The sequence below is a fragment of the Streptomyces sp. NPDC039462 genome (assembly GCF_055639375.1).
Window position 1 is genome coordinate 2,274,587 of sequence record NZ_JBVKAO010000001.1, and the last position, 57,183, is coordinate 2,331,769.

A 57,183-nucleotide genomic window follows, 5' to 3' on the forward strand; every position below is an offset into this window, starting at 1 on the left:
GCACGGACGTCAGTGAGTCGCCGCCCGCGTCGAGGTACGTCTTCTCCAGACCGGCGGACCCGTCGAGATCCAGCGCCTCGATCACCAACTCGGTGACTCTGTCTACCAGTTCGCTGCCCAGAGGGGGCGCCGCGTTCTCGGCGGGCGCTTGGGCGGCGGGCGTCTGAGCGGCTGGCGCTTGTGCGGCCGACGCTTGAGCAGCCGGGCCGCGCAGTGTCAGGGCGCCGTAGCTCTCGCCCGCGAACGGGTACGACGGGAGCCGTACCCGGCGCACCTCGCCGTCGAGTGTCGGCCAGGTCACCTCCTCACCGCGTAGCCACGCCTCCCCCGACGGGTCCCGCACCGGATCCGGGTGGCCCTCGGCCAGTGCCATGAGCTTGTCCGACGCCTCCTCCACGCCGGCGGCGACCACGTAGGCACGCACGGGCATCCCGACCCTGCCGGTGCGCAGGGTGTGCGCGACATCGGCGAGGGCGAGGGCGGGGGCGTCGGACTCGCGCAGACGTGCCGCCAACCGCGAGGCCACGAGAGCGAGTTGATGCTCGGTACGGGCCGACAGCGGCAGGACCGTCGGGCAGCCCCCGGCCTTCGCGCGCGGCTCGCGTGCCGGTGCCTCCTGCACCACCGCGTGCACGTTCGTGCCGCCCATGCCGACCGACGTCACGCCGGCCAGCCGAGGCAGGTCCGGTCTGCGCGGCCAGTGGCGGGTCTCGGTCACCAGCCGCAGCGGCGAGTCCCGCAGGGCGGCCATCGGGCTCGTGACGTTCACGGTCGGGGCCAGGGTGGCGTGCTCCAGCATCAGGACCGTCTTGATCAGCGCCGCCACACCGGCCGCCGCGTCGGCGTGCCCGATGTTCGACTTCACCGAACCGAGCGCGATGCCGACGCCGCCGTCGAGGCCGGCTCGGGCGTCCAGGTCGGTTCGGGCATCGAGGTCGGCTCGGGCGTCCAGGTCGCCTCGGGAGTCGAGGCCGGGTCGGGAGGTGAACGCCGCGCTCGCCGCCGCCAGTTCGATCCGGTCGCCCAGCTCGGTCCCGGTCCCGTGCGCCTCCACGTACTGCGCCGCCGACGGCTCCAGCCCCGCCGCGGTCCACGCCTCGGTGATCGCGGCCGTCTGCCGGCCCACGCCCGGGGCGGTGAAGCCGACCTTGCCGGCCCCGTCGTTGGTGACGGCCGTGCCCCGGATCACCGCGCGCACCGGGTGGCCGTCGGCGAGCGCGTCCTCCAGCCGCCGCAGCACCAGCACGCCCACCCCGCTGCCCGGCACCGTGCCGGCCGCCTTCTCGTCGAAGGGGCGGCAGCGGCCGTCAGGGGAGGAGGTCCCGCCCTGGTAGTAGACGTAACCCTCCTTGCGCGGGGCGCCGATGGAGACGCCGCCCGCGAGCGCGGTGTCGCACTCGCCGAGCAGCAGGGCCTGGACGGCGACATGAACCGCCGTCAGCGAGGACGAGCAGGCCGTCTGGACCATCATGCTCGGCCCGTCCAGGCCCAGCCGGTAGGAGACCCAGGGCGCCAGGAACTCGCGGTCGGTGAGGAGACGCACCTGCATCGCGCCGAGCGACGCGGCGAGCGCCTGGTCCGTCTCGGCGGCCAGCGCGTGCTCCGTCGAACTGCCGCCCATGTACACGCCGGTGCGGGACGGTGCGTTCAGCGGGGCGTACCCGGCGTCCTCCAGCGCCGACCAGGCGGTCTCAAGAAGCACCCGGTGCTGCGGGTCCAGGGCGGCCGCCTCGGTGCGGTTGAAGCCGAAGAGCTCGGCCTCGAAGCGGTCCGCGTCAGCGAGATACCCCTGTACCGGGACGAACGCGGGATGGCGCAGCTCGGACGGGTCCGTCCCGTCGGCGAGCAGTTCCTCCTCGGTGAACTCGGACAGCGAGCAGACGCCGTCGCGCAGGTTGGCCCAGTAGGCGTCGAGGTCGGGGGCGCCGGGGAAGCGTCCGCTCATCCCCACGACGGCCACCGCCTGCTCAAGGTCGTGTTGTGCGGCTTCCTCGGTCTTCATCGCGTCGTGCCCTTCTTGGAACGGAGCTTGTACGGGGCTGTCCGGCGGTCGCTGCCGCGCGGAGGAGCTCCAGCTCGGCGGTCTGGTCGAGACGGGCAGCCACGGAGGCCACGGCGGCCACCGTCGGGTGCCGGAACAGGTCGGTCAGGGGGTGTTGGGGTCCTGGAACTCCGGGTGTCACCGCCGTTCCCCTCCCTCTAGGCGCCGGCGCCGTGCTCGCAGCGCGCGAGAGCGCCTGTCCGATGCCGCTTGCGCGACCACAGCCGGACCCTCGTCCGAGGGAGCGCCGTCACGGATCAGCGTTGCCTGCGCCGCCACCGTGGTGTGCGAGAACAGAGCAACAACCGAGAGCCGAACTCCCGCATGCCGCTCAAGGGCGTTCTGCAGTTCGAAGAGCTTGACCGAATGGCCGCCCAGATCGAAGAAGTTCACCTCGATCGGAACGTCTTTGCGCTTCAGTACCTCGGCCCACGCGGCGGACACCCGTCCAGTCGTGTCGTCCGTGGGGGCGGCGGCTCCATCCTCTGTCTGGGAGTCAGGGTGGGTTTCTGCCAGAGCACTGAGGCGCTTTCGGTCGATCTTGCCGTTGGCAGTCACAGGGAACCGGTCGAGCACGTGAATCCAGTTCGGAACCATGGCTTGCGGCAGTCTGCGGGCCACATGCTCGCGGACGGGTTCTGGAGAAGTGCCGGGAGGCGACAGGACGAACCCGACGAGCTGGGTCCGCTCCGCGTTCGTCACCACGACGGCGTCGCTGACCCCTGGTGCGGTACGCAGATGAGCCTCGACCGCGCCGAGTTCTATCCGATGGCCACGGATCTTGACCTGCTGATCGCGGCGGCCGAGAAATTCCAACTCACCATCGTCGTTCCACCGGGCTAGGTCCCCCGTGCGGTACATCGTGGCGCCCTCGACGTCGGTGAAAGGGTCGCCGATGAAAGCCTGGGCAGTCGCTTCAGGGCGGCCGAAGTACCCTCGCGCCACCCCTGTGCCGCTGATGAACAACTCGCCGCTCGCACCGGGCGGGACCGGCTCCAGCTCGTCATCGAGCAGGTAGAGGCGGACGCCAGGCACCGGCCCGCCGATGGATATCGGCCCAGGGGCCTCGTAACGGCGGAAGCTGGCCCATACGGTGGCCTCGGTCGGGCCGTACTCATTGACCAGGGCGACCGTGCGGCCGAACAAGGCGAAATGGCGTTCCACCAATGCCTCGGTCGGCGACTCGCCGGCCACGATCACCGTATCCAGCGCATCCAGCCGCGTGCCCTGCCGTGCCGCGGCGTCCAGCAGTGCGCCGTAGAGCAGCGGCACGCAGAGCAGCCGGGTCACCTGCCGGCGTTCCACCAGGCGCGCCAGCCGCTCGGGATCGCGGATCTCGTCAGATGCAGCTACGACCAGGCATCCCCCCGCGGTCAAGGTCCCCCACACCCCGGCGACCGAGGAGTCGAAGGCCAAGGGCGATACGAGCAGGAAGACTGGAATGCCGGGGTACACCGCGCGGCGTGCCCGAGTGGAGGCGGACAGCTGACGGTGCTCGACCAGGATGCCTTTGGGCTCGCCGGTGCTGCCCGAGGTGTAGATGACGTAGGCGGCGTCGTCGGGTGCCACGGCGACTGCTGCCGCAGTGGTCTCTTCTCCTTCTCCTTCTCCTTCTCCTTCTTCTCGTCTTCGTTCTCGCCCTCGTTCTCGTTCCAGGGCGTCCTCCGCTCGAATGACCGGGCGGGTGAGCGTGGGCAGTCGGTCGGACGTGCCGTCTGCGACGATCACGGCGGACACGCCCGCGTCGGCGAACACATCGGCGATCCGCTGATCAGGGTGGGCCGGGTCTGCGGGGACGTACGCGGCACCTGCGTACAGGATGCCGAGCACGGCGGCGATCATCGCGTTCGAAGGTTCGACGAGCACACCGATTCGCTCGCCTCTGCCCGCACCTGCCGTACGGACCAACGCTGCGATGCGCCTGGCCCAGGCGTCGAGCTCGCCGTAGCTCAGCTCGGTGTCCCTGCTCCGAATGGCGACCCTCAGCGGATCACTGGCGGCTATTCGGGCCACGACTGCATGGACTGGGCCGAGTTCGTCGTGTGGAGCGTTCAACACAAAGTTCTGTTCTGGCAAGGTTATCAACATTTCCCCGCTAATTCTCGGCTGATGCTGCCCGGTTAAGCTCCCGAAACGGCTGCACTCTGACACCCGTTCACCCCTGCGTCAATGCCGCGAGAAGGGTCGGCGAGGCGGCGCGCAATATGTGTCCAGAAGAGCGCAATAACTGCCTGCCGCGCTTTGCCGACGACGCTTGACGCCAACTCGCGGACATCGCTAGCCTACTCGCCATTCCCATCACGGGCGCAGTACTTAAATCCCGTGGATTACTCACAACCTGCCAGGCGATGCTGGGGGATCCTCCATGCGCACTCCCCATACGACGAATCTTTCCCACCTGCTCGATCCCGAACATGCGGCGGAGCCATACTCGTTTTATGCCGAGTTGCGCACCAAGTCACCGGTGCAGTGGGATGACTGGATGCAGACCTGGGCGGTGCTCGGTCATCCGGAAATAGTCGACCTCTCCAAGGACAAGCGTCTTTCTGCGGCCAAAATATCGGATTTCCACGAGAGCCTCCCCGAACAGGCCCGTGGGGATATCGCGCTGCTGGCTCGCACACTGTCAGACATGATGCTGTTCAATGATCCGCCGCAGCACACCCGGCTACGCCGACTGATCAGGCCCAGCCTCTCCCCCCGTCTCACCCGGGAACTACGCTCTCATGTCCAGGAGTTGGCCGACGAACTGCTCGACAAGGTCTTGCCGAGCGGGCGCATGGACATCATTCACGACTTCTCGGAACCGCTCAGCCGTGGCGTCATCGCGAAACTGGCAGGCGTATCCGACGACGCCACCCACCTCCTGGAGGGCTGGCAGGGGCTGCTGCATGAGTTCTTCACCCAGTCCGACTCCCAGAACGCGCGGATACAGGCACTGCGGGAGTCCTTCGACCGCACTGCCACCGCTCGTCGAAACGGTACGGCCGACGACTTCTTCAGCCGGATGATCAGTCCCCAACTCCGGGCAGCCGACTACACCGAGGACGAGGTCTTCGCCAACCTCCTGCTGCTCATCGACGCGGGGCAGGCGACGACCACGCATCTGATCGGGAACGCGGTCCTCGCCCTGTTGCACAACGACGAGCAGACTCAGCGGCTGCGCAGGGATCCCGAGCTGATCACACCCGCCACGCACGAACTGATGAGATACGACAGTTCGGTCCAGTTCACCACTCGGAAGGCGCTCGCCGACATCGACCTCGGTGAGCACCAGATCCGAGCCGGCCAGTCGGTAACCCTGGTTCTTGGTTCAGGGAATCGCGACCCCCGCCGATACACCGACCCTGACATATTGGATGTCTCCCGACCGGCCACTGACCACCTGTCGTTCGGGCACGGCATCCACTACTGCCTGGGCGCCTCACTGGCTCTCACCGAGATCGACGTCGCACTGCGGGCGTTGCTGCGTCGGACCACGAACTGGAAGTGCGAGGTGGCCCGGCCCGAGTGGCTGGAAAGCCTCAACTTCCGCTTCTTGGCATCCCTTCCGCTCACTTTTGAGGCAATTGACTGAATGTGGCATCCGCGTCGGCCGAAGCAGAGTCGTCTACGTGTCGGCGTTCACGGTCTTCACGGCGTTCACGGAGAGGGCGGATGCTGCCCTCTCTGCCGGTACTCCGAGGGCGAGCAGCCCATGTGCTTCCTGAACACCCGCGCGAAGTTCTCCGGATTCGGGAAACCACAGAGCCTGCCGACCTGGGATATGGGGTAGCTGCCCGCTGTGAGCAGATGACGGGCAGCGTCGATGCGTAACCCGGTCAAGTACCGCATGGGCGTCTTTCCCGTGGTGGCAGAGAATCGGCGCAGGAAGTGGTACCGGCTGAGGCGTGCTTCTCCGGCCAGCTGGTCGAGCGTGATGTTCTCGGACAGGCGTCTCTCCATGTAGGCCCGCAGTGTGAGCAGTTGTTCCGGGCTGAGACCTCCCGTACTCGGCGATGGGGAACGGAATGGATGGAGCAGGTATTCGGCCAGGTAGTGGGCTGCACTCAGGGCGTAGCGTTCTCCTGCACCTGTCTTCTGGGCGTGAAGCAGCGTTTGCGCCATGGATGCGACATGCGGATCGAAGGCGCGCAGTGACTGTAATTCCGAAACGTCACGGACGGGAGCGGCGGTGTGGGTGTCCAGTGCTCGCTGAAGGAATTCAGTGGAGAGCTGGATATAAACGACCTCGAATGGCAGAAGTCTGGGCGGTGTCTTACTGAGCCGGATCAGGTTGTTGGGTGCGACCAGGCAGACCTCTCCGGGTGTGAGCGTGGTACGCCGCCAACCGTGATCGTCTCGACGTGCAACCTGGCACACACCTCGTATGGGCGTGACGATGCCGAACCATTGATCCGACAATTGGTATGTACATGTGCCGCTGTCGTGTCCAGCGGCTTTCTCTTCCACAACGATTTTCTGACAGGTTTGGTCTCGCCACGTAATGGTCACGTGTTGTTCCTTGCGTGGGTCGGGTGTCGGGGAAGGAAGAGGGAGGGGATTCACGGCAGGGCGATTCGCCGTGCGCTTATGGGGGACGTGCGCTTATGGGGAGGGCGGCATTCACCGCCGCCGGCCGGTGTACGGCTGGCGCGTCCAGCCGTACGCGCCCGTACGCCGACTCCCGACAGACTGCCGGTGAGGGCCCGTGGGGACAGGTGCCCTCACCGGCTTCTCTGTGCGCAGGCGTACCCGGGCGGAGGCGACGGGAGAAGTGGGTCAACTGGTGAAGAAGGTCAGTCCGTACAGCTGGTCAGCCGGAGGAGGGCGTCAGCTGGGGCATCGGCTGGGGCGTCGGCCGGAGATACCGGGCCGGCCTTGGCGATGAGGAAGAGGTGGCTGCCTGCCTGCGTCTCCTCGGTGACCGCGGCGGGGGCGAGGCGGGTGGAACGGGCGACATGGCGCGAACGCAACGGGATCTCCGTGGTGCTGAAGGGTGCGGAAGTGCTTCGTCCAGCGGGTGGCTGGGATGACCGCAGCTTGTTCAGTGATCCGCCCTGCCCGCCACAGATGACGGCCACTACGGGACGCTGGAACGCCGAAACATGCCCTGACCAGTACGGAAGTCGGGGGTGTGGAACGGGAGGTTGGAACGTCGGGACGTCGGGACACCGGTACGCCGGCTGCCGAACGCTCTCTGACAAGCCGCTCCGACCCATCCGGACGACCACCGGTCAAGCGGGTGAATCCGCCTCACTTCGGTGCCGAAGCGAGAACTGCCGCATAGGCCTGGGGGCGGCCGACCCTGCAGCGTCCCCAGGGCTCGGAGCCGCCCACACTGCGGCCCCGAGCCTCGCTAACGACCTACGAGACAGTTCCTTTTCGCCCATGAGCGCGCCTTCCAGGCAAGAGGAGTGAGGAAGCGGCGGACAGCGGTACATCTCCGCGGCTGCTCCCTGCTGATGACCATCACCCTGTTGGGCACCGCTCACGTCGCGCTCACGTTTGGCTGACGTCCGCGCCCCAGGAGGCCCACGACGACGCCGGGCCCGAGGCGCGCGAAGCGTCGTCCGCATCGCCGGCGGCCAGAACAGGCCGACCGCAAACTTTGCTGCTCAAGTCTGGAGCCAGGCCACGGCGGGGGTGAGGGCATCCTGTGTCGGCACGATTTCGTCCGGCTGGATGGGAGCGTCGCCGTACACACGCCCCAGCCGGTCGGCCTCCCGGACCGCTGTGAGCACGAGCATCGCACCATCGCTCAGCTCGATCGCGGCGTTGCCGGTCGCCAGCCCGGCGGTCGGCTCTCCGAAGGTCCGTACATTTCGCTTCCCCAGGAAGGCGATGAGTGTGGCCTCCGCGGCGCTCATCGTTCTGCCGTCGATGAGCATTGCCACGCGGATATCCGGGGCTGTCAGTTGGTAGGGATTGGGCACCGGCGACATCGCTTCCTCGTCGTGGTAGACGATGCCGTCGCGAAGTCTCCGCCGTGGTGGTGCCGGAGACCGTGTCGAGAGGATTTAGATTGTCGGTCAGGACCACGGCCCCTGCGTCCAGCGCCTGGAGGCGTCGCCAGCGGCTCAAGCTGCTTCCGCTGCCGCCGCAAGGGCCCGCTGCGCCCCCCTCCATGTCGTGCGACCCCAACGGCTCGGCCGGGAGCAGCAGGGTCTGGTGAGCATGGTGGTACCGGATGTGGGCTGCCGACGGTCTCGGCTGTGACGCTCCGGGCGCCCAGCAGCCCCCTGGCGGGATCGCCAAGCCCGGTCTGAGCTGCACGATTTCTCAAGCGAGCGCAACCTGACACGTTTTCGATGACCCATCATGTGGAGTGCGTGGCGATCCTTGAGCCTGCCGAGAAGGGCCGCTGACCTGCGGTTTCGCCTGGTGTGCATTATGGGCGCTGTGTGCGTTACGGGCGATATCTTGACGCACGGGCGACGCACGTGACGCACGTATGACGCACGTTCGCTGTATTTTCTGATGAAGCGTCAGGCATATGGAAGCCGCCCCTACTACCCAGTTCATCTGGGAGGCAGGGGCGGCTTTCATGTGTTCAGCGAGAGCTTCGGCGCGGACCGTTGTGGCGGTTGGGGTGTCGGCCGGCCCGCACGTCGTGGGTGCCGTGCCGAGGGGGACTCGGCACCTGAGGTGGGATGGCCCCGCGGCTCACCCGCTGGGTTGAGGGCGCGGCGAACAGGGGGCCTTGCTCACGGTCGCCGACGGCCTCTTGCAGGAGCCGGAGCGTCTGGTCGCTGACAGGAATTTCACGCCTGTGGGGATGACGTCTCCCACGTTCAACGCGAGAGCGTCGTCCAGCTTTACGTTGCCCTCGCAGAGCAGCCCGGCAAGGGAGCGCACGTGTGCCGGGACGGCCTCCTTGGTGAGAAGGGCCTCGATATCTCTGGCTGAGAGCCCGTCATGCGGCGCCCAGTCGTCTGCTTGATGTGCTTGCTCTGGAAGGTTGTTGCGGGCAGCTCCGGCTTCGTCGTGCAAAGGGGCTCCTATCTCCAGCTTCCGGCCCGAAGGCGCAGCAGGGTTGCGTGACAACGGATCTGCGTTTTGGAGGCGACCTCTCATGCTAGGCGGGCGCGGACGAAGGGATCCGTGGCTGTGGAAATATCCCTGCGCTCAGCGCTGTTCTCGTGTGGCACCGAGAACATGAAGGGGGAGTGGCGGCCCTGAAGCTGTTCAAGACAGCAGGTGGTGTCAAGGAAGTCAGCGCGCATCTTGCTGAGGTCGAGGAGGATGTGCAAGATCTCGTCGAGGCGCACATGAAGGCGATGCTGGGTGTCACGTTCCTGGCGAGCGAGTACGTCATCGACTGTGTCGACGGTGGGCGGATCGACTCGTTGGGCCTCGATGAGAACGGCGCACCCGTGTTCGTCGAGTACAAGCGTGGCACCGACGCAGGCGTGATCAACCAGGGCCTCTACTGCATGGCCTGGCTGACGAACCACAAGGACGCCTTCCGGAACCTGGTCCGCGATGCCGCGGTCGCGGGCGTCGCTGAGGGTCTTGCGGGAGCCGGGGGGGGGCTCGGCCCGCCGCTAGGGTCGCCCTTGGCGCAGACGGTCGGTACGGGGCGGTCGGTGGCGCTCCAGCCGAGGGCCTTGGCCATGGAGACCCAGCGGGCGCGGCCCGGACTCAACAGCGCATCGCGCCACCTCATACCTGGCTCGATCGGTAGAGCGGCGAACCTCCTTGATGCCCGTTTCGCTGCCTGAGGAGTATCGCCGCCACGCGGCAAGGGTCGTGGCGAACATCAAGTGGGCGATGCTGACCTTTTGCTGACCTCTCGCAGCGAACAAGGTGCCTGACCTGTACGAACGTCCTGTCTGCATGAGATGTGGTGGAACTTCGTCGGCCGCACACACGAGGACATCGCGCGGGCCCGCGAGGACTGGATGACCGGCGACCGCTTCGGCGTCGTGAAGGGATACGACGGGGACCCACTCCCCGCCCCCGAACTGCCGAACGTGCCGCTTAAGCCGCGGGGGCGGGTGCGCTGAACTGGGGTTTTGCGTCTGGCGCACGCGAGGAGGAGCTCTCTCGGGAGAGCTCGTGATCGCCCGCGGCGGGCAGCGTCGGACGAGGTCGCGGCGGTCGACGGCCAGAGAGCGGGGCGGTCGGTGGCTCGGTCGTCGTGAAACTTGCCTTACTGGTAAGTTAAGTTTCATGAGTCCTCGAAGGAGTGCCAGGAGCCAGCTCGTCAGTAGCGCCGAGGAGGTCTTCTACAACCGGGGCTTCGCAGCCACCAGGGTGGACACGGTCGCGCAGGAAGCCGGTGTGTCGAAGCCGACGCTGTACGCCCACTTCAGCGGTAAGAGCGACCTCGCCGCGACGGCGCTGCGGCATCGGCACGACGAGGCGGCCGCGGAACTGGCGGAGTGGCTGGCCGGTGTGGAGGATCCGGCCGCCCGGCCGGTAGCCGTGTTCTCCTGGCTGGCTCGCCGGTACGAAACCAAGGGCGCGCGAGGCTGCGCCTTCCTCAATGCCGCGGCCGAGGTGGTCGACCCCGAGGATCCCGTACGGCAGGCTGTCCTGCGGGAGAAGCGGTGGCTGCGCGAACTCCTCATCACGCTGTGCGCGGAGGCCGGGACGACGGCGCCCGAACGCACCGCCTCACAACTCCTGTTGCTCATCGACGGCGTGGCCGGGCGGGTGGTCGTCGAGGGGCCGCAGGCCGCCGCGCGGGCGGTGGCCGACGCCGCGGACGCCGCCGCCGTCCTGCTGGAGGCCGGTACGCGATGAGGCACGCCGGAGACCGGATCGCGCGGCGCGCCGTCCTCCTGCTGTCAGGTCTCGCCCTGTACGGCGCCAGCACGGCCCTGCTCGTCCGGGCGGGCCTGGGAACGGACCCGTGGACGGTGCTCACCCAGGGCGTCGCCCGTACCACCGGGCTGACTCTCGGGCTCGTAGTCGTCCTGGTCTCGGCCGCCGTGTTCGTCCTCTGGATCCCCCTGCGGCAACGCCCCGGCATCGGCACCCTCGCGAACGCCGCCCTCGTCGGCCCCGTCCTCGACCAGACGCTGCGGGTCCTGCCGGCACCGCACCCCTGGCCGTGGCGGTTGCTCTTCCTCCTCGGCGGCGTCGTCGGCACCGCGGTGGCCACCGGGCTGTACGTCGGGGCCGGCTGGGGACCGGGTCCCCGGGATGGACTGATGACTGGACTCGCGCGACTGGGCATTCCGCTCCTCGTCGCGCGTACCCTCATCGAGGCATCGGTCCTGGTGGGCGGATGGCTGCTCGGCGGCACCGTCGGCATCGGCACGGCGGTGTACGCCCTCGGCATCGGGCCACTCGTCGCCTTCTTCCTGCCGCGCCTCTCCCTGCAGCCGGGTCATCCCGACTCCGCGCCGGACGGGCAGGAAGCAACCGCTGAGAAGCACTCTGCGAGAACTGGGTACCTATGGTCCGCAGCCGTTCGAGCGCGTGATCGTTCGACGACCCCGGGACGGCTGTGTAAAGAACGACGCGCAGGTCACTGCCCTCGACAGTGAGGACGTTGCAGTCGAGTGTTGCACGTCGCGATTGAGCAGCTGCAAGCCTTCCGTGATGTCGGCTGCGTGCGTGCGCTCGGCATGCCCGGCCCGCCCGCCGCAGAGGGGACGACCGCCGCGGGTAACGCGACCGTTCGTCGAGGTCGCTGCCCGGCACGGAGTCGCGCTGCTGCTGACGGAGCCGCTGGCTCAGGGGCAGATCACGGGAAAGTACACGCCCAAGTGCCATCCGCGTATCGCAGCCGGTGACCAGCATCGAAGCAGCCCGCCGTCGGCACGGTAGTGGTCGACCCGAGCCGACCGAGGACGCCAGCGCGGCCGTGCATGCCCCTGCACGGCCGCGCCGCTCTCCGGCCGCGCACCGGAGCGCCGCCGGTGCTCCCCGTCCCCACGGTGCCCGGCGGCTGCCGCGCCCCCCTGCCGGATCGAGCCGGGTGGACGCGGGTTGGGTTCCGCCTCTGTGCCGCACCACTGAGGCGGTGCTCAGTTGATCCCGGGATTATGCGGGGCCTGGCATGGATGTGCTGGCCGGGGCAGGGTGCTGACCGGCGGCGTCGATGCCTGTGGGGGTTTCCTTGTCGTCGTGGTGCAGGAAGGCACGCAGGCGCTCGAGGGTATTCGGGTGGATCCGGTGCAGTCCCTTGTGGTCGTAGAACCAGGTCACCAAGAATCCGAAGAGCACCGTGATGGCCAAGCCAACGCCGAGGACGGTCCAGGCGCGTCCCAGTCCGGCTGAGGACTGCGCATCGAAGTACATGATGGCCCGTACTCCGTCGCACAAGGCGCGCTGCGGCTCGAACGAAGCGAGGAACTTCCAGAACGGGGGCATCGCCTGGAGCGGGATCGCGCCGCCCGAGGTGGGGATGGCCACCGCGACGAAGACGAGCATGGCCACCACGATGCCCGGCCCTCCGAGGACGGCGAGGACACAGAGCGTTCCGATGCCGACCGCGGAGATGGCCGCGGTCCCGAACAGCCACAGCTGAGCCGAATGCGGAAGATCCAGGTCGAGTGCGAATGTGGAGACGGCCAGTACGCCGGCTGAGACCACGGCCGCGGTCGCTGCCATGATGAGTGACTTGGCGAGCAGCGTTTGGCGTCGGTTGATGGGCTGCGGGAGGAAAGTGTGCCGCGTGGGGCCGAACTCCGATGCGCTGAAGCCGAGTTCGGCGTCTGTCATCGCATTGATCAGGTTGGCGCCGAGGAAGCCGGCCATCATCAGGAGCAGGGCGTAGAAGAAGGCGGTCATCCCCATGCCGGTGCGCTCGCCGAGGGGGGAGCCGGGTTGCTCGACCACGGTGACCGGATCGAGCAGGAGGGCCCGGTTGGCGTGCGGGACGGGCTGCCCGGCCTTTTGGGTTTGCTGCAGGACGAACTGGCCGACAGCTTTGGAGGCGCCGATCGCTGCCTTCTGGCCGGTGTTCTGGCCGATGGACGCGGCCATGGAGCCGCCGCCATGGTTGGTCAGGACGGTCACCGCCGGTTTGGCCGGCTCAGGTCCGACGAGGCTGAGCATCTTGGCGCTGTAGTCCTTGGGCAGGACAACCGCAGCGAACAGTTCGTTCCGCCCGATGCGTGTCTTTGCTTCGTCGAGGGACGAGAGGGTTTCCCACTTGATCTGCCGTGGGTGCTGAGGCTGAGACGTGATGCCTGTCAGAGCCTGGCCGCCCAGATTCTGGGTGGATTCGCCTGCCATGGCCCCTTGGTCGAGGTTGACGAGCCCGACGGGTGCGTCGCGCAGATCCGCGTTGGGATTGGCCACGCTCCCGTTGAACACGACAGCGATCACGCAGAGCGCGACCGTCAGCAGGAGACAGGGTACGAGCCAGACCTTCGGGCCGCGGAGGAGGTGGAGGGCGCTGCTCACCCTTTGCGGGTGCGGCGACGAGGGATGCATCCGTTTTGACCGATCTTCGTAGATACCCAATGTGTCCATCTGACTATAGCTATAGTTCCATGGGTATTTGCTCTGGATCGGCTGTGGTGTGCGCGACCGTTATGAGGCTTGACTCTTCGACGGCCGTCCGCTCGAGGTTCCGGCGACGGCTGCCTTGCTGGTCAGGGGCGGTCACGGCGGACCTGGTTGGCGGTACCCGGATCACGGCGACCCGCCAACCCGTCTTCCGGTCGGTGTGCGCCGCCCCGCCTCGAAGGCGGTATGCACACGTGTCGTCGGGGCGGGGTTCGGCATCCGCTTTGGTCGGGACCGCGAGGCTGGTGACGGTCAGTCGAGCCTTCTCTATCCGGCGTGCGGGGAGTCGGAGAGTGTCAGGCCACGGCCATGCGCGTCACTTGGGCGGACAGGTCGTCCGCGGCTTCCCGGACTGCCTTGACGTAACGGGGTACATCCCGGTCGGGTACCCGGTGTGACAGTGCGGCGAGGCTGATGGCGGCGGTGACAGTGCCGTTCTCGCCGAAGACCGGCGCTCCGATGCCCAGCACGTCCGGGTCCAGCTCTCCGCGCCCCACGGCGTAGCCCTGCTCGCGGATCAGGGTCAAGTGCGCTCGCAGCTCGCCGGGCTCGGTGTGTGTCGCGTCGGTGTAGCGGGGGAGGGGTGCGGCCAGCAGGGTGTCGAGTTCCGCTTCCGGCGCCCAGGCCAGGAGGGCCAGGGCGGCGGCGCCGGCGTTGACCGACAGCACCTGTCCGCGCTCGTAGGAGAGTCGAAGTGCCGTGCTGGCCTCTTCGCGTTCCAGGCAGACCACGGCCGCTCCCGTCCTACGGGTGAGCAGGACGGGCATCCCTGTCCGCTCGACGAGATCGCGCATGACCGGCCGCGCCAGGTCGGACAGGCCCACCCCCTTGCGGGCGAGGCGGGCGAGGTCGAGAACCCGCGGGCCGAGCCGGAACCCCGAGCCCTCGCTCTCCTCCAGGAAGCCGTTGGAGGTGAGGCTCTGCAGGTAGCGGTAGGCGGTGGAGCGAGCCACGCCCAGGTGCTTGGCGACCTCGGTGGCCGGCAGCACCAGGTGCTCGTCGTTGAACATCAGCAGGATGTCCAGGGCCCGGTCGGCCGTGGAGTTGCGGCCGCGATACCCCTGACCGCTTCCTGTTTCACGAGGAGTAATTCCTGACATGCAGGAAACCTACCAGGGGCAGACGCGGGTCGGCGTCTTGTGGGGCGGCTACTGGTTGTGGGGCGGCTACTGGACGGGCTGGTAGGCCTCGGAGCCGTCGTTCAGCAGTCGGTCCGCCTCGGCGTAGATCTCGTCCGCACTGAGGCCGAAGTCGATGGACTTGCGGAAGGGCTGGCGCACGTCGCGGTCGATGCGCAGATACACCTCGTTGCGGTTGCCCTCGGGGTCGAAGAAGTAGATCCCGAAGGCGTTCCCATGGGTGACCTCCTGCTGGACGTTCACGCCTTCCTTCTCGAAGCGCCGGTGGAACGCGCGCAGATCCTCCAGCGATTCCACCCGCCAGGAAATCTGATGCTGCTGCTTGTCCCCGATCGCCGCGGTGCGGCCGGTCTGCAGCACGAACTCGTGGTGCTCCTCGTCCGGGCGGGCACTGAAGAAGACGATCTGCAGCTTCTCGTCCTCGTCGGTGACGGGCAGCCCCATGACGCGCTCGTAGAAGTCCCGCATCTTCGGCAGGTCGTACACCCATAGGCCCGTGTGGCCGAGTCCGGTGATGGCCATGTCGCCAACCCTTCAAGTGTCTCGTTTAGCAGGACAACTATCCTGCATTTCGCAATTAGCGTACGATCGGGCTGCGGTATCGGTCAATGAAAGAAGAGGTGCATCACCATGCGACTGGCCACACTCCGGGTGGGGGACGAAACCCGCGCAGCCCGGCTCGACGGTGACTTCTATGCCCTGCTGCCCTCCCGTGACGTGGGTGAGCTGCTGGCTTCGGGGGAGGGCTCGATCGAGGCGGCCCGGCGGGGTGGCGGGCAGCGGGTCCCGGTGGAGGAGGCCGAGTTCGCGACGCTCGTACCCCACCCCAACAAGATCGTGTGCCTCGGCCTGAACTACGCGAGCCACATCAAGGAGATGGGACGTGACACCCCGCAGTACCCGACGCTGTTCGCCAAGTACGACGGCTCGCTCATCGGCGCCCACGATCCGATCACGCTGCCGTGCGTCAGTGACCGGGTGGACTGGGAGGCCGAGCTCGGCTTCGTGATCGGCCGCACCGCCCGACACGTTCCCAAGGAGAAGGCGCTGGAGTACGTCGCCGGTTACACGGTGGTCAACGACGTGACGGTGCGCGACTATCAGCGGCGTACGCGGGAGTTCCTGTCAGGAAAGACCTTCGAGGCGACCACGCCGGTCGGCCCCGTACTGGTCACGGCCGACGAGTTCGGCGGTCGGGAACCGGACCTGGAGATCCGCTGCGAGGTCGACGGGGAAGTGATGCAGTCCTCGCGTACCTCGGACCTGCTGTTCGGGATCGCGGACATCGTCTCCTACGTGAGCGACATCATCACGCTGCTGCCAGGCGACCTCATCTGCACCGGCACGCCGGGCGGTGTCGGTGACGGCCGGGAGCCGAAGGTCTATCTGAAACCGGGTCAGACTTTGCGGACGGTGATCGAGGGGCTCGGAGAGACCCGCAATCTGTGCGTGGCAGAGCAGACCGCCTGATCTGGCCGAGAACGAGGGTGGCGTGACGTCACCCCCACCCCGGGCCGGCTACCGGGGCGGAGCCAGGGCTGCCGCCAGATCCCACAGATCGGGGACGGCGGCGTTGATGCGTTCCACCGCTTCCGGCGAGAGCCCGGCCAGCGCCGAACCGATCTCCTTCTGGAGGCTGTCGTTCACCTCGCCGCCGGCAGCGATCATCTTCCCGGTGGGGTGCAACTCCACGAAGCGCCGGTCCGTCGGGCTCTGGCGCCGCTCCAGGAACCCGTCCCGGTGCAGGTGTGTGACGAGCGTGCTGACGTTGTTCGGCTGCATGCCCAGGGCCTGGGCGATCTCCCGCACGCTGATTCCAGGCCGGCTGTCGATCAGGCGCAGCACCTCGACCTGGGCGAGCGGGCGGGCCGCTTCACCGGACGGGGGAGTCTGGCGTTGGCGCAGCGCCCGGTGAAGGGTCCACGTGAGCCGGACCAGATCGATGGGGAGTTCTTCGGTGGGGCGCTCGTTCACGAACCCAACCTTACCTCTACCTCTATAGGTACCGCTGTCGCGTGAAACCCGCGTCAGGCCGCACAGGTCCCGGACGCGGCGTCAAGCCGCGCGGCGGTCCACCCTGGACCAGATCGAGGCGAGCGTTAAGGAGCTGCTGCGGGCGGAGGAGATCGCGGCTCTGAGTGTCCATGTGGTGGTGCGCGACTGGGGGAGTAGCGGCCCCATGGGGCGGGTGAGTGGGGCGTTCGTGCAGGCCGGGCACTCGGCGTAAATAGGTCTACTGATATAGGTATAGCCCTAGAATTATTGCGCTCCCCTCTCGTCAGGGTCCGTCGGATCTCCTATGCTGATCGATATGCAGGACCTACGTCCTTCTATTCAGGACTGGAGTGTTAGTCATGAGTCGACCCCCTGACCCGCACGGGCAGCGCCCTGCGGAACCGAGGATCGAGCGGTCCCTCACCCTGCATCTGCGCGGCGACTGGGGAAGCGCCAACCTGCACCGCGTCTGTGGATGGATCGCCCAGGAACTGGCTGACCGCTGCGGCCCCCACACCCGTATCGCGACCTGGAACAGCCGGGGATTCAGTGACGCCGTGCGAGCCGTCGGACGCGGTGAGGTCCACGTGGCTCTCACCACGCCGGCGGCCTTCGCGACTGCCGCGCTCGACGGCCGCGGCGTCTACGCCGATGAGTACTATCCCGACCTGCGCGCCCTGGGCGTCGTACCGCAGAGGGACCGGCTCGTCGTCGCCGTGGACAAGAAGCACAACATCACCAGCTTCGCGGAACTGCGCGCGCACAAGCCCGCCCTGAAGCTGGCGACATCCATCCACGACGGGGTCAATCACGTCGGACTCGCCGCACACGAGGTCCTCACTCGCTCCGGCGTCGACATCACCGGCTGGGGTGGCGAACTCCTCGAGGACGAGCGGCCGTTCGAGTCCCTCGATCATGTGAAGGAGGGCCGGGCCGACGCCATCGTGCATGAAGCGATCATGCTGCCCGCCTGGCAGGAGATCGGCCCGCACCTGAACTTCCTGGAGGTCGAGCGCGACGTCCTCGACTCGCTGGCCGCCGACTACGGCTGGCCCGACGCGGTCGTGGACGACGGATACTTCCCGGACCGCGCCGCGTTCACCACCCTCGACTTCTCCGACTTCCTCGTGGTGACCCGCGCGGACCTCCCCGAGGACCTCGCCCACGCCATCGCCTGGGTGCTCGGCGAGACCCGGCACATCATCGAGGGCCAGTACCGGCACCTGCCGCCCGAGCGCAGCCCCATCACCTACCCGCTCGACCCGCACGCCATGGGCCGCAGCCCGGTTCCGTTGCACCCGGGAGCGGCCCGCTACTACGAAGCGCTGCCGACTTCAGGGCACCCGGAATGACGCCCGAAGAGGCCCGCACCCTGACCATCCAGGCCGGCCGGGCCCTCGCCGCCGCGGGGCAGGGGGACATGGTGTGGGGGCACGTGGCAGTGCGCGACCCCGCCGGCCGCGGCATTTGGATCAAGGCGCCGGGATGGGGCCTGGAAGAGGTCACCGAGGAACGCCTCCAACTCGTCGGCCACGACGGCGCCGTGCTGCAAGGAGACGGCAAACCCCACAAGGAATGCCACATCCACCTCGAAGTGCTCGCCGCTGACCGGCAGTTGGTCTGCTCCGTGCACACCCACGCACTCGCCGCCGTCGCTTTCGCGGCCCTCGGCACACCGCTGCTTCCCCTCTCGCACGAGGGAACCCTGTTCGCGGGGAGCGACGTGCCGCGGTTCACCGAGACCGGCAATCTCATCAGCACCCCTGCCCTGGGCAAGGCGGTCGCCGCGGCTCTCGGAGGGGCGCCCGCGGCGCTGCTGCCCAAGCACGGCCTGGTCGCGGCAGGGCACAGCGTGCCCGCCGCCGTCATGCACGCGGTCCTGCTCGACCGGGCCTGCGCCACCCAGCTCGCAGCATCGGCGGCCGGGCCGGTCCGCGTCCACTCGGACCCGGCCGAGGCCCACGCCAAACGCGCCGAATGCTGGCCCGACACCCAACTCGAAGCGGGCTGGAACTACCTCCTGCGCCGCGCCTCCGTCCTCTACCCCTGACCGCCCACCCCGGCGTCCGCACCACACGCACCACTCGTTCGAGAGGCACACCATGAACGCCCAGCAGTCCACCTCCTGGATCACCGTCCCCACCGTCGACGGCCCGATGAACACCTACGTCGCCCGCCCCGCCAACGTCGCCGATCGCGCCGTCGTCGTCCTGCAGGAAGCCTTCGGCGTCAACGACCACATCCAGGACATCGCCCGCCGCTACGCCGCGCATGGCTTCCTCGCCCTGGCCCCCGACCTGTTCCACCGCAACGGCGTGGGCACCCTCGAATACAGCCGGCACGCCGAGGCCATGCCACTGATCGGCGCCATCGGACCGGACGCCATCGTCACCGACGTCGAGGCCGTCCTGGCTCACCTGGCCGCACACGAAGGCATCAGCACGGCGCGCACCGCCGTCAACGGCTTCTGTTTCGGCGGCCGCGCGGCCTTCACCGCCGCCACCGCCATCCGCGGGTTGGGCGCCACCGTCGTCTTCTACGGCCCCGGCATCGCAGCCGGACCCCACGCCGTCGTCGACCGCGCCCGGCACATCGATGCCCCCGTCCTCCTGCACGTCGGCGCCGAGGACCCCACCATCCCCGGCGACCAGGTCACCGCCATCGACGACGCACTGCGCAGCAACGGTGTCGACTTCGAAAGCTATGTGTACGCCGGCGCGGGCCACGCCTTCGCCTGCGACGCCCGGCCCCACATGTACGTCGAGGACAGCGCCGAAGCCGCCTGGCAGCGCACCCATGCCTTCCTCGACAAGCACCTGCCCCCGGCCGCCTGAACGCTCTGCCGCGGACACGCAACACCCCGACACAGCAACGGAGTTGGCATGGGTACCGTCACCGAAGTGATCGCGGTCGTCTGTTCCGACGAGCCGCCGCGCACCGTTTCCCGCGACGAGCATCTGCTCCTGTCGCCGCCGCACCCCAACCCTTTCCCGGTGAAGCTCTGGCACGAGCACGAGCCGCTGCCCGTCGTCCACTTCCCTCAGGGCTACGAGGCCGTCCCGTTCGCGCCGCCGCGCGCCGTCTACGAAAGCGCACAGGTCCGCGTCGAGTGGCAGACGATGGACAATCGCCAGCCCTTCTACCACCGCAACTGCGACGTCGACGAAATCTCCTACCAGATCGCCGGCGAGCGCACGCTGATGACCGAACTGGGCACCATCGAGCACCGGCCGGGCGAATTCTCCCGCATCCCGCGAGGCATCGCCCACGACAACTACGGCCGCCGCGAAAGCCACCTGCTCTTCTACACCCCGGCCCCTGTCACCGAGGAGCGGGCAGCACAGCGCACGTCCGAACCCCTCTTCCCGCCCTTCGAGGGCTGGACACCGGGCCCGGTCAACGAGGCCGTCACCCAGTGCATGGGCACCCCGGGTCACGACATCACCGTCGCGCCCGCCGACGAACGCACCCTCCTGGAACAGGTGCACGCCGAGAAGGACCGGCTGAACGTGATCACCGCACCGCGTGACCCCGGCATGACCTGGCTGTACCGCTCACGCGGCTTCCGGATCGGCAGAGTCCGCCTGCTGCCGGACGGCTCCCGCACATACCGCCGCACCCTGGACGCCGACGAGATCCAGTACCAGATCAGCGGCCGGCGCACCCTCATCACCCAGCGCGGCATCGCGGAACTCGGCCCCGGCGACTTCGTCCGCATCCCCCTCGGCATCGCCCACGCCAGTGTCTGCGCCGACGAGTCCGAGCACATCGCGTTGTTCTCGGACCGTGAGCTGCCTCAGATCGCCGACACGGCCAGGACCGCCGACCCCTACACCCCCGAACGGCTCGCCGCAGCCCTCAACGGCTGAGCGAGCGAGGAGCCGCACCATGACCGCGATGCTGGCAGCGCGCGCCCACAAGGGCTCCGAAGCGCTGCGCCTGCACAAGATCGCCATACCCGAACCCGGACCGGACGACGTCCTGGTGAAAGTGGCCTCGGCCGGCCTCGCGCCCGGCATGATGACCCTGCTCGCCCAGGGCGCCTTCAAGCATCTGCCCACCACACTGGGCCACGAGGCCGCCGGCACCATCGCCGCAGTCGGCAGCGGCGTACGCGGCATCACCCTCGGCACCCGGGTACGGGTCCACCCCAACCTCAACTGCCGTGCGTGCGGATACTGCCGCTCCGACCGCGACATGATGTGCCCGCAGCAAGCCATGATCGGACACGCCGCGTTCAGCCCCGGCCCGATGCCGCTGTACGACCGCTACCACGACGGAGGTCTTGCCGAGTACATCCGGGTACCCGGCCACCTGGTCGACGTCCTGCCTGACAACGTCTCCTACGACGTCGGCGCAAAAGTCCACGACCTCGCCAACGCCGTACGGGCCCTGAAGCTGGCCGGCCTCCCGCTGGGCGCCACTCTGATCGTCACCGCGGCCACCGGAACCATGGGGACCGCCACCATCAAACTGGCCTCCCACTTCGGGGTCGGACGGCTGATCCTGGTCGGGCGCAGCGCTGCACGTCTTGTACCGGTGAGCGCGCTGGCCCGCGACGTGCAGGTCGACACGGTCGCCCTCGACGAACTGCCCGCCAAGTGGGGCACCACCGCCGGGCTCACCGGAGCCCTGCGCGCGCTGGCCCCCCACGGCGCCGACGCGGTCCTCGACTTCGTGCCCGAAGGGCCCGCCACATCCCAGGCGCTGGCCGCTCTGACCACCGGCGGCACCCTCGTCCACATGGGCGCCAACCGCAGTCCCCTGACGCTGCCGATGGCCGCGGTCATGGTCAACTGCTGGCGGATCATCGGCACCCGGGCCTGCACCCGCACCGACGCCCATGAAGTCCTTGCGCTCCTCGCGGATGGCGGGCTCTCGGCCGACGACCTCATCACCCACCGCTACCCGCTCGCCGCCGCCGTCGAAGCTGTCGACGCGCTCCACAGCCGCACCGAGCCGATCTGGATGGCGGTGGTGAACCCGTGAACACCCCGCACCCCGTCCTCATCATCGGCGGCGGCCCGGTCGGCCTGACCGCCGCCAACCTGCTGGCCGCGCGCGGCATTCCGCTCGTCCTGATCGAGCGAAACCCGGCCACCAGCGACGAGGCCAAGGCCATCAGCCTCGACGACGAGTCACTGCGTACGCTGGAGGCAGCCGGACTCGCCGAACGGGTCCTGGACATCGTCGTGCCCGGCACCGGCACCCGCTACTACGACCGCAAGGGCCGCCCGCTCCTGCACGCACGTGGCCCTCAGCCCTACCGTCTTGGCTACCCGTTCAAGAATCAGTTCGCACAGCCGGAACTGGAATGCGTCCTGCTGGACGCCCTCAAGTCCCGGCCCGAGGCAGCCATCCGCTTCGCCACCGAACTGGTCGCCCTGGACGAACAGCCCGACGGCAGCGCCACTGTGGCCCGCCTGCGCCCGACGGGCAGCGACTCGGACACCGTCGAAACCCTCACCGCGAGCTGGGTCCTGGCCTGTGACGGCGGCCGCTCCACGGTGCGCGATCTGCTCGGCATCGGCATGACCGGTACCAGCCACCAGGAGGTCTGGCTGGTCGCCGACACCACCGGTGACCACCACGACGAGCGCTATGGCATGCACCACGGCACGCCCGAGCGGCCGACCGTCATCGTGCCCGGCCGAGGAGGCCGCTGCCGCTACGAGTTCCTCCTGCACCCGGGTGAGGGCGAGAAGGGAACGAGCCCCGACTTCGAGACCGTGCGCAGACTCGTCGCGCCCTACCGGCCCCTCACAGAGGACCAGGTGGAACGCTGCACCGCGTACACCTTCAATGCCGTCGTCGCCGACCGCTGGCGCGATGGCCGCGTCCTCCTGCTCGGCGACGCCGCGCACATGATGCCGCCGTTCGCCGGCCAGGGCCTCAACTCCGGGGTGCGCGACGCCGCCAACCTGGCCTGGAAGATCGACGAAGTGTGGCGCGGACGGGCCGACCAGCGCCTCCTGGACACCTATGAGGCCGAACGCCGTCCGCATGCCACCGCCATGGTCCGCTACTCCGAACGCCTCGGCGACGTCGTCATGACCACCGACCGGCGCCGCGCCCTCCTGCGGGACATCGCCGCCCGCACTCTGCTGCGCATACCACCAGGGCGCCGCTACCTCACCGAGATGCGGTTCCGTCCTCACGCGCGGCACGAGGCCGGCCTGGTTGTCGGAGACCATGCGCTGACGGGCACCCAGCTTCCCCAGCCACGGGTCCTGGTCCCCCCGAGCCTGCACCCTCAGTGGTTCGACCAGGTTCTCGGCCAGTCCTTCGCTCTGCTGGGCATCAACGTCCCGGAGACGGCCTGGCGAGGCTTCGACGGAACCCACTGGCCGGACGGCAAGCTCGACATCCAGCGCATCGACGTGCTGCTGGACGACCGGCTGCCATCGGCGACGGCAGGACGCAAAGCTGTCGCGGATGCGGACGGCCGCCTGGAGGAAGCTCTCGCCGGTGCCCGCAACCGGTTCGTCCTGGTCAAGCCCGACCGTTACATCGCTGCCGTCATGGGACCCGGCGACATCCCTGCCGTTGCCGAGGCATTGCGCAGGAACACCCGGTGACCTCGATCCCGACGACCACGGCCGCCGTACGGGTCCACGAACACGGCTGCCCTGCGCAACTCGCCCACGAACAGCGGCCCCTGCCCGCCCTGGGCCCCACCGACGTGCTGGTGGCCGTCGACACCGCCGCCGTCTCCGGCTGGGATCTGAAGTACCGTCACGGCCTGCGGCCCGGCACGAAACTCCCGGGCCGCAACCCCTGTCCCATGCCCCGGCAACTGAGGCGTGAGGCCACGGGAACGGTCATCGCCATCCCCGGCCATCAGGGCCCGGGCGCCTACGCCGAGTATGTGGTGCGCGACGAGCGGCTCTTCCTGCCGGTGCCCGACCACGTCGACCTGGAACACCCTGGTCGTGACCGGTGCCGCTGGCCTCATGGGCCTGACCACCATCCAACTCGCCCAGCTCTTAGGCCTGCGCGTCATCGTCACGGCGTCGACTACTCCACCCACCGCGACCTCCTGCCCCTGGCCCTGGACGTGCGTCTGGAAGCCGACATCGCCTCACGAGAGAAGAAGCTCTTGCCCACTCTCACCACCGTCGCAGTGGCCCGTACCGGCGAGGACACCTTCCACTGGGAACGCGCCGTCCTCGACGACCCCGGCCCCGGCGAAGTCCTCGTCCGCCTCGTCGCGGCCGGACTGTGCCACACCGATCTGTCCGTCCTGGCCGGACGCCTGCCCACCCCTCTACCCGCAGTTCTGGGCCACGAGGGAGCAGGAACCGTCGAAGCCGTAGGAGCCGACGTGGCCGGTATCGGCCCCGGAGACCACGTGGTGCTCTCCTTCAACTCCTGCGGTCACTGCAACGCCTGCCGCACCGGCCGTCCCGCCACCTGCGAGACTTACTTCCCCCTCAACTTCGGGGCCGCACGCGCTGATGGCACCACACCGATCCACACGGAGGACGGCGCACCGCTCGGCGGCCTGTTCTTCGGACAATCCTCGCTGGCCCGGCACGCCGTCGTCTCCGCGCAGAGCGTCGTTCGAGTCGATGTCGCGGACGAGGAAGAACTCAGCCTCCTGGCGCCCGTCGGCTGCGGGATCCAGACCGGAGCCGGAGCGATCCTGAATCTGCTCAAGCCCCGCTACGGGGACAGCGTGGCTGTCCTCGGCGCCGGGGCAGTGGGACTGTCGGCCGTCATGGCGGCCCGCCTCACTCCCGCCCGCACCATCGTGGCCGTGGACGTCGTCCCGTCGAGGCTGGCTCTCGCCACCGAACTCGGCGCCACCCACACCATCGACAGCAGCAAGGAAGATCTCCGGTCCCGTCTCGCCGACCTGGTCGGCCCCGGCGGCCTGACGTACATCGTGGAAACCACCGGCGTCCCCGCACTGCTGGAGCTCGCCGCCACGGCCATCGCCGCCGACGGAACCGTTGCCGTCATCGGAGCCCCCTCCGCCGGCAGCCGGGCTTCCTTCGACATCAACTCCCTCATCGACGGGCGCACCATCCGCGGCGTCACCGAAGGCGCCAGCGACCGGCTGACCTTCATCCCCGCCCTCATCGACCTGCACCGCCAGGGCCGCCTGCCCTTCGACGGATTCATCCGCTGCTACCCACCCGACCGACTCGACCAAGCGGTCGCCGACGCCCGCTCGGGTCACACCATCAAGCCCGTCATTCGCTTCGACACCTCCGAGAACCTGGGGGAGAAGTGAGCCTGCCGCACGCCCGCAACCTGATCGGCGGCCAGTGGCACGACGGCCACGCCACCGGCACCTCCCTGGCCCCGGCCACCGGCCGGCCTCTGGGAACCTACGCCGACGCCGGAGCCGTCACCGCCCGCGCCGCGATCGACGCCGCCCGGAGCGCCTTCACCACCACATCCTGGGCACGCGACCGCACGGCCCGATCCCGGGCCCTGGCCGAATTCGCCGACCACCTGGCCGCCCGGCACCGTGAGCTGGCCACCCTTCTGTCACAGGAGAACGGCAAACGGCTGCCCGAGGCCGAGGGAGAGATCGGCGCGGCCATCACCAAACTCCGCTACCACGCCGCCCTCGCCCTCACCGACACCGGTCGCGCGGCCGAAACCGTGCCCGGCAGTTACTCGTTCACGCTCCACCAGCCCGCAGGCGTCGCCGCCGTCATCGTGCCCTGGAACTCGCCCGTCATCCTCGCCGTACGCTCCCTGGCCCCGGCCCTCGCCGCCGGCTGCACCGTCGCGATGAAGATGCCGGCACAGACCGCACTCACCAACGGGCTCCTGTACGAGATCATCGCCGAAACCGAAGCGCTGCCGTCGGGCGTCGTCAACGCCTTCACCGAGTCAGGCAACACCGGCGCACCCCTGCTGGTCTCCGACCCCGGCACCGACGTCATCAGTTACACCGGATCGACCGCGGTCGGCCGCGTCATCATGGCGCAGGCCGCCCAGCACCTGAAGGCGTGCTCCCTGGAGCTCGGCGGCAAGACCCCCATGATCGTGTGCGACGACGCCGACCTGGACGCTGCGGTGCCCGTGCTCACCGCAGCCGTCACCACTTTCGCCGGCCAGTTCTGCATGGCGGGCAGCCGCATCCTCGTGCAGCACGGCATCGCCGACACCCTGCGTACCCGGATGACCGCCGCCCTGGACGCCGTGGTGGTGGGGCCGGGCGACGAGCCCGCCACCACAATGGGACCGGTCATCGACCGCGCCGCCGCACAGCGCATCGATGCCCTCGTGGCCGGAGCCGACGCCTACGGCACGGTCCTGGTGCGCGGCGGGCTCCTCAACCCCCAGGGTGAGGACGCCTGTCTCAGGCCGAGCCTCGTCGAGGTCGAGGACCCGGCGGCACCACTGGTCCAGCAGGAGGTGTTCGGGCCGGTCGCCACCTTCGAGGTCTTCGACGACGAGGACGACGTCGTACGCCGGGCCAACGCCACCGAGTTCGGACTCGCCGCATCCGTATGGAGCAGCGACGTGGACCGGCCCCTGCGCCTGGCGGCCCGCCTAGACGCCGGAACCGTCTGGATCAACAACTGGGGCATCACCTATGACCAGTTCGAGGAGGGCGGCATGAAACAGAGCGGGATCGGACGACTCAACGGCGCCCGCGGGCTGGCCGAGTTCCAGGAGATCAAGCACCTGGTACACACGGTGCGCGTCGGCTGAAACACGCTTCGACCGTCACCGCCCGGGCCACAACTGCCCGGGCGGGATGTCGGGCCCGTCGAACTCGTCACTCACCCGCCGCAGCGCCGCCAAGAACTCCTCCGCCTGCCGGGCTCCACCCAGCGCGGCACGCATCCGGTCCACGACGGCATCGGTGCGCGCCCGGCCGGCGGCCACCCCGGCGTGCCCCTCCTTCGTGAGATCGAGGAGCACGACCCGCTTGTGCACCGGATGCGGGCGGCGCTCCAGCCAGCCAAGTCGGTCCAGATGGGCCAGTGCGGAATTGGCTGTCTGCGGAGTGATGCCCTGGCTGCGGGCCAGATCGGCGGAGGACAGCGGAGCGTGCTGGGCCAGCGTCACAGCCAGGGCCAGCTGGTTGATGGTCAGGCCAAGGCCGGCCAGCTCTTCGTTGAGCGTCCGGTGCAGTGCCTGGCTCGCTTTCCACATCCGGTGGTGGAGCGTCTGCTGCCAGTCCTCGTGGCGTGTGGGCATGGCGGTTCCTCGAGTGTGGTGTGGCGGCTCGAAACGTCAGCGTGTCCGTGCCGACAGGGCACCCGCGTCGCGAGTATCAGTAAGGCTGATACTATCGCAGGGTTCCTGATTACTAAGAGAGGGGTGCTCTGTGCCCACCAACCCCGCCCACAGCCCGCCGATCCGCGGCGCACCGGCCCCGGCCCCGGCCCACGCCAGACCCGGCTCCGTCGGCAAGACCGTCGCCCTGGCCTGCCTCGGGGTCTTCGCCTCCTACCTCCCCATCGGCGGCGTCTCCGTCTCCCTGCCGAGCATCCAGCAGGGCCTGGGCGCGTCCACCGCCGACCTGCAGTGGATCACCGACGCCTTCATCCTCCCGATGGCCGCGTTCATCCTCACCTTCGGCCTCATCGGCGACCTCTACGGCCGCAAGAAGGTCTTCCTCGCGGGCCTCGGCTTCTTCGCCGCGGGCTCCGCCGTCAGCCTCACCGCGACATCCGTCGCCCAGGTCTGGATCGGCCAGGCACTCTCCGGTGTGGGCGCCGCTGCCCTGCTCACCTCGACGCTCGCACTGATCAGTCACGTCTGTCCCGACTTCCGGGCCCGCGCCAAGGCGGTCTCCGCCTGGGCCGCCGCCCTCGGCCTTGGAATGTCACTCGGCCCCCTGATCAGCGGCGCCATCCTCGAAGGCGCCGGATGGCGCTGGATCTTCCTGCCGTCGCTCATCGCCTGCGCCATCGGCCTCGTCGCCGGCGCCGTCCTGCTCGTAGACTCCAAGGCTCCGCACGGCCGAGCCATCGACATCCCCGGCCAGCTCACCGCCGTCATCGCCGTCGCCGCCCTTGTCTACGGCGTCATCGAAGGCGGGGCCGCGGGCTGGGGTGCGGGCAAGGTCGTCGCCGCGTTCGCGGTCGCCGCCGTCGCCCTCGCCGCCTTCATCCTCGTCGAGCTGCGCTCTCCTTCCCCGATGCTGTCCATGCAGCTCTTCAGGTCCCGGGCCTTCTCCGGCGCCGGCATCGTGATCGCCCTGGCCCTCTTCGCCCAGGTCGGCCTCGTCTTTGCCCTCAGCCTGTTCTTCGGCACGGTCCAGCACCTGTCCGCGCTGGACATCGGCTGGCGCTTCCTGGCGCTCAATGGCCTGGCCGTCATCCTCGCCCCCGTCGTGGGACGCCTGATGGGCCGGGTCGCTCCGGGCCTCTTGCTGGCCCTGGGCCTCGTGGTCACCGGCATCGGCACGTTCTGGCTGAACGCCCTCGAAGCCGACAGCGGCGCGGGCCTCGTCGTCCTGCTGCTCGCCGTGATCGGCGCCGGATTCTCCTTCGTCATGTCGCCCCTCACCGCCATCGCTGTGGGCAGCGTGCCCCACCATCTGGCCGGCATGGCAGGCGCGGGCAGCAATACCCTGCGTCAGGTCGGCGGGGCCCTGGGCCCCGCCGTGTTCGGTGTCATCCTTACCCAGCACACGGTCAGCACGCTGCCCGAGCAACTCTCGGCAGCCGGTCTGAGCGCCGCGGACCGGGACTCCGTTCTGAACGCGGTCGCCACCGACGGTCTCGCTGCCGCCGGACACCTCGACCTGGGCGCACCCGCCACCGGCCAGGCCCTCGGCGCCTTCGGCGACAGTTTCAGCGGAGCCCTGCACCTGTGCGCCGACATCGGCGGAATCGGCATGCTGGTCGCAGCCGCCGTCACCGTCGTCTGCATCGGCGTACGCAAGACAGCAGCGCCCGAGACTCACCCTGTGCGAAGGGCTCCCGCACCGCGCGGTGAAGGGGCCATCAAAGAAGCCGTGGAATCAGCCTGAACAGGGGGCCGCCCTGCCAGGCGGAAAAGGAAGGTACCTGCATCCGGTGCAACTCCGCTCGGATACACAGGAAGCGCACAGGATGCCGGTACTTGCCCCCGTCCACGGCGGTGTCAGCTCGAAACTGTCAGGCCAGGTCGAGCGCTGTTCCAGGTATTCGTGTCCGTAGCTGATCCAGGGTCAGTGCGCGCCTAGAGCACGTCAGCGAGTGTCAGGGCCAGGGCCAGCAGCCCGAAGGACACCGGTGTCACCGCGAAGACGGCCAACAGTGGCAGGAAGCCGATCAGCCCAGGGCGAATTTTACGGCCGGCCCGGATACGGCCCTGCGGGCGGGCCAGTTCCGTGTGCAGGTCGAGGCGTTCAGCGGCGCGGTCCGATACGACCACTCCGGCGCCGGGCGGCCGCGACATCAGTGCCCGGCGAACGAGTGCGTCGACGGTGTCGTCCCCGCCCTTCAGCTTGTTCAGGATGAGCCGCACGCCGTGCGTATCCGTCAGGATCAGCCGATCGTCGTTCCGCACCTGGCCTGGCACCTCAAGGCGGCCGACCTTGGTGAGCCGGGCCAAATCGACCGTGCGCCGCCCCGTGAGGGTGCGCGCAGACAGGAGGTGACCATCGTGCAGTCGGGCGTGCCAGCCCATGTGGGCATAGGCCGCCACCATGCCGCTGATCAACAGCGAGACCAGGTTGAGGAGGAGGAACCCCTCATGGATCACCTCAGCCCGGACCATAGCCACGGGAACAGCGAACATGACGATGGGCACGAGTACAACGGTGATGTCGGCGGCCAGCCGGGCAGTGCTCCCCTGGCCGGCGCAGGTCGTCGTGGCGGCGGAGTTGGCGTTGAGCCCGCGGGTGTCGATCGTCACGGCCGTGACGGTATCGGCCCTGGCGTCGCCCCTTCAAGACTGAGTCCGCCCGGGGCTGATCGGCTTCCTGCCACTGTTGGCAGTCTTCGCGGTGACAACTCTGCGCACCCGGTTCGAACCCTCAGCCAAACCGTAGGACGGGTGCTCAGCGCCGCACGATACCGTCGTCCTCATGGGTGAGAGAGTGCAGGACGAACCGACGGTTCCGTCCTTGACGCACGCCTCCCGCCTCCGCCGCCGCTTCGGGTTCGCGGCCTGAGGTCTGGCAGTGCCCGCGGCCCTGGGCTCCTGTGCCGAGCTCGGTGCCGCCGTGTGGGCGGTGATAGACCGGGAAGCGCTCTGGTACACGGCTCTGCTGGCACCCGCCGACGGAAGCGACGTGTGGGAGCTGCGCTGCCGTGCCGATGAGTCATACCGGTGGATGGTCGGTTCCCGCTCCGCGCTCGGGCACCGCATCCTCCCTGTCGCCCCCTCGCGGGTTCGGCAAGCAGGTGATCTGAAAGGCCGGTAGGAGCACGGAGCTCAACCTCTCCGCAATCCTGCACCAGGTCGACGCCGGACCGGCCGGTGCGCTACAAGGTCTCGGCCTGGCAAGACCCGTGCGACGGGGGGCGGCAGTTCACTCGGCATGAGTGGCGTGGGTGACGACCGCCCAGCTGACCGTCGTGATGGCGGTCGCCAACTCGGTGGCTGGCCTGCTCGGGCCGATGCTCGCTGTGCACTACCTGGGGCGGCGCGTCCACCATGCCTGAATGGTTAGGCACCGATCACCTCCGCCGTTCTAGAGGTTCGGAGGCGAACCAACGGCTTGGCTGCCAGACTGAGTTGGTGGAGGGGAGTGCGATGCCGGAGGAAAATCAAGACGGTTTGGCGGGAGAAGTGCAGATGACCGCATCCGTCTCGGGTAGTAGCCGCGTCTACCAAGCGGGACGCGACCAGTTATTTACCAGCATCCTGGTTGGGATGGCCGCAGCACCCTTCTTGCAGGCAGTCGCCTCGCACTTTGGCACGCGACTTGCGGGTGCGATTGATGAGGCGACAAGGAAGGCGTTGCGCCGCTTCCTCAACCGAGAGCTGCCCAGCCCGTCAGGCCGTGGCACACGACGGATGCGCGCAGTTGAGCTGCGCAGTGAACAGGGCTGGACTGTAGTGGTCCATGCTGATCTCCCGGCAGAAGCCATCGCGCAACTGCTTGACCTCCACGAAGCTCCCACCCCGGAAGTCGACGACTTTCCGACACCTCGACTCCTCTGGAATGAAGGGCAATGGCTCCTTGCCGGGGTCGACCTCCGGGGTACGACCGCGCTTTGTCGCTGGGACTCGGAATCAGCAGTTTGGGTTGCGGTCAGGTAGCCATCCGCTCCGATGGAAATGCCGCCGCGAGATCCCAGCCAGCGTCCCGGTGGGGCAAGTCCTCGTCGGTCGCCTGCGTGACGCGATGCTCGACATCGGCCGGGACAACGAACTGCCGACCCCCGAGCAGTTGCCTGTCGAACTCGCTCGCGTGCACGCCGACTGCACGCCTGCGGTCACACTTGGTGCGGAGGACAGGGGGCCGCGGATGAACGGCGCGGTGGTATCGCTAAGCACTGCCTGTCGCTGCTGCCAGCGCTGCTGCCGAGCAGGGGTTTGGCAATGCGCATACGAACGTCAAGGGCTACATCGAAGGTCAAGACATTCCCGGGAAACTCGGATAGAAAGCTCGAGTACGTGATCATCATCCCCAAGCGATATCTCGTCCCTGGCGCTCTCGCCATCACAGTCGGCTTTGCTGCAGGCATCGTCTACCTAGCGAGCGCATCCCAGACGGACGACTCCGGCACCGTCCGATCTGCTGATGCCTGTAATTTGCTGCAGTCGAACCCGGCAATTTCCGCGTTGAACAGGGTCCTCCCAGGTCAGTCTGCTTATTCATTCGATGAAGGTCCCGTGGGGAGTCACTCTGCGGAAGCCAGCGACAGCTTCTCGACCAGTTGCTTCGTCCGTGATGACGACAACCTGCTCCTCAGCGCCAGGGCGCGCATGATGATGACCGAACCGCGCAAGACGTGGGAGAGCTCGGTATTCGAGGGAGACGTCAGCGAGGAGGGGCGTGTGACCCGCTTCGAGGCGGGCATCCGAGGAGCGGCATCTGCTGACAAGGCTGCAGCTTTTGTTCCTTGCGTACCCGAAGGGAAAATTCCTGGTGGAAGCTACAACCTCAGTGTGGTGGTAGATCTCAAACAGCGCGGAGAATCAACCGAGGGTCAGGCGCGGAAAAGCCTTATCGACCTGACGGTCAGCGCCGCAAGTCACGCACACAAAGCAGCCGGGTGCACCCTGCCGGCAAGAGCCTAGGATCTGCGGGGCTTTACCCCTCTCGTGCCGCAAGCGTGGCGGACAATTCACGGAGACCCGCGGCCCCTCCGCCGCGTATCCCGTACAGCGACCCGCGCCCCACCGAGCCCCGCCTACCAGCCCGGACCCGGTCGTCGTGTACTCCTCCCCGGCATCCATCCATGCCCGCTGTCCGGGCCCGGTCTTGAGCCACCAGGCCCGGGCTTTGGCGGGCGGGGAACTCCTCGAACGCGGCTGCCTGCTTCGGGGGCATGTAGCTCTGGCGGGCCGTGCGTACCCTGTCCTCGAGCCAGTCGAGTTCCGCCACGGACCTCAGTTCGGCCACGACCACCCGGTCCCGTACGAAGGTCATCCGCCCCCCCCGTCAGCGTGTACGTACCGGATGTACGGGCCCTGCTGGTCCGGGACGGGTGTCCCTGTCCCGCACCGGATCTGGGCCGGTGCCGTGTTCCGCCGGGGGCCCGTTGGGCGAAGTGTTCCAGCTCGGCGAGCTCCGCCGCGGGCAGGAGCACACTCGTCGGCTTGCCGCCGTCGGTGACACACACCCGCTCCCCGGTCTCCTCGACGCGACCTGCTCAGTAGCTGTCTTTGAACTCTGCAGTGCGGCGTTCAGTCTTGCCCATGACGCGAGGAGCCCGTGTCAGAGTCGGCATGGCCCCTCGCGCTGTATCGTGCACCAGCCTCAGCAGCGCGGCGGCTCGGTTCGCGGCGGGCGGTGGTGGACCTGGCGGCGCATGCGAGCGAGTGGCAGTTCGCGGCGAGGGCGTCGCGGATCGACAAGCTGGTCTGGCTGTGGGGGTTGAAGGTCACTCCTTTACCTTGCTGGGTTCGCGTAGGGATGCTGGACGCCAAGTCGTCGCAGTACGCAAGAGTTTGACGGCCCCCAGGATCTGGCTTGAACTTGTCTCGACCCCGGTGAAAGAGTGTTCCCGGATCTTGCACCCCGCACGTTTCGCAGACGGGAACATTTGTCATGAGCACTCTCGGAATCGCCGGAAAGTCATCCGTCGCCGTGGCACTGGCCTGCGCAGCCACACTGTTGATGCCGGCCACTCCGGCCGCCGCCTCGGACTGGGACCGGAACTGCTACAGCATCTCGGCCCCCTACAAGGGCATCAGCGAGATCATCGGCAAGGCCGGCAAGACCCGCAGCGGCTGCACGGATGCCACCATCTCCCTGCAGCGTCACCGCTGGTACGGCTGGGAGGAAGTGGACTGGGCCCCGCTCGAGAGCGGCACCAAGATGGCGTGGTGGACCTGCACGGGTTCCGGCACCTACACCTACAAGACCGTCGTGGGCGTCGACTCCAACCTCGCCACCTACGAAAGCGCTGAGCGTCGGCTGACCTGCTAAGGCACCATTTCATTTGGCCATTCGGCGGTGGCATACGAGGGTTGCTGCGACGGCGGTAAGTGTGCCTGGTTCACCCTCCGCCACCGCCGCTACCTGCACCGACTTGAGCAGAACGCCGGGGCCGCCGCCATCAACCGGCAACGGGGGCCATCATGCTCCCGGCAATGCCGCCGGGCCGCCCCGGCAGCCCCGCACCGCAGATCGTCCCGCCGTCTCTGCCTCACGACCAGGGTTCATAGACAGCCGCTAAGTCCTCTATGGCGTCGCTCAGTTCAACGTTATCCATCACGGGGAGCATTGCTGACCGCGATACGGCGGCCGGGCCGCGGGGCGGGCGCCAGGTGGCACCAGGTCGGCGGCGAGGAGAAGGTCGGGATGCGCCCGCGGTACATGATCTCCACGCTGGCGAGTTGTCGTCCCTGAGTGCTGGTATCCGTCACGTATTCGTAGCGGGGTGCTCGCCAGCCGAGCCGGTGCGGAAGGGGTGCCCCGTCCGTGGACGGTGTCAGGGGGCGGCGAACTCCCTGGCGTCAGGGAGGGTGACGTGGGTGCAGTTGCGCCGCTCGGTGAAGTCATCGACATACGCCGCGAAGAGGGCGGATAGGTCGGTGGGCTCCAACGCCTCGGTGTACGTGTAGCTGGAGGTGAGGGTGTGCAGGGCGGGTTTGCCGTCACAAAGGGAGGAGGCCCACCAGACGTTGTCGAGGTTGCCGCCGGCAGTGCCTGCCTTGATCTTGCCTCTGTGGGAGAGGCCGTGGGATGCGACGGTCTGTGCTTCGGGGCCGACGAAGGACGCGGTGCGCAGCCACCAGGGTGCGAAGGTGAGCGCACCGCGCGCGTACTTGCGCTTCTTCGCTTGCATGTGGGTGGTGATCGTTTTGACCTGGGTGGGGCTGACTGCCATGAGGCAGGTCTCGACGGGATTGCTCTGTCGGGTGGGGGCTCCCAGCGCGCGGTCGGGCAGCTGGTCCTGGCCGTGCGCGTGCAGATGGTCTGCGAACCAGCGGCAGGAGCCGCCCGTGGTTCGTGCGGTGTGAAGTTCCGGGCGCGCCGGGGCCAGTTGGCCGCGCAGAGGACGAAGGCGGGTCGTGCAGCCGGTGCGGTCGGCGAGCTTGGCTGCGGCGGAGTGAGCGATGCGGGTGAGCCGATGCCGGTCTTCCGCTGACACATGTTCGTAGTCGGCGCGGGCGGTGATGTGCAGCAGGGCCGGCGCCGTGTCGTGGCTTGTGGGTGCGCATGCCACCCGCACGGTGGTTTCGGTGTCCGTGTACCAGCCCAGTGTGCCGTCACCGATCGGCCGCGGCTCGGCCTGGTCTGCGCTGGCAGTGACGTCCGCCTCCCGTTGGCGGCCGGATCCCGATGCCCTGTCGTAAAACGGTTCGAGGAAGCTTGCATCGCCGACTTGATGGAGGGGTGCGCCTCTGGTGCCGCTGCTCGCGACAGTCAGTGTGAACAGTCCTTGTGACTTGCCCGGGCCAGGAACCCGGTAAATCACGCAGTCGCTGGGCAGGGACCGTGCATCAAGGGGGGCTTCGTGCCCGGCCTTTGCTCGAACCATCCCGCCTTGCAGGTCCATTACCAGGGCTCCCGAGACGAGCCCATCGCACGCCTGGCTGATCTGCCGTTCGCTCGACGCCCGATCCCGGAACTCATCGACCGTGAGCCAGCCGGCGTACAGACTCAGTCCGATCCCGCCCCATGCCGTTGCCTGCCACAACCGGCTCCACCCCACCCGCACTGCCCGCTCCTCACACCCCGTCGTACGCCCGTCAGCAGCGCATCGGCTCGCCAGCGTAGATCACCACGGAGCCTGACAGCCCCAGAACCAGGACCCCGCAGATCGGGCTTCGGCTATCAACTCCCGGGCTCTCGTGTGCTGTGCGCAGCCTCCATGAGCGCGGCAGGGCCGGAAGTGTCGCCGGTCAGGCAATTCCCCGCGATCTGCATGATCAGCGTCATAGAGTTCCCCCACCCCTGCGGTCACGACTCCCCATGGGGACAACTAATCCGTCGGTGTGCACTCGGCAGGCCATGACCGGCCTCTACGCTGATCCGATGAGCCAGCCCGCCGCAGATCCGTACTGGAACACCAACGTTGCCCGGCACCCGGGCATCCTCCGGTCTGTTCCCGAGGGGTGCGGCGATGCCCTGGACGTTGGCTGCGGGGACGGGCTGCTGGCACGGAAGCTCGCCGGGCGGGCGAGACACGTCACCGGGATCGACAAGTCGCCGGACATGATCGCCTGTGCGCGCGAATCCGCTGTCGGCGATCCGCGACTCACCTTCGTCGAGGGAGACTTCCTCACCGCGGAACTTCCCCGTGCGGAATACGACTTCGTCTGCTCGGTGACCACAATCCATCACATGGACTTCGAGGCGGCACTCGTCCGCATGCGTGAGCTGCTGCGGCCTGGCGGCACGCTGGTGGTGGTCGGTCTGGCCCGCGAGGCGAGCGTGACGGAGTGGGCGGCGTTGATCGCGGCTGCCCCGATCGTGCGGATCACGAAGCTACTGCGTCGCGCGCGTGGCCCGCAGGGCATGCCGGTCGCCGACCCGCAGATGAGCTACGGGCAGGTGCGGGCTGCTGCACGGCAGCTGCTGCCCGACGTGCGCTACCGCCGCCATGTGCTGCGCCGCTACTCGCTGACCTGGGAGAAACCCGCCCGCTGCCGAGCCGCACCGACGTCCACGCCGCGATCGACCGCCTGACCTCCGAGACCGGCCGACGCCCGAGCGTGCTGGCGCTCGCACCCCCGCCTCGGCCTCGCCAACACCACCTCCCGCCGCAACTACCCGGACATGTATGCCGAACTCAATGATCAGAGTGCTCGTGTTCGGACTTCCACCCGGGGCCCGTCACAAACCGGCTCAGCCGGTAGGTGGTCGGGAGCGCGAGGCGCCCGCACAGCGTGTCGATCCGGATCGACGACCCGTCGATTCCTGCGTCCCTAAGGCGGCGCAACTGCCTACGCATCTCCGCCTGGTCCTGAGTCTCAACGATCACTTCCCACTGTCCCGTGGCCAGAGCGGTGCGAGCGGCAAGCCGCTGCCCCTCGGCCTCTTGCCGCCGCCTTCTTTTCCCTTGTCCTGGCACCAGCCCAGATTCACTGGCCGACGTCAGGACTGCAAGGTGATTGGGACGGAGCGGCCGGGATCGGGCAGGAAGTCGCGGGCGGCGCGGACGCCTTCGAGGACCATCCGGGCGCTCGCCGTCCTCCCCCCCCCCCGGGCTCGCCGGCATCGCCCAGCCCCCCCTCAGCCCGTACACCGACGACGGCCAGAGGGAGAGACCCCTGGCGTGATGCCGCACCGGAAGCACACGATGGTCTAAGCGCGACGCCGACGGCCATCCCGGCTCCCGGCATGCGCGACACGCGTGCGCCCCTCCCGCCCCACGTGCCGCTATCGCGGAAGTGATGCCCCCCGGCCGGCTGCCTCGTAGAAGCGCCGGGCGCGTTCATTGTCTTCGAGTACCCACAGGGCAACTTGTGGGTAGGCGGCCTGATTTAGCGTCGCCAACGTGGCCAGCATGAACTGCTTGCCGATCCTCGGCCCTAGACCTCGGGCAGCGCGTAGAGCGTGCCGATTTTCGCGATACCAGGGGCCTCTTCAGACGGGCCGAAACTTGCGAGCCCGACGATCCCCGTCTCGGTCTCGGTGACCAGCACCCCCCGACGACGGCCACCGTGTCTCTGCGATACGTGACTTCCATTCGGGCTCATCGCGGCTTGGGCCCATGGCGTCGAGGTAGTGCAGTGGAACAAGACCGGCACGGGCCATCTGCCACGATCGTACGTAGACAACAGCGACGGCCGAGGCGTCCTCAAGCCCTGCCTGTCGAATCTTCATGGCTGTCATTCTTCAAGGCTCCATGAGCCGGGCCGAGTTCTTGTGCCGAACTGACAGCCAAGCGTTCCTCCGTCCCGGGCAGGAGCGCGCAGCGGGTTGCGCTGCCCGCAGCCCAGCACTTCGCGGTTGCGGGAGGTTCCCAAGTCGCGTGCCGGGGATGCCGAGGGAGCCGTCGGGGCGAAAGTTTGCGCAGCCCTGGCCCGGTGGGGCCTGGGGAGGCTTGTCGGTGCTCAGGTCTGCCACTGATAGCTCGCACCAGGGGCGCAACCTCATAGGCTACGCCGCGGTCGCGTGTCCGTCCCCCCCACTGCGGTGGGGGATGACAGCCGGTGAGGGGTGTCAGTCATGCGTACGCATACTCCGTCGCGGCACCGCATCTCATCGACCGTCGGCGTCGCTCAGTGTGCGGCAGACAGGGTGAAGCCCGCGTAGCCGTCGCGGGCCGCGGCGTCGCATTCCTTTCGGTATCGGTCCAGGCCGCCCGTGTAGGCGAGGAAGGCGCGGGGTTTGCCCGGGACGTTCGCGCCCGTGTACCAGGAGTCGACCGACGGGTAGAGCGTGTGGCCGGCGAGTTCCGCCGTGCTCGCGACCCAGTGTGCCTCGGCCTGCGCAGTGGCGTCGATCTCCGTGAGGCCGTTGCGCCGCAGGTGGGCGATGCAGTCGGTGATCCAGTCGATCTGCTGTTCCAGGGCCACCGCGATGTTGGTGAGCACGGACGGGCTGAGCGGGCCCAGGACGGTGAAGAGGTTGGGGAAGCCGGCCGAGACGAGCCCAAGGTAATTCCGGGGACCGTCCGCCCACCGCTTTTGGAGCGTCGCGCCGCCCTTGCCCACGATGTCGATGGCGAGCTGGGAGCCGGTCAGCGCGTCGAAGCCGGTGGCGAGGACGATCATGTCGAGTTCGTGCTCTCCGTCCGAGGTGCGGATGCCCCGGGGAGTGATCCGCTCGATCGGGGTGGTACGCAGGTCCACCAGCGAGACGTGCGGCAGGTTGTATGTGGCGTAATAGTCGGTGCCCAGGCAGGGTCGCTTGGTCGCGAACGGGAAGCGTGGGCAGAGCAGTTCGGCCGTCACGGGGTCGGCCACGATCGAACGGATCTTGGACCGTACGAACTCCGCCGCGGTCTCGTTGGCCTTCTCGTCGGTCAGGATGTCGGTGTAGGTGCGCAGTATGCCGTTGAGGAAGCCCGTGTCCCAGGCGGCCTCGTACGCGGCCGTACGCTCCGACTCGTCCGCTTCCAGGGCCGATCGGGTCGGGGGCTCGAAGACGGTCCCGCCCCGGGAACGCCGCTGAGCCTGCCGGAACTCCGGGTAGGTGACCTTGAACTCGGACAGCTCGGCGGGGTGCAGGGGACGGTTGTGGGCCGGCAGTACATAGGCCGGGGTGCGCTGGAGGACGGTCAGCGCGGCCGCCTCCTGGGCGATCGCGGGGATGACCTGGACGCCCGAAGACCCGGTGCCGATCACGGCGATCCGCTTGCCGGTGAAGGAGACCTCCTCGCGCGGCCACCGGGCGGTGTGGTGGATCGCGCCCGCGAAACTGCCGGCGCCGGGTATCCGGGGGGCTTGGGGAGTCGACATGCAGCCCGTCGCCAGGATGAGGAAGCGGGTGGTGACGGCCCGTCCGGTGTCCGTGGAGAGCTGCCACAGGTGACGGTCCTCGTCGTACGCGGCGCGGGTGACCCGGCTGCGGAGCACGATGTCCCGGCGCAGGTCGAACCGGTCCGCGACGTGGTGGATGTAGCGCAGGATCTCCGGCTGGGAGGCGTACCGTTCGCTCCACTCCCATTCCTGGTCCAGCTCCGGGGAGAAGGAGTAGGAGTAGGAGAGGCTCTCGATGTCGCAGCGGGCACCGGGATACCGGTTCCAGTACCAGGTACCGCCGAGGTCCTCACCGGCCTCCAGGATTACCGCCGTCAGGCCGAGCTGCCGCAGCCGGTGGAGCTGGTAGAGGCCGGAGAGGCCGGCCCCGACGATGACTGCGTCGAGCGTCTCGTCCGCGTCGGCCGACTCCCGGTCGCTCTTCGGCGCGGCGCTGATGCGGCCGTCCTTCGGGCCCGGCCGAAGTTGGCGGCAGTCAATGTGCGTCACGCAGTCTCCTCCGTCATGCGCTTGATGAGCTGCTCCATGGTGAAACCCCTGGAGGGGGCGGGAACTTGCGCGTAAGTGCGGAGGGGCGGTCGTTGATGATCACCCCTACGCAACGAACGTAAAGAGACAGTCAAGCAACCGTCAAGGGTGGACGATCGATTGACCTGATCCGCACCCCTGGCACGCGGCGGGCCGCGCTCACTCCAGAGCCTTGCGGGCGGCGAGGCAGCCCGCGATGTTGCACGCCGATTCACGGTTCACGGTTCATGGGAGCGGCGCCTGTCTGCGCGAGGAGGCGGGCGGCATTGGGGGAGTAGGCGTAGGGGAACTCGGCGGGAACTAGGCGTATCGGACACGTGCGATGCCGTAGCTGAGGTCGGCTTCGGGAGACGTCGGGGCTGTCATTGCTCGTTGTAGAGGGGGCGCGTAGTAGATGACGGTGACGTCTTCCATCTCGTCGTCATACCGCCACAGCTTCGGATCCGTTCCGGAAATCTCCTGACCCCTCTTCGGGCCGGCGGAGAGCGCGGTGAAGGCGCGGACTTCGGCCTTGGAGGTGTGCTCGGACGGCTGCGCCCGTGGCAGCGGGTGGGCGACCGGGTGGCCAACACGAGCGGGCAGGCCACTGGAGCTGATCCACCGAGCATCCGTTACACGGCAGGTTGCGTCTTCTGCTTACCGACTGGGCAGGCGGACGCCGCCCAGGGAGCAGCGGGTGTGGACGCCCCGGTCCCTGCTCCGAGCTGATCCAGGATTTCGACGGAGAGCAGGTCCTCTTTGCCCTTGAAGGCGTCCGCGATCACCGGATCGGTGGAAAGGACCATCTCGGCCGAGACGTTGTCCTGAACGATCCGGGCGAGGTTGTCCAGAGCGACGAAGACGGGGTCGCGGGGAACTTCAGCGGTCGGCAGGTCGATCAGATGTGTGGCGACCTTCGCCGGGTTCATGCATCGCCTGATGATGATCGACGCCTGGTTCAGCTCGGACGTCGTCCAGATCGACAGTACGACGGTGTACAGGTCCTCCCATGCCTTTTCTCCGATCAGGCCCCGCCACGTGCGCATGAGCCCTTCCACACCCGAGATCTGCGCGGCAGCCGCATACGTCATGTTCGTGCGGATGCTCGGGTAGGTCTTGGCCGAGAACTCCTGGAGTGAGGCCATGTCGAAGGTTCCGCTGCTGACGCAGTCACGGATGAATTGGAGCGCTTCGTCGAGGATCTTCCCGCAAGCGGCCTCCAGTTGATGTGGCAGGTTGGCCTTTCCCAGCTGCCGACGTGCGGTGGTGAGCGTGGCAGCGTAGCTCTGGAGCGGGCCGGCCCAGCCGGATGACCGCGGCCCCGCAAAGGCCACCATGTCCAGGTCATGGGGGTCGATGCGACAGGCGTTGGCGAGGTTGGGCACCCTGTGGCTCAGATACGCGGCAAGGATCGAGAAAATGCCCTGGGGCACGTGGCTGATCGACTTCGCCAGCTCGAACAGTTCGGGCACCGGCCTGACGGACTGCTGTGGGTTTCCGCCACGGACAAGAGTGAACGTGCCGCCGGTGGCATCGTTTTGGACCACGATCACGGGACTCAGACGACGGATCATTGCGGACTTGAGTGCGGCATAATTCGCGCGCATCCCCGCGTTGACCTCTCGGATCGCGTCACGAGCCTTCACCTCAGTGTCCGTCCAGGCCCGCTCTTCAGCCGTGGCGGCCAAGGCCGACGAGGGGACGCCGAACAGCGCTGCCCCACCGGCCGCCGAAGCCCCGTCGATGAATCCTCTGCGTGTGACCATTCCCCGTCCTCTCACTCTGCGCGCAAGAGAAATGCGCGCGGCAGGCGCAGATCACTTCACGCGGCTTCGGCGACCACCGGCCGGCTTCCCAGCAAGACCGCATCCATCTGTACTTGCTGAGCACTTGCGCGAGTACGCCGACACTCGCCTTCGAGCCGGTGATATCCCGCATCCGCGTGCCCTGCACCGGCCCGCGAAGGCCACGGGCCCGGACCCTGGCCGTTCTGGCCGACCGCGCGTATGCGGCACCTGCCGCCCGCAGCCGCCTCCGGCACCGAGGCATCCGTACGGTCATCCCACAGCCGTCCACCCGGCTTCGACAGCGAGGCATACCGCACACCGCAGATCAGGCCGGCACACACACCACCCCGCACCCCTCAACCTCAACCCCAACCGATTCCCCCCGGCCACCGGCCGGCAACACAGCCACAACGGCACGGGCCCACGACGTCACCAACAGGGCGCACCTGCCATGTAGGGACGGGAAGGGGTTCTGGGTGTACTCCAGGCGGTACGTCACCTGGCGCAGCGTGACGCCACCCCCATAGCTCTCCACGATATCTCTCGCCCGGTCGACGACCGCCGGCCACCGGATCCGCTCCCGCGCCACAGCGGTACTTGTACCCCACCGCGCGGCCGTCGGCTCCGGCATGGCTACGGAGTGCCGTCGGTCCCTGAATCGCAGATGGCCGACGCGGCGCCAGGCCGACACTGGTCCGGCCTCCCAGGTCGACGACGAGTCGCGCACCCTCCTCCGGGCGCAGCAGCTCGGCGAACGCGTCCAGCGCCGCCGGCAACACGGCGTCGTCCAGGTCCACCACCTCGGTCGGTTCGTCCTGACCGTCGGCGTACAGCTCCAGGCCATGCTCGCTGAAGTCCGCGTGCCCCATGCACAGCTTCGAGTCTCTGGCCTCGAACACGGCGACCGTTTACAGGTGGTCCTCGCCTGGTACGAGGAGCTGCACCCGGCGGGCGACGGCGTGGCGCAGCTCGGTTGCCTCGGCCGTTCTCGTTCTTCTGCCTCGGCGGGGGCACTGTTGCAGGCGACGAGGCGGCCGAGCCGGAGGCGGTCGATGGTGAGGGCTGTGCCGAACCTGATTCAGGCGTCGGGAGCCGGGTTGCGCCAGCTGAGTACGAGCCACGGTGCAGACGAGTATCCGCGCCCATGCCCCGGCAGGGCTTGCGGGGCGAGGATCGTGCATACCGATCACGGAAGGAATCAACGATGAACCCCGGCACCTACACGCGCTTGTACGGCTCTGCTCAGCCCGCACCTCGCACCGGGCACACGGGCCTTGCCGTGGCGGCAGGTGTGCTGTGGGCGCTCACTCTGGCATCGCTGGCCTGGATCACGCTGCTCGTGGGTTTGGTCGCGCTCTGGGGTGCGGCGGAGGGCGCGGACGTCGGCGCCCTGCTCCTGCAGTACGTGGTGATCGTCGCCGGTGCTGCCACGGCCTTGACCGCCCTGATGTTCGCCCCCGGTGTCCGTCGTCGGTCATGGGCAAGCCGCCTATTCCTGGCAGGTGTTGTGGCATGCCCGGTTGCCACCGGCTTCGCGTTGTGGTCCTGGGCCTACACCGGCTGACTCCCTGCCGCCGGACAGGCTGACGAACTGACCCGACAGGCTCTACATCCCCAGACGGGTACAAAGACGCGCACTCCCTCACGGGTCCCACCAAAGAGTCCAAAGACGGTTTCTGAGCGCCGAGGACTGATCATGCGCCGCGGAACTCACCCCTGCACCGTGCCCCGCCGCACAGATGCGGCCGGGCGCGGCGTTGGTGTGAGGGAGGTCAGTCGTCGGGCGGGAGTGCCTCGAGTGCGGCCTGCCACGGGTAGGCGTTCAGGTCGCCCTGCTTGGGCTTGTGCGGGGTGAAGCCTCCCTCGCCGAGCAGTACGGTGACACCGGCCTCACGCAAGAAGTCGACGTGCTTTTGGACGGCGGGGTGGGCGGCCTGCGCGTCGTTGAAGTGGGGCAAGGCGACGAGGAGCGCGTCCGGCGGGGGCAGCAGGTCGGGCTGCGAGGGGAGCTTGTACTGCCAGCGGACGGGATGGCCAGTCAGCTCTTCCAGGGCTTGGATCTCGCCCTCGGCATCCTCGGTGAGCCACCGGTGGGCGGAGGGCGTGAGGATCAGGCAGACCTCCCAACCAGCCTGCTGCGCAGCGCGGATCGGGACATCGAGGCGTCGGGCCGGTGGGGCCGCGCAGGCGATCAGGTACAGGGTGGGTGTCTTGGTCACCCGCGCAGGCCAAAGCGATCAGCGAGACCGCGCAAGCGCCCGTCGGCACAGCCAGCCTGCCGGCTCCCAACAGGCGCAGGTCCTCCACGAGTCGCTTGGCGCGGGGTCGGCACACCACCTCCTCAGGGGCGAGTTCTTCCGGCTCCAGGAGCGTGTCGACGGCGTCCTCGCGTTGCCTGGCCTGCTTCTCCCTGATGGCGCGGTCGATGAGCAGGTGGGCCTGGCGCTCGCGGGGGAGACCGGCGAAGGAGGCGGCCGAGGTGTGGGCGTTCCTGGCCTGTTCGGGCGAGCGGGTCGAGGAGGATGGCGGGGGAGGCAGTCGGCTCAGCGTTCTCGCGTACAGCCGTTGCGGGTACAGAACTCCCGGGCCAGCGGGACGTTGTACTCGTCGTACATCGTGATGTAGACCCGCTGGACGCCGCCTGCGACCGGGATCCGCAGCGATCCGCTGATGATCTGGTTCGGCCCGCCCTCGAACGCGTACGGGCTGCAGAGGGGGCGGCCCGACGTCAGGCTGCCATTCACCCCCTGGGCGCAGACCTGGCGGAGGCCGCTGGCTGCGTGGACGGCGCCGGACACGCTGGCGGTGTACCCGTCGGTGAAGTGAATCGTTCCGGATGTGGTGCTGTTGCCGTAGGCCATGCCGAAGGGCATGTCCACGGCATTCACGGACGCTTGCGCCGGCGCGGTGTAACCGATGGCCGCCATCACGGCCACAGCCATCACCATTAGGGGCTTGCGCATGACTCTCCCTCTCCGTCGGACGAACCTGGAGCAAGCAGAAGCTTCCGCATGCTACTCGTTGACCGTGCACACGTCATGACGCGCAGGCCCGGCAGCGCACTTCGTCGGTCTGGCAGATCCTTCACAACGGGCAGCGCGAGCGCCTGGAGGCAGCTCAGCAGCACGCGACCCGCCCCCCTGGAGCCGGAGGAGCCCGGGAAGGCTCTGTGGTAGTGCCACGGCGACAGGTAGAACGGCTGGTGGACGGTCCGAGATTGCTGGTGGTCGTTTCGGGCCGGCCCGAAACGAGGTGACTCCACCGATTCGTCAGGAGAGTCTGCTGGCACAGCCACGCGCTGCTCCTCCCTCGCGGCGACCGCGCCGTCGGCCTACGGCCGGAGGCGCTCGCACAGGAAGAGGTCGTGTGCGGTGCGGATGGCGCGCTGGAATCCGGTTGGACGACCCAAGGAGACCGCCGTGAAGAACGAGACCAGAGCACGGAAGAGGCAGGCCAAGAGGACAGCGGTAGTCGGGGCCGGCGTCGCCGGCATGATGGGGTTCACGCTCTGGGCGGCGCCGAGCGCTCTGGCTGACAGCGAGTACCAGCTGCGGTCGTGTGGACCGGCAAGCGTGTTTGTGTGTGGGCGTGGGGGCATCTATAGCAGTAATACGTGGGCATACGCCTGTGACCTTTACGCGGACGGCGCAGGGTTCCAGACCGTATATCGGCGGGCGGACGGCACCGAGAACGAGATCAGCGACCCCAACGGCAGCGCTTCCGGCTGCGGTTCCGAGCGGGCGGGGACTTCCGCCAACCGCGTGACCTCCTACATCGTCTGCGTGAAGAAGAGCCCCCGAATATGTGGGCCGAGGGTGTGGCTATAAGCGACGGTTCCGTTGCGGTTCGGTTGCCCGTCCGCGGACGGGCAACCGGTGTCAGTAGGCTCCGGGGAACTCGCAGAGGTCTGGCCGGCAGGATCACCTGGGGTGGGGCCTCCGGCGTTCAGACGTTGGCCGGGGCGAACCGTTGGTGCTCAGCAGCGTGAGGCCGAGATGGGTCAGGGTATGGAGGGCAGCTTTCCGTTCCCGGGTGAGCGTGGTCAGGCCGGCGCTGCGCAGAGTGGTGGCGTGCTCGCTGGCGCTGGCCGGTGATATGCCCGCCCACTGCGCGAGCTGGGTGGTCGTGCAGGCGGGGTGGTCGGCTATGACGCACAGCACGACCGCCCTGGTACGGCCGAGGAGGGCGGACAGAGCCGGCGGCACCGGAGCATCGCCCTGGCGGGTGTCGAGGGGAGCCCATATGGCTGCCGCGTCGACCGGGTCGCGCAGAGCCGGATACACGATGATGATCGTTTCTGCTTGCGGGCGGCGGGCGAACACTTGAGGAATCGGCCCGCAGAACACCGACGGAGCCAGGATGAGTTGACGGCCCGCCAGGTGGAAGTCGGTTCCGGAGTGAACCAGTCGCCGATAGCCCGGGAGCTCCAGGACGGGGGGCTTCCACAGAGCCATCGGTCGCAGGCTGCCCAGCAGTGCCCCCACCCCGCCCTGCGCCATGACCCGCCCACGCCGGGCCACCTCACCCTGCAGGTACTGATCCATACGCGCCCAGTACGGGGCCACTGCGACGCGGTGGTAGTCCTGCAGCGCTGCGGCCAGCCTTCGCACCGCCCGCGGGTCGGCATCCATCGCTTCGGTCAGCCACGATGGCCTCCACGCCGCCCTGCGCGGATGCACCGAGAATTCCGCCCGCAGCCGCCGGTGCGGCGCACTCACCAGCCGCTCCGCTCCCTCGTCCATACAGCCCGCCACGCCCACCAGCGTGAACAGATCCACGAATCCCGCGACAAGGGGGCTGAGAAACCGCACTGTTGCCCTCCCATCGGCGCTGACTCGCGGACCTGTACGCGTATGCCACCCACCGAACAACGCCGGACGGTCACACCGCTGCACGGTCCGTAAGCTCAGCTCCGTCTCTGCGAGCGGCCCCAACGGCATGATCCGTACCTGCGCCAAGTCCTCGACAGTGAAGTGAACCCGCAGCACGCTCTTCCCCCTATATATGCGCTGCCGCTCCCCCAGGGGAGATCCTCTCTACCGGTTTGAGCGCATCCCGTCGTTATCCCAACGATCTGTCCGACATCCGATGGGCGCTGGCCGAGGCACTCCTGAGGAGCTGGTGCGACGACTAGCTCCGCCGCTCCGCGGCCGCAACCTCGGCCACCCAATCCGCCACGACCTCCTGGACGTGGTGCTCCATGTGGTCCGCACCAGCATGCCGCGGCGCTACCTTTCCGCACGACCGCCTGCCCTGGAACACGGTCTACCACTACTCCAACCAGTGGAGAAGAACGGCCTCTTCAGGAACCTGCTCCCGCGTCGTGCAGCGGGCCTGCCCGCAGGCGGTGCGCAGAGACGACGGAAGGTGACCTCCACACTCAGGCGGAGGCCGCCTTGCGGCTGCGGAAGGCCGCGACGCGAGTCCGGTTCTGGCAGGTCACCGAGCAGAACCGGCGCCGGCCGCCGGGGGACTGGTCGAGGTAGACGTCGGCGCAGTTCCCGGCGGTGCACACGCCGATGCGGGCAAAGCCGTGGGCGGCGAGGTACTGACGCAAAGTGATCGCGGCTGCCGCCACCAGGGCGTGATCGGCATCGTCGACGCTCCATGCGGCCTGCAGTGCGCCACCGTCCGCGAGCCCCACGACGGGGCGGACGCCGCCATCCGCCAGCAGACGCGTCAGGTGCCGTGCGCACGCCTCGGCGTCCTGGGCGGAGAAGGCCGGGTGCAGGCGGTCCGCCGCGTGGGCGAGTGCCTCTGGGGTAAGCCCGGCGCTCACCCGCGGGGGCAGGCCGAGGTGTGCCGCGATGTCGGAGACGGGCCGGTGCGGAGCGTCCCCCCGGCCGTCTCCCTCGCGTGGCAGTGTGCCCCAGCCGTTGACAAGGTCCGTCAGCGCCTGGAGGGGAATTTCCGTGAAGGTGACCGCCGTACGTTCCGCCATGCATTCCAGCGTAACGCGTTACCGGCCCTTTATGCGTTGCCGTGGCCGCACTGGACGGGTAACGTAATGAAGAGCTGTTAAGCGTTACCGAGCGAGCTGTTGAGCGTCACCTCATCCGGGCCCGGGAGGATGTCATGCTGGACCTCACACTGCTGCCGGCCTATCTGGCGGCGGTCGCGATCATCACCGTCGCCCCAGGGCCCGACGCCGCGTACATCATGGCCGTGGCACTGGAACGGGGCCCGCGGGCCGGTCTGGTCTCCGCCACGGGAATGGCGCTGGGCATGGTCGTGCACGTGACGGCCGCTGCGCTCGGCCTGGCCGTCCTGCTGCGCTCGACGCCCGCCGCGCTGATCGGGGTTGAACTGATCGGCGGCCTCTACCTGGGATGGCTCGCGGTGTCCACGGCCCGCTCGGCCAGGAAGCCGCCGACGGAGGCTCCCGGGGTGCCGCCCGAGCGTCAGGTCCTGCGCCAAGCCGCCCTGACCAATCTGCTGAACCCGAAGACCGTGCTGTTCTTCGCCGCGTTCCTGCCGCGGTTCACCAGCCCCGGACACGGTCCGCTGTGGCTTCAACTTCTGGCGCTCGGCCTGATTTTCCTGGTGATGGGTTTCATCTGGGACACCACGATCGGCCTGTGCGCCGGCCGGCTGAGCCAGGGACTGGTGCGGGGCCACCGCACGGCCGTAACGGTGAACGTCGTCGCCGCAGTCACCTTCGCCACGCTGGCGGCATTCCTGCTGCAGGACGCGCTGACCGCGGCCATAGCGGCCTGAGCCTGACACCAGGCCGGGCGACTACCGGTACTGCCCAGCCGGCCTACCTTGAGGGCAGGTCGGCCCGCGCGCCGGCATGGACGGTGAAGCAGCCCGAGCCGTAGTTGTATCCGTCATAAAGGGCCCACTGGTCCCCGTTACGGTTCCAGTACGAGGAGGTCCGGTTGTCCATGGACTGGCCTCGCAGGTCCGGGGATCCGGAGCGGAACCAGGCGATCGTCCCGGTTCCGTTGCTCCCGTCGAAGACGCAGAAGGAACCGTTGGGACAGCGGTCCCGTCAGGCTGCCGGGGCCGCCGATGCGGGCTGCGCCGAGGCCGTGCCAAGAGCGAGGACGAGGGCGGCCGCAGGGGATTGGGGGTTGTGTGCGGGCGTGGCCGCGCGGGTCTGAGGGCGTTACGGCCTGCAGCCTTCCCCACCGGCGTACTTGGAACTGCTGATGAACCAGGTCGGCCCCAGACTGTAGGTGGAGTAGGCCGCTACACACTGGTGGCTCTTGCTGGCGCCCAGCGCCCAGGTCTCGATCAGGTGATTGAAGTTTCCGCAGTTCCTCCACACCGCCTGACCGTTGAAGTTGTCGTTGTAGCCACAGTGCGGCTCGGCGGCTGCCGTGGGCCGCTCCAACGCTTGTGCCGATGTCGGCATCAGCAGGAGGCCCGAGAGAGCCAGGCCCAGCGCCGTCGCGGTGATCGGGAGTTTCCGGAGCATCGCTTGTTTCCTTTCCGGTTTCATCCTGGCCCCCTGCGAGGGGCAGGCGGCTGTCACCGTGGCACGGCCCGGATGGCAGTTGCCATTGTTTCAGGCTCCGCTGAAAGGATGGCCCCGCCCGGTGAGGACGAGGTATGGCGTCGTGCGGAGGAGGCCAGGCCGCCGCATCGGTGTCAAGGCCATTGGGGAGACTGGAGAGGTCTAAGAGGGCGGCGATGCGGAGGACGGGGGCTGTGAAACGCATTCATTTCACTGCGGAGGATCTTGCACGGACCCGGGTAGCCGTGTCCCTCGGGGTGGCGGCAGAGACGTTCGACAGTGTGAGACTGCTTCGGGAAAGCACGGATGCTCCGGCCCTGGCGCCGTTTTTACGATGGCGGGCCGCGGTCGGCGGTCGAGTGGGCGAACAGGCAGGGCCGTTGGCCGCGTTGATGCCGGGACACGGACCGGTGGTCGACGCGATGAGTTTGATGGGAAACACGGCGGACCTCGACGAGGCAGTGGAGAATTTCCTGGCGGCTCCGCGGGCCCTGCTGCGGGCGGAGTTGGAGAACCTACGTATCCAGCCCACGCACCGCAACTGGGCCCGGAATCTGGCGGACGGCGACCGCGAGGCCCGGCTCCAGGTGGCCGCGTCGCTGCGGACGTGCCACGCGGTGACCATGGCGCCGTACTGGTCGCGGATGCGCTCATTCCTCACCTCTGTGCGAGAGGGCCATGTGCGCGCGATGGGCGAGGGCGGGACCGAGCGGATGCTGGAGTCGCTCGATCCGTCCCTGGTGCGCTGGCGGCCGCCGGTGCTCGAAGTCCGCCATCACCGCGAGGCGGACGTCCACCTGGGCGGGCGCGGCCTGGTCATCTCCTCGGCCGTGTTCTCCTTGCAACAGGCCGAAGTGTTGACCTGTCCCGGGGACTCGGCACAGGCACCGGTCCTTGCCCTGCCGGCCTTTGGCGCCGAGCCGCCGGGGGCGGGCCTGTGGAGCATCGGTGATACGGCGGGCAGGCCGCTGGAGGAGTTGCTGGGACGCACCCGGGCAGCGGTGCTCGAAGCGGTGGCAGACGGTTGCAGCACCACGGACTTGGCCCGTCGGGTACGGGTGTCCGCCAGCTCCGCCAGCCAGCACGCGACCGTGCTCCGCAAGGTCGGCCTGATCACCTCCGGCCGCGACGGCAAGGCCACACGGCACACCCTGACCCCGCTGGGCGCGGCGCTGCTGGAATCCGGTATCCGCCACCCCTGACCGGGGATTCGGTGACCTCTTCGGCAGGCCCTTGGACGCCGACGGCCATACCCAGCCGCACCTGGGCGCCGCCGCGCCCTACGACCTCATCCGTAGGGACTGGGAGGCCGCCGATCGCATCGCGGAGGCGGCAGCGCGAGCCCCGGAGGATGGGGCCGTTACGAGCTCTGCTGGAGTCGGTCCGCAGCCTGTACAGGGGTGTCGTAGTAGCCGGGCCGTGCCAGCAGGACCGAGCTGAAGAAGTAGCCCTGCTCTTCCTCCGGCTCGTCGTCGGCCGCGAACGGGCGCCAGAAGCTCAGGAGCAGGTCAGAGGCGATGAACGACGCTGGGTCGTCGGGGTCTGCCTCGATCGAGGTGTACTCGCCCATGCGTCGCACCAGTTCGAGGGCGGGGATCGCGAACACGTCCAGGCCCTGGAAGATGACGCGGTCCGTCTCAGTCGACGGCCTCCCGAGCTCGATGGCCTGGAGCATGTCCCGCGTGCAGTGGATGCTGATCATCAGTCCACTGGGACGGAAGATGTGCTGACCCGGCCGGTCGGACTCCGAGACCGTGCAGAGGTCACGGAGAGAGTCCAGCGCCGCGTTGGCCGATTGCCGAGTCATACCGATCCGCAACGGGCCAACGCCGATTGGTGGGGCGAGGTCGAAGTCCATGCGGGCATGATCCCAACAGCTCCACAGAAAGTTGGGCCAGAACCTGGAACGGACAGCAGATGTGAGCGGTCACTGGTGAGCGTCCTGGGCTCGGCGAGTGGTCAAGCCGATCACGTACGGTCAGCGGCATGACAGCTGAAGATACGAAGGCCGCCATACCCCGTGTGCAGTTGGTCATCGGCATCATCCGGCGAGGCAACGAGATTCTGCTCGTGCGAGAGAGCCTCGGCGCCGACGGCGCGCCGCTCTGGTCGCTGCCCGGTGGCGGAGTCGAGGACGGGGAGCTCCTGCACGAAGCTCTCCGGCGCGAGCTTCAGGAGGAGACCGGGCTGCTGATCGGTGATCCGGCACGGACGGCTTTCCTTGTGCACGTCGACTCCGAGCAGCACCCCTCGGCATTGGCCGCGGCCTTCGAGGTCGAACAGTGGTCGGGGGACCTCGCTCCGCAGGACGACGACATCGAACAAGCCGCCTTCTTCCCCCTGCCCGATGCCTTGGAGCTGCTCGGCGAACTGGACAGCGCAACACAGCGGGAGCCCATCATCAGCTATCTGGCCGGGGCCGTCGCGCCGGGCGCAACATGGCTTTACCGGAATCGGGGCAAAAGGGAGACTCTTGTTGCCCGCTGGTGACGGCACTCAGCGCCCACCGCATGGAGTGACCAGCCGCCCGGCAGCCGCTCGGTAGACGCTGGCCCAGATCTCCAAGGAATGCGATGGGGATCCGGCGCCCTGAGAGACTGCCGACATGACGGACAGGATCGTGGTCAGCGGCTATGACCCCCAATGGCCCGAGCGGTTCGAGGATCTGCGGCAGCTGCTGGCTCCTCATGTCGCAGGTCTGGCTTTGTCCATCGAGCACGTCGGCAGTACGGCCGTACCGGGGTGTGCCGCCAAGCCGATCATCGACCTCGATATCGTGGTGTCCGAGGAAGCGGCCATGCCCGAGTTGATCTTTCGGCTCGCGGGGCAGGGATACCAGCACGAAGGCGACCTCGGGATACAGGGACGGGAGGCGTTCCAAAGCCCACCCGCAGGTTTCGAACACCATCTGTACGGCGTCGTCGCGGGCACAAAGCCCCACCTTGATCACGTGCTACTCCGTGACTACCTACGGGAGCGGCCCGCTGAAGTCCAGCGCTACAGCGCGTTGAAGGTGGCCTTGGCCCAGCGGTTCACAGCCGACAGCGAGGGCAGGGCGGCCTACTCGGCGTCCAAGAGCGCTCTGGTGGAGGAGCTCATAGCAAGGGCCTACGCGGCGTGAGTGGGACGCGGCGGCTGGTCAGGCCACGGCCGTGAATGTCACGCCCGGTTCCACTGGCAGACCGTGCGAGCGGAGCTGGGGAGGTAGCTGTGTGGGGTGGGGCTGGCCCCAGGGGCGATTCGGGGGCGGACCGCAGTGAGCCGGAGGTGGCGCCGCGCCTAGCGTGCGGTGCATGAGAATCAACGTGTGTTTACGGGGCGCCGTCGCCGCCGCGGCGATGCTGGCCGTCGGAGCGGGGACGCTGCCCGCCGCGGCTTCGTCCACGACCTCGACCTCGTCCACGGCCGGGCCTCTCGGCCGGTTCTACGATCAGGCTGTCGACTGGCAGGACTGCGCTCTCGGCCCCGATGACACCGTAGGCAAGAAGCTCGACGCCGCGGGTGCCCGGTGTGCCGACATCACCGTGCCGCTCGACTACTCCGACCCGGGCGGCCGGACCATCACCGTCGCCATCTCCCGCCTGCGCGCCACCGATCCCGCGCACCGCGTCGGCACGATGCTGCTGAACAACGGCGGCCCCGGCGGGCCGAGCCTCGAAATGCCGCCCGGCATGGCCGGGTTCATGGGGAAGACCGCCGGGAAGTTCGACCTGATCGGCATGGATCCGCGGTTCGTCGGCCGTTCCACGCCGTTGGACTGCGGCTGGGACGTCGGTTCGATGGTCTTCTCCGCAGGCCGGGACCGGGCGGGGTTCAAGCGGTCGGTCACCCGTGGGCGTGACCTCGCCGAGCGGTGCCGACGCACCAACAGTGATGTGCTGCCGTACGTCACCACCCGTAACACCGCGCGTGACATGGATGTCGTCAGGGCCGCGTTGGGCGAGAAACGGATCTCGTACTTCGGTTACTCCTACGGCAGTTACCTCGGCCAGGTCTTCACCGAGCTCTTCCCCGGCCGCACCGACCGCATGGTGCTCGACGGAGTCATCGACCCCGCCAGATACAGCCAGACGCTCCTGGAGGACTCCACCGCGGCCAATGAACGGGCCCTGCGCGACTGGGCGGCCTGGACCGCGGCGCGCCACGAGACGTACGGCCTCGGCCGCACCCCGAAGGCCGTGCTGGCCACGGTGGGCCGGATCGAGGAGGCCGCGGCTGAGAAGCCCCTGCGGGTCGGGACGTTCCGCGTCGACGAGCACTTCCTGCCGGTCGTCTTCTTCGGGGGCCTCGGGAGCGATCTCGACGCGGCCCGGGCCGAGCTGGCCAGCGCGACCCGCACCCTCGCGCGGGCGGCCGACCGTGAGCGCGTGACGCCGAAGCCCTGGCTGGCGGGGATGCTGGCGTCGATGACGACCAAGGCCGGGTCGCACCAGGGCAGTGTGCAGGCGGCCATCCTCTGCGGGGATGTCGCGACCCGGCGTGGGGCCGAGAGCTACTGGCGCGACATTCAGGCCGACCGGGCCACGGCTCCCTTCGCGAGTCCCCTGACGCACAACATCACGGCGTGCGAGTTCTGGGACCGCCCCGCCGAGGCGCCGACCGTGGTCGACAACGACGTGCCCGCACTGCTGGTCAACGCCACGGGTGACACCAGGACCACCTACTCCGGGGCGCGGCAGGCGCGGAAGCAGTGGTCGCGCTCCCGGCTGATCACCGTGCCCGGGGCCAACCAGCACGGTGTCTATGGTGACTACGGCAACGCCTGCGTGGACGGGCAGGTGAACGACTACCTGGCCACGGGCAAGCTGCCCCGACGTGACCAGATATGCGACGCCCGGTAGCCGGGTGAACCGCGTGAGTGGCCGCTCCCTGTCCCACGAAGGAGCGGCCACTCAGCTCACAGGTGGCGCCGCCCACTGACCATCGGCGGCGCCCGTCAGGTTGTCACCCCTGCACCCGACGCCTGCCCGTCCCCGCGACGCTCACACTCACCGCAGGGCGTTTTCCGGCGCCGGTGACCGCCCGGCGGAACCGGGGAGCCGTTCGCCGCCCCGGTGGGCGCATACGCAGGCCATTGTCAGTGGCCCGGTCGTGACCGTGTGGCCTCCAGCGCGGACGCCGCGGCTGCCCACACCGCGCCCCGCCTGCCGACCGCCCCGGCCAGCGGCTGGCGGGCAACCCGTTGTGCCTACACAGATCGTGGCCGTTCTCGAACCTGTCCCAGAACGTGCGCTCCCGGACCAGCCGAGTGTCGGCGTACTGACCGGTGACCCGATAGAGGACGAGTTCCTTGCCGCCGAATGCCCACAGCCGCTGGATCGTCGGGTCCCACAGGACGCTGTGCGCCTTGGGGTGGGGATACGGCCTGCCCACCTGCCTTATGGAGCGCAGGTGGACGCCGTCCGACACGAAGAGGTGGATGACGCCGCGTGAACCGGCCACGACGAACGCGCCGGTGCCGTCGAGGTACTCGACGCAGTGCGGGTACCTCGCCAGCCGGAGGGGATTCTCGTGGGGGATGACCCGGGGCCGGCACTCCAGGACGTCGCCTGCGCGAGACTGGATCCCCCATTTGCGGTCGGCGTCGGTGAACTGGGTGCCGCTGCTGAAGATGTCGACACTGTCGCGGTTGACGTCCAGCAGGGCGAGGTCGAAGGCGGCTTGGGCTCCGGCGGCGTCGGTGGCGGGTCCGTCGGCTGCGCCGGGCCGGACGTGAGCCCTTGCGTGGGACTGGCCGGCCAACGGGCCGAGCGAGCCCGCGGCTGCTGCTGCGAGAGAACCGCCGAGCAGGCGGCGCCTGTTGATACTCATCGTTCCTCCTTGTCCCGGCGGCCTCCGGGGTCGCCTCGCAAACCGCCGTGGCCGTAGGGCGCTCCCACCTGCCAGGTCACGTGCACTGGCTGAACGTGGCGTCCTTGTACCAGAGGGTCTTGAGCTCATTGCCGAGGTACATGCCCCAGCGGCCGTCGGCGGCCCGCACGAAGCTCACGTACCGCCCCGTGCGCTCGTCGGTCCACGAGGGGCCGTACGTCCCCGTGTACACGAGCTCGTACTCGCCTCCACCGTTCCAATCGACCTTGTCGATGGCCTCGGTCAGCGTGGCCGGGCCCACGATGCCGTCGACTTCGAGGTTTCCGCCGTACCGGTTCTGCCACCGCTTGGTGGTGTAGGTGGTCTGTTCTCCGAAGCGGCAGTCGATGTCGGAGAGGTCCATGGGCTTGCCGTTGGGTTTGAGGGACTTGTCGGCCCACATGATCGCCTGCCACATCGCGGCCGTATTGCTGTAGGCGTAGGAGTTGGCGGAGATGGGGCCTTCGTCCGACCAGTCGTCGTGCCACGTCCCGACGCCGTGCACGACGCCTCCGGCGGCGTCCGCCGAGGCCGGGGTGGCCGACAGCGCGAGGACGGTGCCGAGCGTTGCGCCGGCGGCCAGAGCGGCACTCTTGGTCCACAAGGACATTGCTTGGTCCTTTCTGATGGATGGAGTCGGCACACGCGGGCCCTGCCGGTGAAGACGCCGACCGCCGCATGTCTGGCGGCGGGTCGCGGTGCGGAGCCGCAGCTGCCGCCGGGACCGGCGTGTGCGCAGCTGCTTCCGAGTTGAGTGGCCGCGGGATTGTCTGGCAGCCCGGTTCGGTGCCGCCGGACAAAAAAGGAGGGGCGCGGGCACAGGGGGAGCGGTTGGCTTGAGGGTGGGTTACGGGGCGGCACGAGGGCGTGTTGGGGTGGGAGTGCTGCAGTCGTGGAGGGCGGGTAATGGGGCGTCGTGAGAAGCCGCTGGATCCCGGGGCGGGTCCGGTGCAGCGGTTCGCATACGAGTTGCGCACGTTGCGGCAGGAGGCGGGTGCTCCCACATATCGGGCGATGGCGCGGCAGGCCGGCTACTCGGTGGCCACGCTCGCTCAGGCGGCCGCGGGAGACCGACTGCCCTCGCTGCCGGTGGTGCTGGCGTATGTGAAGGCTTGCGGCGGTGATGCCACCGAGTGGGAGCACCGCTGGCGTGAGGCCCAGCGGACGGAGGCCGCCCAAGTACCGGTCCTGGAGGAGGAGTCGGCCGATCCGCCCTACAAGGGACTCGCCCGTTTCGAGGCGCGCGACAGCGCACGGTTTTTCGGCCGCGAGACGCTCATCGAGGACCTCCTGCGTCTGGTGGGGGCGCACCGGTGCGTGGCGGTGTTCGGCCCTTCGGGCAGCGGGAAGTCCTCTCTGCTGCGGGCCGGGCTTGTCTCCCGATTACAGACCGCCGTGGACGAGGGCTCGCGTCCGGCGGTCATCCGGATCTTCACGCCCGGCCCCCGGCCGGTGCACGAGCATCGGAAGCTGTTCGTCCCCGCCCCGGGGGCGGGGGAGACCTGGCTGGTGGTGGACCAGTTCGAGGAGGCGTTCACTCTCTGCCGGGATGCTGCGGAGCGGCAGGAGTTCGTCGGTCTGGTCCTGTCTGCCCGGGATCCCGGCAGTCGGCTGCGGGTGGTGCTGGGGGCGCGGGCCGACTTCTATACCCGCTGCCTGGAGTACGGGAGCCTGGCCACGGTCTTGGGGAAGGCGAGTCTGCCGGTCGGCCCGATGTCACCGTCCGAACTGCGGGAAGTGATCATCAGACCCGCGGCGGCCGAAGGCTTGGTGGTGGAGCGAGCGCTGACGGCCCGTCTGATCGAGGAAACGGGATCGGAACCCGGGGGACTGCCGCTGCTGTCGCACGTACTGCTGGAAACCTGGCGCCGGCGCCGCGGCCGCACCCTGACGCTGGACGGCTACGAGGCGGCAGGGGGCATCCACGGTGCCATCGCCCAGACTGCCGAAGACCTCTACCGCGGTCTCTCCTCCCGTCAGGCCGCGCAGGCCCGCCGCATCCTGCTGCGCCTGATCACTCCGGGCGAAGGCGCACCTGACACCCGCCGCCCCGTTCACCGCACGGAACTGGACACCAGTGACCCCTTCGCGACCGAGCCGATCCTGGAACACCTGTCCCGAGCCCGCCTCATCACCCTCGACGACGACCTGGTGGACCTTGCCCACGAAGCGCTCATCACTTCCTGGCCGCGGCTGCGCCGCTGGGTCGAGGAGGACCGGGAGCGACTGGTGGCCCACCGCCGCCTGACCCAAGCCGCTGCCGTGTGGGAGGAACTCGGACGCGACCCCGGGGCTCTGTACCGGGGCACCCGGCTGAGCACGGCCGAAGAGCAGTTGTGCACACCGCACGGCCAAGACGACTTCACCGTCGCCGAGCGGGACTTCCTGGCTGCCGGCATCGGGGCGCGTGACGAGGAGCGGGCCGCGGCCGCACGCCGCAGTCGACACATCCGCTTCCTCGCGGCCGGCCTCGCCGTTCTCCTGGCGGTGACGACAGGGGTCGGCGTGCTCGCAATCGACCAGCGTCGGGAAGCCGAGCACGCCCGATTACAGGCGACCTCCCGCCAGCTCGCGGCGCAGGCGATCAGCCTGGCTCCGACCCGGCCCTCCGTGGCCAAATTGCTCAGTGTCGAGGCCTTCCACACAGCCCCCACCCCCGAAGCACGCGGTGCGCTGCTGACGATGTCCACCTACCAGTACCACCAGGCCGAACTCACCGGCCACACCGACGCCGTCTCCCAGGTCGCGTTCGGCCCCGACGGCACACTCGCCTCCGTCAGCCGCGACCGGAAGATCATGCTGTGGGACCCCCGGCGCCGCACGCGGACGGCCGTCCTCGGCGGCCACGGCACCTGGCTGCGAACGGTGGCGTTCAGCCCCGACGGCCGCACGCTGGCCACCGCGGGGGACGACAAGAAGGTGCTGCTCTGGGACGTCGCCACTCGCCGGCGTACAGCGACCCTGGCGGGCCACACCGGCATCATCAGA

The 57,183-nt window shown here is 68.5% G+C and carries 47 protein-coding genes and 5 pseudogenes (2 of these 52 only partly in view); 27 read left to right on the forward strand and 25 right to left on the reverse strand.

Annotation, left to right across the window (positions count from 1 at the left end; genetic code table 11):
- The 3 genes and pseudogenes from ACZ7LU_RS09300 to ACZ7LU_RS09310 form a co-directional block, all read right to left on the reverse strand.
- A protein-coding gene (locus ACZ7LU_RS09300) for a thioester reductase domain-containing protein (protein WP_471916228.1) crosses the window boundary here: on the reverse strand, window positions 1-2,002 show its 5' portion. Its footprint begins 1,538 nt before the window's first position; only the first 2,002 of its 3,540 coding nucleotides appear in the window; it begins with the start codon at window positions 2,000-2,002; the stop codon falls past the left edge of the window.
- Between the two features lie 177 nt (window positions 2,003-2,179).
- Window positions 2,180-2,821 (reverse strand): phosphopantetheine-binding protein, encoded by a 642-nt coding sequence (locus tag ACZ7LU_RS09305; RefSeq protein WP_471916518.1) that lies wholly within the window; start codon window positions 2,819-2,821, stop codon window positions 2,180-2,182.
- Window positions 2,804-4,129, reverse strand: a pseudogene (locus tag ACZ7LU_RS09310) (amino acid adenylation domain-containing protein); the annotation flags it as partial. The pseudogene ACZ7LU_RS09310 and the gene ACZ7LU_RS09305, both read right to left, overlap by 18 nt.
- 277 nt (window positions 4,130-4,406) lie before the next feature.
- On the opposite strand from ACZ7LU_RS09310, the gene ACZ7LU_RS09315 reads away from it, so the two are divergent.
- Window positions 4,407-5,618: a cytochrome P450 gene (locus ACZ7LU_RS09315; protein ID WP_468559572.1), complete on the forward strand. Its 1,212-nt coding sequence runs from the start codon at window positions 4,407-4,409 to the stop codon at window positions 5,616-5,618.
- A gap of 65 nt (window positions 5,619-5,683) precedes the next feature.
- Here ACZ7LU_RS09315 and ACZ7LU_RS09320 read toward each other — a convergent pair whose 3' ends face one another.
- From ACZ7LU_RS09320 to ACZ7LU_RS09330, 3 genes are all read right to left on the reverse strand, one after another.
- Entirely contained in the window at window positions 5,684-6,535 is an 852-nt protein-coding gene (locus tag ACZ7LU_RS09320) for a helix-turn-helix domain-containing protein (RefSeq protein ID WP_471916229.1), read from the reverse strand.
- Between the two features lie 284 nt (window positions 6,536-6,819).
- On the reverse strand, window positions 6,820-6,996 hold the full coding sequence (locus tag ACZ7LU_RS09325) for a hypothetical protein (protein ID WP_468559568.1): 177 nt from the start codon (window positions 6,994-6,996) through the stop codon (window positions 6,820-6,822).
- Between the two features lie 642 nt (window positions 6,997-7,638).
- Entirely contained in the window at window positions 7,639-7,956 is a 318-nt protein-coding gene (locus tag ACZ7LU_RS09330; protein ID WP_471916230.1) for a S41 family peptidase, read from the reverse strand.
- A gap of 1,233 nt (window positions 7,957-9,189) precedes the next feature.
- Between ACZ7LU_RS09330 and ACZ7LU_RS09335 the strand changes: the two are divergent.
- Window positions 9,190-9,507 (forward strand): annotated as a pseudogene (locus ACZ7LU_RS09335) (transporter); the annotation flags it as partial.
- Here ACZ7LU_RS09335 and ACZ7LU_RS09340 read toward each other — a convergent pair.
- Window positions 9,505-9,746, reverse strand: a pseudogene (locus ACZ7LU_RS09340) (DNA cytosine methyltransferase); the annotation flags it as partial. The pseudogenes ACZ7LU_RS09335 and ACZ7LU_RS09340 sit on opposite strands and share 3 nt — an antisense overlap.
- A gap of 118 nt (window positions 9,747-9,864) precedes the next feature.
- Between ACZ7LU_RS09340 and ACZ7LU_RS09345 the strand changes: the two are divergent.
- The 3 genes and pseudogenes from ACZ7LU_RS09345 to yczE all read left to right on the forward strand — a co-directional run.
- Window positions 9,865-10,029, forward strand: a pseudogene (locus tag ACZ7LU_RS09345) (pirin family protein); the annotation flags it as partial.
- A gap of 166 nt (window positions 10,030-10,195) precedes the next feature.
- Complete coding sequence (locus tag ACZ7LU_RS09350) at window positions 10,196-10,771, forward strand: TetR/AcrR family transcriptional regulator (RefSeq protein ID WP_471916231.1); 576 nt, start codon at window positions 10,196-10,198, stop codon at window positions 10,769-10,771.
- On the forward strand, window positions 10,768-11,520 hold the full coding sequence (gene yczE / locus ACZ7LU_RS09355; protein WP_471916232.1) for a membrane protein YczE: 753 nt from the start codon (window positions 10,768-10,770) through the stop codon (window positions 11,518-11,520). Before ACZ7LU_RS09350 ends, yczE begins: the two co-directional genes overlap by 4 nt.
- A gap of 499 nt (window positions 11,521-12,019) precedes the next feature.
- Here yczE and ACZ7LU_RS09360 read toward each other — a convergent pair whose 3' ends face one another.
- The 3 genes from ACZ7LU_RS09360 to ACZ7LU_RS09370 form a co-directional block, all read right to left on the reverse strand.
- Complete coding sequence (locus ACZ7LU_RS09360; RefSeq protein ID WP_471916233.1) at window positions 12,020-13,456, reverse strand: DUF3533 domain-containing protein; 1,437 nt, start codon at window positions 13,454-13,456, stop codon at window positions 12,020-12,022.
- 332 nt (window positions 13,457-13,788) lie between these two features.
- Entirely contained in the window at window positions 13,789-14,592 is an 804-nt protein-coding gene (locus tag ACZ7LU_RS09365; RefSeq protein ID WP_471916234.1) for an IclR family transcriptional regulator, read from the reverse strand.
- 66 nt (window positions 14,593-14,658) lie between these two features.
- Complete coding sequence (locus ACZ7LU_RS09370; RefSeq protein WP_468714386.1) at window positions 14,659-15,153, reverse strand: VOC family protein; 495 nt, start codon at window positions 15,151-15,153, stop codon at window positions 14,659-14,661.
- 108 nt (window positions 15,154-15,261) lie between these two features.
- Between ACZ7LU_RS09370 and ACZ7LU_RS09375 the strand changes: the two genes are divergently transcribed.
- Entirely contained in the window at window positions 15,262-16,101 is an 840-nt protein-coding gene (locus tag ACZ7LU_RS09375; RefSeq protein ID WP_471916235.1) for a fumarylacetoacetate hydrolase family protein, read from the forward strand.
- A gap of 48 nt (window positions 16,102-16,149) precedes the next feature.
- On the opposite strand, the gene ACZ7LU_RS09380 is transcribed toward ACZ7LU_RS09375, so the two are convergent.
- The gene (locus tag ACZ7LU_RS09380; RefSeq protein ID WP_471916236.1) at window positions 16,150-16,605 is read right to left on the reverse strand and encodes a MarR family winged helix-turn-helix transcriptional regulator; all 456 of its coding nucleotides are present in this window, start codon (window positions 16,603-16,605) and stop codon (window positions 16,150-16,152) included.
- Between the two features lie 380 nt (window positions 16,606-16,985).
- Between ACZ7LU_RS09380 and ACZ7LU_RS09385 the strand changes: the two genes are divergently transcribed.
- From ACZ7LU_RS09385 to ACZ7LU_RS09420, 8 genes are read left to right on the forward strand one after another with little or no spacing between them, the layout of a single operon-like run.
- Window positions 16,986-17,978, forward strand: a complete 993-nt coding sequence (locus ACZ7LU_RS09385) for a TAXI family TRAP transporter solute-binding subunit (protein ID WP_471916237.1) — start codon at window positions 16,986-16,988, stop codon at window positions 17,976-17,978.
- Entirely contained in the window at window positions 17,975-18,676 is a 702-nt protein-coding gene (locus tag ACZ7LU_RS09390) for a class II aldolase/adducin family protein (RefSeq protein ID WP_471916238.1), read from the forward strand. Before ACZ7LU_RS09385 ends, ACZ7LU_RS09390 begins: the two co-directional genes overlap by 4 nt.
- Before the next feature lie 52 nt (window positions 18,677-18,728).
- Window positions 18,729-19,460, forward strand: a complete 732-nt coding sequence (locus tag ACZ7LU_RS09395; protein ID WP_468307076.1) for a dienelactone hydrolase family protein — start codon at window positions 18,729-18,731, stop codon at window positions 19,458-19,460.
- 48 nt (window positions 19,461-19,508) lie between these two features.
- The gene (locus tag ACZ7LU_RS09400) at window positions 19,509-20,495 is read left to right on the forward strand and encodes a cupin domain-containing protein (RefSeq protein ID WP_471916239.1); all 987 of its coding nucleotides are present in this window, start codon (window positions 19,509-19,511) and stop codon (window positions 20,493-20,495) included.
- A 19-nt stretch (window positions 20,496-20,514) separates the two neighbouring features.
- Complete coding sequence (locus ACZ7LU_RS09405) at window positions 20,515-21,615, forward strand: alcohol dehydrogenase catalytic domain-containing protein (protein ID WP_471916240.1); 1,101 nt, start codon at window positions 20,515-20,517, stop codon at window positions 21,613-21,615.
- Entirely contained in the window at window positions 21,612-23,204 is a 1,593-nt protein-coding gene (locus ACZ7LU_RS09410) for a bifunctional 3-(3-hydroxy-phenyl)propionate/3-hydroxycinnamic acid hydroxylase (RefSeq protein ID WP_471916241.1), read from the forward strand. Before ACZ7LU_RS09405 ends, ACZ7LU_RS09410 begins: the two co-directional genes overlap by 4 nt.
- Window positions 23,201-24,865: an NAD(P)-dependent alcohol dehydrogenase gene (locus ACZ7LU_RS09415; RefSeq protein ID WP_471916242.1), complete on the forward strand. Its 1,665-nt coding sequence runs from the start codon at window positions 23,201-23,203 to the stop codon at window positions 24,863-24,865. Before ACZ7LU_RS09410 ends, ACZ7LU_RS09415 begins: the two co-directional genes overlap by 4 nt.
- Window positions 24,862-26,304: an aldehyde dehydrogenase family protein gene (locus tag ACZ7LU_RS09420; protein ID WP_471916243.1), complete on the forward strand. Its 1,443-nt coding sequence runs from the start codon at window positions 24,862-24,864 to the stop codon at window positions 26,302-26,304. Before ACZ7LU_RS09415 ends, ACZ7LU_RS09420 begins: the two co-directional genes overlap by 4 nt.
- A 15-nt stretch (window positions 26,305-26,319) precedes the next feature.
- Here the strand turns inward: ACZ7LU_RS09420 and ACZ7LU_RS09425 are convergent, their stop codons facing one another.
- Window positions 26,320-26,796 (reverse strand): MarR family winged helix-turn-helix transcriptional regulator, encoded by a 477-nt coding sequence (locus ACZ7LU_RS09425; protein WP_468084751.1) that lies wholly within the window; start codon window positions 26,794-26,796, stop codon window positions 26,320-26,322.
- A 130-nt stretch (window positions 26,797-26,926) separates the two neighbouring features.
- Here ACZ7LU_RS09425 and ACZ7LU_RS09430 point away from each other — a divergent pair, with 130 nt between their 5' ends.
- Window positions 26,927-28,579, forward strand: coding sequence for an MFS transporter (locus tag ACZ7LU_RS09430; protein WP_471916244.1), 1,653 nt, complete (start codon window positions 26,927-26,929; stop codon window positions 28,577-28,579).
- Window positions 28,580-28,770: 191 nt separating this feature from the next.
- On the opposite strand, the gene ACZ7LU_RS09435 is transcribed toward ACZ7LU_RS09430, so the two are convergent.
- Window positions 28,771-29,448 carry a hypothetical protein gene (locus tag ACZ7LU_RS09435; RefSeq protein ID WP_471916245.1) on the reverse strand — a complete coding sequence of 226 codons (678 nt, stop codon included), beginning with the start codon at window positions 29,446-29,448 and terminating at the stop codon, window positions 28,771-28,773.
- 843 nt (window positions 29,449-30,291) lie between these two features.
- Between ACZ7LU_RS09435 and ACZ7LU_RS09440 the strand changes: the two genes are divergently transcribed.
- The 3 genes from ACZ7LU_RS09440 to ACZ7LU_RS09450 all read left to right on the forward strand — a co-directional run bounded on the left by ACZ7LU_RS09440 (window position 30,292) and on the right by ACZ7LU_RS09450 (window position 33,139).
- On the forward strand, window positions 30,292-30,801 hold the full coding sequence (locus ACZ7LU_RS09440; protein ID WP_471916246.1) for a hypothetical protein: 510 nt from the start codon (window positions 30,292-30,294) through the stop codon (window positions 30,799-30,801).
- A gap of 357 nt (window positions 30,802-31,158) precedes the next feature.
- Complete coding sequence (locus ACZ7LU_RS09445; protein ID WP_471916247.1) at window positions 31,159-31,785, forward strand: hypothetical protein; 627 nt, start codon at window positions 31,159-31,161, stop codon at window positions 31,783-31,785.
- A gap of 973 nt (window positions 31,786-32,758) precedes the next feature.
- Window positions 32,759-33,139, forward strand: coding sequence for a hypothetical protein (locus tag ACZ7LU_RS09450; protein WP_468084756.1), 381 nt, complete (start codon window positions 32,759-32,761; stop codon window positions 33,137-33,139).
- 505 nt (window positions 33,140-33,644) lie between these two features.
- On the opposite strand, the gene ACZ7LU_RS09455 is transcribed toward ACZ7LU_RS09450, so the two are convergent.
- Window positions 33,645-34,856 (reverse strand): hypothetical protein, encoded by a 1,212-nt coding sequence (locus tag ACZ7LU_RS09455; protein ID WP_471916248.1) that lies wholly within the window; start codon window positions 34,854-34,856, stop codon window positions 33,645-33,647.
- 338 nt (window positions 34,857-35,194) lie between these two features.
- On the opposite strand from ACZ7LU_RS09455, the gene ACZ7LU_RS09460 reads away from it, so the two are divergent.
- A complete protein-coding gene (locus ACZ7LU_RS09460; protein WP_471916249.1) occupies window positions 35,195-35,848 on the forward strand; it encodes a class I SAM-dependent methyltransferase in 654 nt (217 codons plus the stop codon).
- A 1,538-nt stretch (window positions 35,849-37,386) separates the two neighbouring features.
- On the opposite strand, the gene ACZ7LU_RS09465 is transcribed toward ACZ7LU_RS09460, so the two are convergent.
- Together ACZ7LU_RS09465 and ACZ7LU_RS09470 are read right to left on the reverse strand one after the other, a co-directional pair.
- The gene (locus tag ACZ7LU_RS09465) at window positions 37,387-39,078 is read right to left on the reverse strand and encodes a flavin-containing monooxygenase (RefSeq protein ID WP_471916250.1); all 1,692 of its coding nucleotides are present in this window, start codon (window positions 39,076-39,078) and stop codon (window positions 37,387-37,389) included.
- 650 nt (window positions 39,079-39,728) lie between these two features.
- Window positions 39,729-40,862 (reverse strand): twin-arginine translocation signal domain-containing protein, encoded by a 1,134-nt coding sequence (locus ACZ7LU_RS09470; protein WP_471916251.1) that lies wholly within the window; start codon window positions 40,860-40,862, stop codon window positions 39,729-39,731.
- Between the two features lie 1,225 nt (window positions 40,863-42,087).
- Here ACZ7LU_RS09470 and ACZ7LU_RS09475 point away from each other — a divergent pair.
- Window positions 42,088-42,447, forward strand: coding sequence for a hypothetical protein (locus ACZ7LU_RS09475; RefSeq protein WP_471916252.1), 360 nt, complete (start codon window positions 42,088-42,090; stop codon window positions 42,445-42,447).
- Between the two features lie 208 nt (window positions 42,448-42,655).
- Here the strand turns inward: ACZ7LU_RS09475 and ACZ7LU_RS09480 are convergent, their stop codons facing one another.
- Window positions 42,656-43,102, reverse strand: coding sequence for a flavoprotein (locus ACZ7LU_RS09480; protein WP_471916253.1), 447 nt, complete (start codon window positions 43,100-43,102; stop codon window positions 42,656-42,658).
- 324 nt (window positions 43,103-43,426) lie between these two features.
- On the reverse strand, window positions 43,427-43,846 hold the full coding sequence (locus ACZ7LU_RS09485; protein WP_471147667.1) for a hypothetical protein: 420 nt from the start codon (window positions 43,844-43,846) through the stop codon (window positions 43,427-43,429).
- 456 nt (window positions 43,847-44,302) lie between these two features.
- Here ACZ7LU_RS09485 and ACZ7LU_RS09490 point away from each other — a divergent pair, with 456 nt between their 5' ends.
- Window positions 44,303-44,710 carry a hypothetical protein gene (locus ACZ7LU_RS09490; protein WP_470976835.1) on the forward strand — a complete coding sequence of 136 codons (408 nt, stop codon included), beginning with the start codon at window positions 44,303-44,305 and terminating at the stop codon, window positions 44,708-44,710.
- Window positions 44,711-44,803: 93 nt separating this feature from the next.
- Here the strand turns inward: ACZ7LU_RS09490 and ACZ7LU_RS09495 are convergent, their stop codons facing one another.
- Together ACZ7LU_RS09495 and ACZ7LU_RS09500 are read right to left on the reverse strand one after the other, a co-directional pair.
- Entirely contained in the window at window positions 44,804-45,661 is an 858-nt protein-coding gene (locus ACZ7LU_RS09495) for a winged helix-turn-helix domain-containing protein (RefSeq protein WP_471916254.1), read from the reverse strand.
- 602 nt (window positions 45,662-46,263) lie between these two features.
- Window positions 46,264-46,824, reverse strand: a complete 561-nt coding sequence (locus tag ACZ7LU_RS09500) for a CGNR zinc finger domain-containing protein (protein WP_471916255.1) — start codon at window positions 46,822-46,824, stop codon at window positions 46,264-46,266.
- A 134-nt stretch (window positions 46,825-46,958) separates the two neighbouring features.
- Here ACZ7LU_RS09500 and ACZ7LU_RS09505 point away from each other — a divergent pair, with 134 nt between their 5' ends.
- Window positions 46,959-47,600, forward strand: coding sequence for a LysE family translocator (locus ACZ7LU_RS09505; RefSeq protein WP_471916256.1), 642 nt, complete (start codon window positions 46,959-46,961; stop codon window positions 47,598-47,600).
- 43 nt (window positions 47,601-47,643) lie between these two features.
- Here ACZ7LU_RS09505 and ACZ7LU_RS09510 read toward each other — a convergent pair.
- A pseudogene (locus ACZ7LU_RS09510) lies at window positions 47,644-47,859 on the reverse strand (peptidase inhibitor family I36 protein); the annotation flags it as partial.
- Between the two features lie 135 nt (window positions 47,860-47,994).
- Window positions 47,995-48,306, reverse strand: coding sequence for a hypothetical protein (locus ACZ7LU_RS09515; RefSeq protein ID WP_471916257.1), 312 nt, complete (start codon window positions 48,304-48,306; stop codon window positions 47,995-47,997).
- Between the two features lie 233 nt (window positions 48,307-48,539).
- Between ACZ7LU_RS09515 and ACZ7LU_RS09520 the strand changes: the two genes are divergently transcribed.
- Entirely contained in the window at window positions 48,540-49,547 is a 1,008-nt protein-coding gene (locus tag ACZ7LU_RS09520) for an ArsR/SmtB family transcription factor (protein ID WP_471916258.1), read from the forward strand.
- Between the two features lie 158 nt (window positions 49,548-49,705).
- Here ACZ7LU_RS09520 and ACZ7LU_RS09525 read toward each other — a convergent pair whose 3' ends face one another.
- Window positions 49,706-50,047 carry a hypothetical protein gene (locus tag ACZ7LU_RS09525; RefSeq protein ID WP_471916259.1) on the reverse strand — a complete coding sequence of 114 codons (342 nt, stop codon included), beginning with the start codon at window positions 50,045-50,047 and terminating at the stop codon, window positions 49,706-49,708.
- A gap of 284 nt (window positions 50,048-50,331) precedes the next feature.
- Here ACZ7LU_RS09525 and ACZ7LU_RS09530 point away from each other — a divergent pair, with 284 nt between their 5' ends.
- The 3 genes from ACZ7LU_RS09530 to ACZ7LU_RS09540 all read left to right on the forward strand — a co-directional run bounded on the left by ACZ7LU_RS09530 (window position 50,332) and on the right by ACZ7LU_RS09540 (window position 53,186).
- Window positions 50,332-50,835, forward strand: coding sequence for an NUDIX hydrolase (locus ACZ7LU_RS09530; protein WP_471916260.1), 504 nt, complete (start codon window positions 50,332-50,334; stop codon window positions 50,833-50,835).
- Window positions 50,836-50,950: 115 nt separating this feature from the next.
- On the forward strand, window positions 50,951-51,466 hold the full coding sequence (locus ACZ7LU_RS09535) for a GrpB family protein (protein ID WP_471916261.1): 516 nt from the start codon (window positions 50,951-50,953) through the stop codon (window positions 51,464-51,466).
- 172 nt (window positions 51,467-51,638) lie between these two features.
- On the forward strand, window positions 51,639-53,186 hold the full coding sequence (locus tag ACZ7LU_RS09540) for an alpha/beta fold hydrolase (protein WP_471916262.1): 1,548 nt from the start codon (window positions 51,639-51,641) through the stop codon (window positions 53,184-53,186).
- A gap of 103 nt (window positions 53,187-53,289) precedes the next feature.
- On the opposite strand, the gene ACZ7LU_RS09545 is transcribed toward ACZ7LU_RS09540, so the two are convergent.
- Window positions 53,290-54,156, reverse strand: coding sequence for a twin-arginine translocation signal domain-containing protein (locus tag ACZ7LU_RS09545; protein WP_471916263.1), 867 nt, complete (start codon window positions 54,154-54,156; stop codon window positions 53,290-53,292).
- Window positions 54,157-54,232: 76 nt separating this feature from the next.
- Window positions 54,233-54,805 (reverse strand): peptidoglycan-binding domain-containing protein, encoded by a 573-nt coding sequence (locus ACZ7LU_RS09550; protein WP_471916264.1) that lies wholly within the window; start codon window positions 54,803-54,805, stop codon window positions 54,233-54,235.
- Between the two features lie 296 nt (window positions 54,806-55,101).
- Here ACZ7LU_RS09550 and ACZ7LU_RS09555 point away from each other — a divergent pair, with 296 nt between their 5' ends.
- On the forward strand, window positions 55,102-57,183 hold the 5' portion of the coding sequence (locus ACZ7LU_RS09555; RefSeq protein ID WP_471916265.1) for an nSTAND1 domain-containing NTPase. Its footprint extends 1,632 nt past the window's final position; 2,082 of the gene's 3,714 nt are visible here — the first part of the coding sequence; its start codon is at window positions 55,102-55,104; its stop codon lies beyond the right edge, outside the window.

Coding starts and splice junctions, on each gene's coding strand:
- ACZ7LU_RS09515 (WP_471916257.1), bottom strand. CDS start 48,306: ATGCTCCGGAAACTCCCGATCACCGCGACGGCGCTGGGCCTGGCTCTC.
- ACZ7LU_RS09385 (WP_471916237.1), top strand. CDS start 16,986: ATGAGTCGACCCCCTGACCCGCACGGGCAGCGCCCTGCGGAACCGAGG.
- ACZ7LU_RS09440 (WP_471916246.1), top strand. CDS start 30,292: ATGCCGGAGGAAAATCAAGACGGTTTGGCGGGAGAAGTGCAGATGACC.
- ACZ7LU_RS09375 (WP_471916235.1), top strand. CDS start 15,262: ATGCGACTGGCCACACTCCGGGTGGGGGACGAAACCCGCGCAGCCCGG.
- ACZ7LU_RS09535 (WP_471916261.1), top strand. CDS start 50,951: ATGACGGACAGGATCGTGGTCAGCGGCTATGACCCCCAATGGCCCGAG.
- ACZ7LU_RS09450 (WP_468084756.1), top strand. CDS start 32,759: ATGAGCACTCTCGGAATCGCCGGAAAGTCATCCGTCGCCGTGGCACTG.
- ACZ7LU_RS09365 (WP_471916234.1), bottom strand. CDS start 14,592: ATGTCAGGAATTACTCCTCGTGAAACAGGAAGCGGTCAGGGGTATCGC.
- ACZ7LU_RS09425 (WP_468084751.1), bottom strand. CDS start 26,796: ATGCCCACACGCCACGAGGACTGGCAGCAGACGCTCCACCACCGGATG.
- ACZ7LU_RS09460 (WP_471916249.1), top strand. CDS start 35,195: ATGAGCCAGCCCGCCGCAGATCCGTACTGGAACACCAACGTTGCCCGG.
- ACZ7LU_RS09405 (WP_471916240.1), top strand. CDS start 20,515: ATGACCGCGATGCTGGCAGCGCGCGCCCACAAGGGCTCCGAAGCGCTG.
- ACZ7LU_RS09315 (WP_468559572.1), top strand. CDS start 4,407: ATGCGCACTCCCCATACGACGAATCTTTCCCACCTGCTCGATCCCGAA.
- ACZ7LU_RS09395 (WP_468307076.1), top strand. CDS start 18,729: ATGAACGCCCAGCAGTCCACCTCCTGGATCACCGTCCCCACCGTCGAC.
- ACZ7LU_RS09470 (WP_471916251.1), bottom strand. CDS start 40,862: ATGGTCACACGCAGAGGATTCATCGACGGGGCTTCGGCGGCCGGTGGG.
- ACZ7LU_RS09350 (WP_471916231.1), top strand. CDS start 10,196: ATGAGTCCTCGAAGGAGTGCCAGGAGCCAGCTCGTCAGTAGCGCCGAG.
- ACZ7LU_RS09500 (WP_471916255.1), bottom strand. CDS start 46,824: ATGGCGGAACGTACGGCGGTCACCTTCACGGAAATTCCCCTCCAGGCG.
- ACZ7LU_RS09370 (WP_468714386.1), bottom strand. CDS start 15,153: ATGGCCATCACCGGACTCGGCCACACGGGCCTATGGGTGTACGACCTG.
- ACZ7LU_RS09360 (WP_471916233.1), bottom strand. CDS start 13,456: ATGGACACATTGGGTATCTACGAAGATCGGTCAAAACGGATGCATCCC.
- ACZ7LU_RS09530 (WP_471916260.1), top strand. CDS start 50,332: ATGACAGCTGAAGATACGAAGGCCGCCATACCCCGTGTGCAGTTGGTC.
- ACZ7LU_RS09550 (WP_471916264.1), bottom strand. CDS start 54,805: ATGTCCTTGTGGACCAAGAGTGCCGCTCTGGCCGCCGGCGCAACGCTC.
- ACZ7LU_RS09400 (WP_471916239.1), top strand. CDS start 19,509: ATGGGTACCGTCACCGAAGTGATCGCGGTCGTCTGTTCCGACGAGCCG.
- ACZ7LU_RS09485 (WP_471147667.1), bottom strand. CDS start 43,846: ATGCGCAAGCCCCTAATGGTGATGGCTGTGGCCGTGATGGCGGCCATC.
- ACZ7LU_RS09525 (WP_471916259.1), bottom strand. CDS start 50,047: ATGATCAGCATCCACTGCACGCGGGACATGCTCCAGGCCATCGAGCTC.
- ACZ7LU_RS09540 (WP_471916262.1), top strand. CDS start 51,639: ATGAGAATCAACGTGTGTTTACGGGGCGCCGTCGCCGCCGCGGCGATG.
- ACZ7LU_RS09505 (WP_471916256.1), top strand. CDS start 46,959: ATGCTGGACCTCACACTGCTGCCGGCCTATCTGGCGGCGGTCGCGATC.
- ACZ7LU_RS09390 (WP_471916238.1), top strand. CDS start 17,975: ATGACGCCCGAAGAGGCCCGCACCCTGACCATCCAGGCCGGCCGGGCC.
- ACZ7LU_RS09475 (WP_471916252.1), top strand. CDS start 42,088: ATGAACCCCGGCACCTACACGCGCTTGTACGGCTCTGCTCAGCCCGCA.
- ACZ7LU_RS09545 (WP_471916263.1), bottom strand. CDS start 54,156: ATGAGTATCAACAGGCGCCGCCTGCTCGGCGGTTCTCTCGCAGCAGCA.
- yczE (WP_471916232.1), top strand. CDS start 10,768: ATGAGGCACGCCGGAGACCGGATCGCGCGGCGCGCCGTCCTCCTGCTG.